This is a genomic window from Pseudomonas sp. PH1b (assembly GCF_000633395.1).
GTDB lineage: Bacteria > Pseudomonadota > Gammaproteobacteria > Pseudomonadales > Pseudomonadaceae > Aquipseudomonas.
Map to the genome: position 1 here is coordinate 1 of NZ_AYMU01000007.1, position 57,671 is coordinate 57,671.

General features: G+C 54.6%; 42 protein-coding genes, 11 pseudogenes, 1 riboswitch and 1 other annotated feature (1 of these 55 running past the window's edge). Of the genes and pseudogenes, 27 read left to right on the forward strand and 26 right to left on the reverse strand.

Going from position 1 to position 57,671, the window contains the following annotated elements; genetic code table 11:
• On the forward strand, positions 1 to 362 hold a 362-nt coding region (locus tag U873_RS0112565; protein WP_025128596.1), incomplete at its 5' end, for an integrase core domain-containing protein.
• Positions 363 to 655: 293 nt separating this feature from the next.
• On the opposite strand, the gene U873_RS0112570 is transcribed toward U873_RS0112565, so the two are convergent.
• Positions 656 to 1,732, reverse strand: a complete 1,077-nt coding sequence (locus U873_RS0112570) for an HD domain-containing phosphohydrolase (protein ID WP_025128597.1) — start codon at positions 1,730 to 1,732, stop codon at positions 656 to 658.
• Positions 1,722 to 4,589, reverse strand: coding sequence for a sensor histidine kinase (locus U873_RS0112575; RefSeq protein ID WP_025128598.1), 2,868 nt, complete (start codon positions 4,587 to 4,589; stop codon positions 1,722 to 1,724). Before U873_RS0112575 ends, U873_RS0112570 begins: the two co-directional genes overlap by 11 nt.
• A 697-nt stretch (positions 4,590 to 5,286) precedes the next feature.
• Between U873_RS0112575 and U873_RS37520 the strand changes: the two genes are divergently transcribed.
• Entirely contained in the window at positions 5,287 to 6,024 is a 738-nt protein-coding gene (locus tag U873_RS37520; protein WP_371261302.1) for an MCP four helix bundle domain-containing protein, read from the forward strand.
• 240 nt (positions 6,025 to 6,264) lie between these two features.
• Positions 6,265 to 6,768: pseudogene (locus U873_RS37525) on the forward strand (methyl-accepting chemotaxis protein); the annotation flags it as partial.
• A 254-nt stretch (positions 6,769 to 7,022) separates the two neighbouring features.
• Here the strand turns inward: U873_RS37525 and U873_RS37530 are convergent.
• Both U873_RS37530 and U873_RS37535 read right to left on the reverse strand, forming a co-directional pair.
• Positions 7,023 to 7,451 carry a methyl-accepting chemotaxis protein gene (locus tag U873_RS37530; protein ID WP_371261305.1) on the reverse strand — a complete coding sequence of 143 codons (429 nt, stop codon included), beginning with the start codon at positions 7,449 to 7,451 and terminating at the stop codon, positions 7,023 to 7,025.
• A 117-nt stretch (positions 7,452 to 7,568) separates the two neighbouring features.
• Positions 7,569 to 8,336: pseudogene (locus U873_RS37535) on the reverse strand (PAS domain-containing protein); the annotation flags it as partial.
• Between the two features lie 420 nt (positions 8,337 to 8,756).
• Between U873_RS37535 and U873_RS0112595 the strand changes: the two are divergent.
• The 3 genes from U873_RS0112595 to U873_RS0112605 all read left to right on the forward strand — a co-directional run bounded on the left by U873_RS0112595 (position 8,757) and on the right by U873_RS0112605 (position 14,947).
• Positions 8,757 to 12,812, forward strand: coding sequence for a CHASE domain-containing protein (locus U873_RS0112595; protein ID WP_025128600.1), 4,056 nt, complete (start codon positions 8,757 to 8,759; stop codon positions 12,810 to 12,812).
• 17 nt (positions 12,813 to 12,829) lie between these two features.
• Positions 12,830 to 13,777, forward strand: coding sequence for a diguanylate cyclase domain-containing protein (locus U873_RS0112600; RefSeq protein ID WP_025128601.1), 948 nt, complete (start codon positions 12,830 to 12,832; stop codon positions 13,775 to 13,777).
• Positions 13,778 to 14,698: 921 nt separating this feature from the next.
• Entirely contained in the window at positions 14,699 to 14,947 is a 249-nt protein-coding gene (locus U873_RS0112605) for a hypothetical protein (RefSeq protein WP_025128602.1), read from the forward strand.
• Positions 14,948 to 15,965: 1,018 nt separating this feature from the next.
• Here the strand turns inward: U873_RS0112605 and U873_RS37205 are convergent.
• The 3 genes and pseudogenes from U873_RS37205 to U873_RS37545 form a co-directional block, all read right to left on the reverse strand.
• Positions 15,966 to 16,207, reverse strand: a pseudogene (locus U873_RS37205) (conjugal transfer protein TraG); the annotation flags it as partial.
• A 263-nt stretch (positions 16,208 to 16,470) separates the two neighbouring features.
• Entirely contained in the window at positions 16,471 to 16,908 is a 438-nt protein-coding gene (locus U873_RS37540) for a CZB domain-containing protein (RefSeq protein WP_371261306.1), read from the reverse strand.
• A gap of 15 nt (positions 16,909 to 16,923) precedes the next feature.
• Positions 16,924 to 17,172: pseudogene (locus U873_RS37545) on the reverse strand (methyl-accepting chemotaxis protein); the annotation flags it as partial.
• 905 nt (positions 17,173 to 18,077) lie between these two features.
• On the opposite strand from U873_RS37545, the gene U873_RS37550 reads away from it, so the two are divergent.
• From U873_RS37550 to U873_RS0112635, 5 genes and pseudogenes are all read left to right on the forward strand, one after another.
• Positions 18,078 to 18,404, forward strand: coding sequence for a LysR family transcriptional regulator (locus tag U873_RS37550; protein ID WP_371261307.1), 327 nt, complete (start codon positions 18,078 to 18,080; stop codon positions 18,402 to 18,404).
• Complete coding sequence (locus U873_RS35165; protein ID WP_081818651.1) at positions 18,371 to 18,940, forward strand: LysR substrate-binding domain-containing protein; 570 nt, start codon at positions 18,371 to 18,373, stop codon at positions 18,938 to 18,940. Before U873_RS37550 ends, U873_RS35165 begins: the two co-directional genes overlap by 34 nt.
• Before the next feature lie 335 nt (positions 18,941 to 19,275).
• A pseudogene (locus tag U873_RS37555) lies at positions 19,276 to 20,912 on the forward strand (diguanylate cyclase domain-containing protein); the annotation flags it as partial.
• Between the two features lie 137 nt (positions 20,913 to 21,049).
• A pseudogene (locus tag U873_RS35180) lies at positions 21,050 to 22,271 on the forward strand (IS3 family transposase).
• Positions 21,328 to 21,444 (forward strand) — a sequence feature (AL1L pseudoknot). (Overlaps the previous pseudogene by 117 nt.)
• A 160-nt stretch (positions 22,272 to 22,431) precedes the next feature.
• On the forward strand, positions 22,432 to 23,652 hold the full coding sequence (locus U873_RS0112635) for an HD-GYP domain-containing protein (RefSeq protein ID WP_025128605.1): 1,221 nt from the start codon (positions 22,432 to 22,434) through the stop codon (positions 23,650 to 23,652).
• Positions 23,653 to 23,791: 139 nt separating this feature from the next.
• On the opposite strand, the gene U873_RS0112640 is transcribed toward U873_RS0112635, so the two are convergent.
• Complete coding sequence (locus U873_RS0112640) at positions 23,792 to 24,133, reverse strand: hypothetical protein (RefSeq protein ID WP_025128606.1); 342 nt, start codon at positions 24,131 to 24,133, stop codon at positions 23,792 to 23,794.
• Between the two features lie 1,063 nt (positions 24,134 to 25,196).
• On the opposite strand from U873_RS0112640, the gene U873_RS0112645 reads away from it, so the two are divergent.
• Positions 25,197 to 25,415 (forward strand): hypothetical protein, encoded by a 219-nt coding sequence (locus U873_RS0112645; RefSeq protein WP_025128607.1) that lies wholly within the window; start codon positions 25,197 to 25,199, stop codon positions 25,413 to 25,415.
• A gap of 537 nt (positions 25,416 to 25,952) precedes the next feature.
• Here the strand turns inward: U873_RS0112645 and U873_RS37220 are convergent.
• The 11 genes and pseudogenes from U873_RS37220 to U873_RS0112700 form a co-directional block, all read right to left on the reverse strand.
• Entirely contained in the window at positions 25,953 to 26,291 is a 339-nt protein-coding gene (locus U873_RS37220; RefSeq protein ID WP_256244345.1) for a hypothetical protein, read from the reverse strand.
• On the reverse strand, positions 26,279 to 27,004 hold the full coding sequence (locus U873_RS37225; protein ID WP_043274539.1) for a linear amide C-N hydrolase: 726 nt from the start codon (positions 27,002 to 27,004) through the stop codon (positions 26,279 to 26,281). Before U873_RS37225 ends, U873_RS37220 begins: the two co-directional genes overlap by 13 nt.
• Positions 27,005 to 27,561: 557 nt before the next feature.
• Positions 27,562 to 27,918 carry a glycosyltransferase family 2 protein gene (locus tag U873_RS37230; protein ID WP_256244333.1) on the reverse strand — a complete coding sequence of 119 codons (357 nt, stop codon included), beginning with the start codon at positions 27,916 to 27,918 and terminating at the stop codon, positions 27,562 to 27,564.
• Between the two features lie 368 nt (positions 27,919 to 28,286).
• Entirely contained in the window at positions 28,287 to 28,679 is a 393-nt protein-coding gene (locus U873_RS0112665) for a DUF1641 domain-containing protein (RefSeq protein ID WP_025128608.1), read from the reverse strand.
• Positions 28,680 to 28,704: 25 nt separating this feature from the next.
• Positions 28,705 to 29,895, reverse strand: coding sequence for an NAD(P)/FAD-dependent oxidoreductase (locus U873_RS0112670; protein ID WP_025128609.1), 1,191 nt, complete (start codon positions 29,893 to 29,895; stop codon positions 28,705 to 28,707).
• A gap of 226 nt (positions 29,896 to 30,121) precedes the next feature.
• Positions 30,122 to 31,657, reverse strand: a pseudogene (locus U873_RS34350) (IS66 family transposase).
• 63 nt (positions 31,658 to 31,720) lie between these two features.
• Positions 31,721 to 32,071: an IS66 family insertion sequence element accessory protein TnpB gene (gene tnpB / locus U873_RS37235; protein WP_371261308.1), complete on the reverse strand. Its 351-nt coding sequence runs from the start codon at positions 32,069 to 32,071 to the stop codon at positions 31,721 to 31,723.
• 7 nt (positions 32,072 to 32,078) lie between these two features.
• Positions 32,079 to 33,446: a 4Fe-4S binding protein gene (locus tag U873_RS0112685; RefSeq protein WP_029978373.1), complete on the reverse strand. Its 1,368-nt coding sequence runs from the start codon at positions 33,444 to 33,446 to the stop codon at positions 32,079 to 32,081.
• Positions 33,447 to 33,499: 53 nt separating this feature from the next.
• The gene (locus U873_RS0112690) at positions 33,500 to 34,342 is read right to left on the reverse strand and encodes an FTR1 family protein (RefSeq protein WP_025128612.1); all 843 of its coding nucleotides are present in this window, start codon (positions 34,340 to 34,342) and stop codon (positions 33,500 to 33,502) included.
• 29 nt (positions 34,343 to 34,371) lie between these two features.
• Positions 34,372 to 34,722, reverse strand: coding sequence for a cupredoxin domain-containing protein (locus U873_RS0112695; RefSeq protein ID WP_025128613.1), 351 nt, complete (start codon positions 34,720 to 34,722; stop codon positions 34,372 to 34,374).
• Positions 34,722 to 35,255, reverse strand: a complete 534-nt coding sequence (locus tag U873_RS0112700; protein WP_218188929.1) for an iron transporter — start codon at positions 35,253 to 35,255, stop codon at positions 34,722 to 34,724. Before U873_RS0112700 ends, U873_RS0112695 begins: the two co-directional genes overlap by 1 nt.
• Positions 35,256 to 35,468: 213 nt before the next feature.
• Here U873_RS0112700 and U873_RS0112705 point away from each other — a divergent pair.
• Positions 35,469 to 35,843 (forward strand): annotated as a pseudogene (locus U873_RS0112705) (DDE-type integrase/transposase/recombinase); the annotation flags it as partial.
• A gap of 177 nt (positions 35,844 to 36,020) precedes the next feature.
• Positions 36,021 to 36,584 (forward strand): DUF1440 domain-containing protein, encoded by a 564-nt coding sequence (locus U873_RS35190; protein ID WP_081818655.1) that lies wholly within the window; start codon positions 36,021 to 36,023, stop codon positions 36,582 to 36,584.
• A gap of 311 nt (positions 36,585 to 36,895) precedes the next feature.
• Here U873_RS35190 and U873_RS34355 read toward each other — a convergent pair.
• Positions 36,896 to 37,920, reverse strand: a pseudogene (locus tag U873_RS34355) (IS110 family transposase).
• Positions 37,921 to 38,270: 350 nt separating this feature from the next.
• Positions 38,271 to 38,332, forward strand: a riboswitch (Fluoride riboswitch).
• Positions 38,333 to 38,474: 142 nt separating this feature from the next.
• Here U873_RS34355 and crcB point away from each other — a divergent pair.
• Genes crcB through ppa form a run of 3 tightly spaced genes read left to right on the forward strand, consistent with a single transcriptional unit; the run spans position 38,475 to position 39,770 of the window.
• The gene (gene crcB / locus U873_RS35195) at positions 38,475 to 38,858 is read left to right on the forward strand and encodes a fluoride efflux transporter CrcB (protein WP_081818656.1); all 384 of its coding nucleotides are present in this window, start codon (positions 38,475 to 38,477) and stop codon (positions 38,856 to 38,858) included.
• 10 nt (positions 38,859 to 38,868) lie between these two features.
• The gene (locus tag U873_RS0112720) at positions 38,869 to 39,222 is read left to right on the forward strand and encodes a DUF190 domain-containing protein (protein ID WP_025128620.1); all 354 of its coding nucleotides are present in this window, start codon (positions 38,869 to 38,871) and stop codon (positions 39,220 to 39,222) included.
• Between the two features lie 2 nt (positions 39,223 to 39,224).
• Positions 39,225 to 39,770, forward strand: coding sequence for an inorganic diphosphatase (ppa, locus tag U873_RS0112725; RefSeq protein ID WP_025128621.1), 546 nt, complete (start codon positions 39,225 to 39,227; stop codon positions 39,768 to 39,770).
• A 13-nt stretch (positions 39,771 to 39,783) separates the two neighbouring features.
• On the opposite strand, the pseudogene U873_RS35200 reads toward ppa, so the two are convergent.
• Positions 39,784 to 39,939 (reverse strand): annotated as a pseudogene (locus U873_RS35200) (transposase domain-containing protein); the annotation flags it as partial.
• A 332-nt stretch (positions 39,940 to 40,271) separates the two neighbouring features.
• Between U873_RS35200 and U873_RS0112730 the strand changes: the two are divergent.
• A pseudogene (locus U873_RS0112730) lies at positions 40,272 to 40,745 on the forward strand (DUF808 family protein); the annotation flags it as partial.
• A 9-nt stretch (positions 40,746 to 40,754) separates the two neighbouring features.
• Here the strand turns inward: U873_RS0112730 and U873_RS0112735 are convergent.
• The 3 genes from U873_RS0112735 to U873_RS0112745 form a co-directional block, all read right to left on the reverse strand.
• Entirely contained in the window at positions 40,755 to 42,788 is a 2,034-nt protein-coding gene (locus U873_RS0112735) for an FUSC family protein (protein ID WP_025128623.1), read from the reverse strand.
• A gap of 162 nt (positions 42,789 to 42,950) precedes the next feature.
• A complete protein-coding gene (locus tag U873_RS0112740) occupies positions 42,951 to 43,739 on the reverse strand; it encodes a VacJ family lipoprotein (protein ID WP_025128624.1) in 789 nt (262 codons plus the stop codon).
• Positions 43,732 to 45,030, reverse strand: coding sequence for a serine/threonine protein kinase (locus tag U873_RS0112745; protein WP_025128625.1), 1,299 nt, complete (start codon positions 45,028 to 45,030; stop codon positions 43,732 to 43,734). The genes U873_RS0112740 and U873_RS0112745 overlap by 8 nt, the downstream gene beginning before the upstream one ends.
• 232 nt (positions 45,031 to 45,262) lie before the next feature.
• Here U873_RS0112745 and U873_RS0112750 point away from each other — a divergent pair, with 232 nt between their 5' ends.
• Positions 45,263 to 45,628, forward strand: a complete 366-nt coding sequence (locus tag U873_RS0112750) for a hypothetical protein (protein ID WP_025128626.1) — start codon at positions 45,263 to 45,265, stop codon at positions 45,626 to 45,628.
• A gap of 139 nt (positions 45,629 to 45,767) precedes the next feature.
• On the opposite strand, the gene U873_RS0112755 is transcribed toward U873_RS0112750, so the two are convergent.
• Positions 45,768 to 47,363 (reverse strand): beta (1-6) glucans synthase, encoded by a 1,596-nt coding sequence (locus tag U873_RS0112755; RefSeq protein WP_177330266.1) that lies wholly within the window; start codon positions 47,361 to 47,363, stop codon positions 45,768 to 45,770.
• A gap of 287 nt (positions 47,364 to 47,650) precedes the next feature.
• Between U873_RS0112755 and U873_RS0112760 the strand changes: the two genes are divergently transcribed.
• The 3 genes from U873_RS0112760 to U873_RS0112770 all read left to right on the forward strand — a co-directional run bounded on the left by U873_RS0112760 (position 47,651) and on the right by U873_RS0112770 (position 50,659).
• Entirely contained in the window at positions 47,651 to 48,502 is an 852-nt protein-coding gene (locus U873_RS0112760; protein WP_025128628.1) for a glycine betaine ABC transporter substrate-binding protein, read from the forward strand.
• 190 nt (positions 48,503 to 48,692) lie between these two features.
• Entirely contained in the window at positions 48,693 to 49,004 is a 312-nt protein-coding gene (locus U873_RS0112765; protein WP_025128629.1) for a DUF485 domain-containing protein, read from the forward strand.
• Positions 49,001 to 50,659, forward strand: a complete 1,659-nt coding sequence (locus U873_RS0112770) for a cation acetate symporter (RefSeq protein WP_025128630.1) — start codon at positions 49,001 to 49,003, stop codon at positions 50,657 to 50,659. The genes U873_RS0112765 and U873_RS0112770 overlap by 4 nt, the downstream gene beginning before the upstream one ends.
• Positions 50,660 to 51,126: 467 nt before the next feature.
• Here the strand turns inward: U873_RS0112770 and gltA are convergent, their stop codons facing one another.
• Entirely contained in the window at positions 51,127 to 52,416 is a 1,290-nt protein-coding gene (gltA, locus tag U873_RS0112775; RefSeq protein ID WP_025128631.1) for a citrate synthase, read from the reverse strand.
• Positions 52,417 to 52,766: 350 nt separating this feature from the next.
• On the opposite strand from gltA, the gene sdhC reads away from it, so the two are divergent.
• The 5 genes from sdhC to U873_RS0112800 all read left to right on the forward strand — a co-directional run.
• On the forward strand, positions 52,767 to 53,153 hold the full coding sequence (sdhC, locus tag U873_RS0112780) for a succinate dehydrogenase, cytochrome b556 subunit (protein WP_115658603.1): 387 nt from the start codon (positions 52,767 to 52,769) through the stop codon (positions 53,151 to 53,153).
• A complete protein-coding gene (gene sdhD / locus U873_RS0112785) occupies positions 53,147 to 53,515 on the forward strand; it encodes a succinate dehydrogenase, hydrophobic membrane anchor protein (RefSeq protein WP_011060049.1) in 369 nt (122 codons plus the stop codon). The genes sdhC and sdhD overlap by 7 nt, the downstream gene beginning before the upstream one ends.
• Positions 53,516 to 53,518: 3 nt before the next feature.
• Complete coding sequence (sdhA, locus tag U873_RS0112790) at positions 53,519 to 55,291, forward strand: succinate dehydrogenase flavoprotein subunit (RefSeq protein ID WP_025128633.1); 1,773 nt, start codon at positions 53,519 to 53,521, stop codon at positions 55,289 to 55,291.
• An 11-nt stretch (positions 55,292 to 55,302) separates the two neighbouring features.
• The gene (locus U873_RS0112795) at positions 55,303 to 56,007 is read left to right on the forward strand and encodes a succinate dehydrogenase iron-sulfur subunit (protein ID WP_025128634.1); all 705 of its coding nucleotides are present in this window, start codon (positions 55,303 to 55,305) and stop codon (positions 56,005 to 56,007) included.
• A 264-nt stretch (positions 56,008 to 56,271) separates the two neighbouring features.
• Positions 56,272 to 57,671: the start of a 2-oxoglutarate dehydrogenase E1 component gene (locus tag U873_RS0112800; protein WP_025128635.1), read on the forward strand. It continues 1,432 nt past the right edge of the window; only the first 1,400 of its 2,832 coding nucleotides appear in the window; its start codon is at positions 56,272 to 56,274; its stop codon lies off the right edge, out of view.

A 57,671-nucleotide genomic window follows, 5' to 3' on the forward strand; every position in this document is an offset into this window, starting at 1 on the left:
GTATTCACCACTCGCTTACGTATGAACAGCTTGGCCGCCCCCAGAATGTGCTGTTTCACAGCGACCAAGGAAGCCAATACGGCAGCCGGAGCTTTCGCCAGCGGCTGTGGCGTTATCGCTTCACGCAAAGCATGAGTCGGCGTGGAAACTGCTACGACAACGCACCGATGGAACGGTTGTTTCGCAGCCTGAAAACGGAATGGATACCGACCGCGGGCTACATGAGTGCATCGCTGGCACAGCAGGATATCGGTCGTTTTTTGATGCAGAGGTACAACTGGCAACGGCCACATCAATTCAACAGCGGGCTGGCGCCCGCCGTGGCCGAGGGAAAACTTAACGCAGTGTCCGGGATTAGTTGACCACTACACAACCGCCTTGACGAAATCTAGGATGGGAGCCTTGAGCAGCAACGCTACCGAACCAGCGGTAAAAATCTAGCGACGCCGCCATCGCGTGCAGAATACGGTGAACCTAGCATACTCCCCCGGCACTGGGAGAGACGAGCCTAGGAGGACAAAAAATTGCTGCTATACCTATCGCCGCTTAGCTGGGAGCATATTGAACCTTGGTTAATTCTGCGCCAACATCAAATTACCCCACGACATCAGGAAACATGTGGCCCCACTAAGTACTTAAGTAACCGATTGACTACTTACACCGTACCTTGCTGGAAAACCTCAACATCCTCAATAAATAAGCTTTCTATTTCACCGAATACTGTCCGAATAGCATCAACCAGAGTTGGATCAAAATGGCTTCCAGACTGCTCAAACAAATAGGACTGCGCTCTTTCAACTGACCAACTATCCTTATATGGACGTGGCATACGCAGTGCATCGTAAACATCGCACAATGCGACAATACGTGCAGATAGAGGAATATCCTGGCCCGCTAGCCCACGGGGATAACCACTGCCGTCCCATTTCTCATGATGGCAGTAGGCAATTTCCGCCGCCATACGGGTCAGATCACCTCCTTGCTCCTCGTGCAGAATCTCATAGCCAATAGCCGCATGCTTCATCATAATTGCTCGCTCTTCCTTAGTAAGCGGCCCTTCTTTCAGAAGTATTTCATCCGGAATGCCTATTTTCCCCAGATCATGCATAGGTGCCGCCAAACGCAGTACTTCACACCATTGAACAGTCATACCTATGGCTCTTGCCAGTAATGCCGATGAGTCTCCAATCCGGCGAATATGATTGCCAGTTTCATTATCGCGATAACTGGCTGCACGAGATAAGGCCCTAATAGCGGCCTGATAACTTTCCTGTAATTGCAACGTACGCCTGACGACCTTCATTTCAAGTTCAAGATTCAGCTTTTGCAGCTTTTTGCTCGCCTGTGCTAGACGCAAACAATTGCGCACACGCAAAACCAACTCAGGTAAATCCAAAGGCTTGGTCAGATGATCATTAGCCCCCAACTCCAAACCCAGTCGCCGACTATTAACATCACTCAGCGCTGTCAGAATGATAATGGGTTGCCTTGAGCGGTCTCGGTCCTTGAGCTGTCGCAGAATCTCAAACCCGTCAGGCTCAGGCATGTCCAGATCCAACAGCAGGAGATCCCAGTCCTCGCGCTGGGACCACTCTAGCCCCTGGCGGGACTCAGAAAAGCTGACAATCTCACTCAACCCAAATGCCTTGAGGCTTGAGGAGAGCAAACGCAGATTCGCTGCTACGTCATCAATGATAAGTATTCGGGTATCGAGAGGAATATCAGTGAACATCAAAGTTCTCCTTCTCCAGCAACGCATCAAGGACTTCACGCACCGCGTCCACTTCCAGTGGTTTTTTTAGCACGGCCTGAAACTCGAACCCAACCCAGGCCAATACCTTGGGAGAAGACCCTAGCAGTACGACAGACATCGACTCCGCGTTCAAACTACGCCTTAACTTTCCAAGTAGAGTTGAACGATTGATATCTTCATCATCACAATCGAGTATCAGAATGCCAGGCGCACCTTCAACTCCTGAATCACTGACACAGCTCTCCAGCGCCCCATACCTAAGCATGGCACGCTCTGCTGTAATTATAGAAATCAAAGGCAAAATAGACTCATCGTTTCCCGCATAGAAAATGACAGTCTGTCGTTCCTCCCTGATGCACACTGCCTCGTTTGGGCGCGCTTGCGCAAGCTCAACCCAGAATCGACTGCCCTTGCCCGGCTCGCTGAAAAGCCCCATATCCCCCCCCATCAAACCAGCCAGCTCGCGACAAAGGGCAAGGCCAATACCCGTGCCTTGAATAGCAGTATTTTCTTTGCCTAGTCGTTGGAAAGGCTCGAACAAGGCCGATTGTAGATCGGGTTCGATTCCCAGTCCTTCATCCTCGACAAATAGACGGACCCTTTCCCCAGAAATCTCTGCCCCAATCCAAAGCCGACAGCCAGGGCGATTGTATTTAATTGCGTTTGACAACAAATTCAGCATGATTTGCCGTAAACGACGAGCATCCGCATACACCTCTGTAGGCACGTCTCTGATCAAAAGCTCAAGAATCAGCCCTGAAGCCAGGGCCTGGGAACGAACCATGTCGGCACACTCTTTCAATATGGCAGGAACAGACACGGGCTTAAGCGTAAGTTTCTGTGGTTCGGCCTGCAGGCTTGACCAATCGAGCAGATCATCGACCAGTTGGGCCAAGTGCGTGCTAGCTACAAGAATCTCGTCTAAGTATTGCTCGTCCGTTTGATTACGAGATCCCATACGCATCAACTGAGTAAAGCCCTGAATGGCGTTTAGGGGAGTTCGCAGTTCGTGGCTCATACTGGAAATGAAACGGGACTTGGCCTGGCTGGCCGCCTGGCTCTGCAAGGTGCGTTCACGCAGGTCCATTTCTGTCAGTTTGAGCGCGTCGATGTCCACCAAGGTACCTACCGCAACCCCTCCTCCGTCCAGGATCCCCCTAATCATCCGACCACGTACGAGCAGCCACAGAAAACTACCATCCGGACGACTGAGCCTGAATTCAAGATCGACCCGACTGGTCTGCCCCATACGCAACGAGTCGAAAGCCAACATCATGGACTGCGCATCATTGGCATCAAGTCGAGTCAGGAACGCCTCGCGACTTATCGGCGTCTCAGGAAGCTCAAGCCTGGCCGCCAGCCCTCCACGTAACGTCAGGCTATCGTCATCAAGACAGTATTCCCAAAGGCCGGTTGTGGCGTTTTCCATGACCAATGTCAAACGCTCCTGTGCGACATGGCGCTGCTGCTCACTTGTTGCCAGTTGGCTCCCCATAGTCAGGACACTACCTGCCATCTCATTGAGTTCAAGTATTCCTGAATCGACACGGACAGGTTGCCAACACCCCCGCCCAATCTCACAAAGCATTTGCACGATCCCCGAAATGGGCTGACGTAGCTGTTCACTCAGTTTGCGGGAACGATGCCAGAGCGCACTGAAAAACACCGAATAGAACAACATCAGCCCCACAATCATCAGGTAGCCTATGTTGCGAAAATAAATGGCCAATTTATCCGTTTCAGCCATAACATCTTGCTTATCGGCAACGGCCAGTAACTTCCAGCCTGTGCTCTTAATCTCCTTCCAGGCAAACAAATGTGGACGCCCCTGCAAGACTACCTCACTGACCCCCGAGTCCCCCATCTGTAGCTTGTTCGCCATTACAATCGTGTCATCACGCTGCCCCAGGTTGAACACTCGAGGTTTGAAGACTTCCACGTGTGCTGACGCGTTAACATCAAAAGCTTTGAGCTCACGAATAGCGAAATCATCTTCAGCCTGAGACGGCATCGCCATGATGCTCATATCATCACTGACTAATAGCAGATAGCCAGACCATGGAACCCGGAGACGCGTAATCTCTCTCAGGATGCCATCAACGGTGATGTCGAGCCCCACAACTCCCTCAAGAAAATCATCACGGTAGACGGGCGACACCACCGACATCATCCAACCGTGCCCAGCGGGATCCAAATATACTTCCGTCCAGCGGGTCTTTCTCTGCGGATTGTGGCTCGCATCTGCCAAATAGAAAAAGTTGTACTCTGGAATCCGCATATCCACTGGGTACTGCTTATCGGTGCGAAACCAAGGATATATCCGATTGTAACTGTCCCAAGAGTTGAAATAGAGGCTCGCTATCATCGGATCAATCTGTTTGATCTGCTTGAGCAAGGTATCGATGCTGGCAAGCCGCTGTACCTTATCCAGGTCTTGCCCATCCAAGGGCGTCGCTGCCGAATAGAAAGATGCCGCCCCCCCCTGATCAGTGCTGCTGTAACGTGCGCCTTCGGGAGTGACGCTCAGGGTCTCATCACGCGCACTGACAGGAGCGGCAAGCGCCTGCCTAGCCATCGCACCAAGCAGACCGGCCAAGTCGGCCAAACTTCCGAGTTTGCTCTCGATGATAAGAGCATTCTGCTCCACGCTAGCACTCAAGCTATCAATCGCGCTGCGCTTGAGATAATCGACTTGCGTCTCTCGAGTGACTTGATTGGTCACCAAGTAGCTCGCAATTAAAAGCGTTTCAACCAGAAGTAACGGTATAAGCGCACTGCTCAAGAAGGAACGCCAGATCCATTGCCGTAGGCGGATTTTCGGAACAGCCTGTCTCATAAGGCCTCCAGAGGGAAGATTTCCTGTCAGCAACAGAGCCAAATCCATCATATAATTTTATGTCGAATGCATCAGATGCAGCATCTTGCATCATTCCTTCAGCGAGCCCCCCGCTGCGCCAGTCAAACCAATAGCCTGATCGACCCTGGATTTAGCCTGAAAGGCCGACTGTAACTGATAAGGTAACGATTCATCCCTTGCGATGACTCCCTGCTCCTCGGCAGCTCTGGCAATCATCAACATCTGTGCATTGATCGAAACTATGGTTCGAACTATGCCCCCAACGTTCTCCTAATCTCAACCGCCTAACAAGCCTGTTTAGCTCGACTATGTATCGTCTAAACCTGCCACCGCAGAGAGGAAACCATTTTTCTACGTCCTGCGCTGATTATTTAGTGCGCAAGGTAATTATGCGAACCTCACCGGCGACCACTAAGAAACCTCGCCCATTTTCCACCGCATACGCATGCTAAATTGCAGCATTGAACACCAAGGGCGCTAGCTTGGACTTAAAAACACCTTGCCGTGTTACCTACATCATATTGCAGGCGGTAGCAGCCTGCTCGATTTTGGTGCTTTACTTCTGCCGACAACCATGGATTAGACCTGTTCATAATCATGGCGAACCTTGGTGTAAAATTCATAAAATACGCGCGCCTCCGAACTGAAGTCTAATGCATTGCATAGTCGTAACTGGATGGCGAGCGTACGCGAGATCGGCAAAATGAAGGCCGGCACCCTGCGCCTACGCCTGGAAAGCCTACGCATTACTGTGACCACCGATGAGCAGCAGCGACAAACCCGCATCGCCGCGTTGAGCGGTTATCGCAGTACACTCAAGGACATCATCAGCAGTTACCCGCCACTGATTTCGGGGCCTGCGGAGCGTGAGCTGTACCAGGCGGTGGCCGGCGACGCCCAGAACTATTTTAAGCTGCTGGACGAACTGGAGCCGCTGCTTCGCAGCGGTGACAACGTCGCGGCCATCACCCTGATCAACACCCGCGTCAGCCCCACGACCAACTCCCTGCAGGAGAAGATGGACAAACTCTCGGACTTCAACGACGAGGGCGCCAAGAGGGCCGGGCAGCAAGCGTCTTCGATCTACAGCAGTGGCGTGACTCTGGTCACTAGCCTACTGGCGGTTACCGTCGTGCTCACCGTCGTCCTCGCCGCGGTGCTGACCCGCAGCATTACCTCGCCCCTTAGCGAGGCCCTGGCCGTGGCCGAACGCATTGCCGGCAGTGACCTTTCCCAGGAGATCGGGGTCAGTGGCCGCGATGAAGCGGGTCGCCTGCTAGCGGCCCTGGCGAAGATGCAGACCAACCTGAGGGAAACCATCGCTCACATCGCCGACTCCTCCACCCAACTGGCCTCGGCTTCAGAGGAAATGACCGCCGTGACCGAAGACGCCAGCCGTGGGCTAGTGCGGTAGAACGATGAGGTCAATCAGGCGGCCACAGCGGTTACCGAAATGAGCGCTGCGGTAGACGAGGTGGCACGCAACGCAGACGCCGCCGCCCAATCCTCCCGGAAATCCATGGAATTCACCCACTCCGGCATCGACAACGTGGCGAAGACCCTCAAAGCCATCGAAGGCCTGGCTGGCAACGTCGCCATCACCGGCGAGCAGGTCAAGGCCCTGTCCAGCCGGGCCCAGAACATTAGCAAAGTCGTGGACGTGATTCGCGCCATTGCCGAACAGACTAACCTACTGGCACTCAACGCAGCCATCGAAGCCGCCCGTGCTGGCGAACAAGGCCGCGGCTTCGCAGTGGTGGCAGATGAAGTGCGAGCCCTGGCCCACCGCACGCAGCAGTCGACCCAGGAAATCGAACAGATGATCACCGCGATCCAGGCCGATTCGGCCGAGGCGGTGAGTGCGATGAACGTCAGCGCCGAGATGGCAAACAGTTCGATTGCCGTGGCGCAGAACGCGGATGTGTCCCTCAAACAGATTGCCCAGGCAATTACCCAGATCAATGAGCGCAACCTGCTGATTGCCACCGCCTCGGAAGAACAGGCTCAGGTAGCGCGTGAGGCTGATCAGAATCTGACCATCATTCGCGAGCTGGCGATTCAAAGCTCCGCAGGGGCCAGCCAAACGGCAAGTGCCTGTGGGGAGATGGCCAATCTGGCGATTGAGTTGAACCGATTGGTGACGCGATTCAAGGTTTGATAGGACGCCGGCCCAGGTTAGGGCAGGAGACGGCAATCAACCTAGCTTCGAAGTGGTCTGTCCCAGAACTGGTGGAGAGGTAGTTAAGAGTTACTACTCGCATAGCGCCGCTCAAACTCCACCGGACTGAGATAACCCAGCGTCGAGTGGCGGCTGGACTGCCCCCGACACCGTAGACATCTCCAGCCTATGCTGGCCAACAACCCTCATGCCGAGGGCTGTCTCTTTACCATTCTGTTTCTTCTCTGAAGAGACTAATGTTCGAACTCAGTGAACTGGCTTATTATATCTACCACCTGGCGGGTTCTTTCACGGACCTCCAACAACATAGTGCCTGCCTGAACCGCTAGAGTTACGCCATGCTCTACCTGCTTCTGACTTGTCTGCATGCTGCCCACCGCGCTCTGCGTCAGTTCGTGGTTGTGATTTACTACTTCGTTGATTTCCAGTGTTGCTTGACTGGTGCGTGAGGCTAAGTTGCGGACCTCATCGGCTACAACAGCGAAGCCGCGACCTTGCTCGCCGGCACGCGCTGCCTCAATTGCGGCATTGAGCGCCAGGAGGTTGGTCTGATCGGCAATACTGCGGATAGTCTGAACAATGCTGCCAATCTTCTCTGATTGCTCACTGACCGCCCTAATTGAAGTGGCAGCAACGCCTAACTCAACGGCGATAGCATGCATAACCTCAACAGTCTGTTCCGCCACTTTAGCACCTGCCTGTGTACACGAATCCGTCTGCAATGAAGTATCGTAGGTGCGTCTAGCTGTTTCCACTTCAGCCTCGTGGTGGCGTACCTGAACAGTGATGTCGGTGGCGAACTTTACTACCTTATACAGTCTACCCTTTGCATCGAATATCGGATTATAACTGGCCTCTAGCCAGACAATTTCACCATGGCTGGTAAAGCGCTTGAACTGGCCACGAACGTATTCGCCTTGATTTAGCCGAGCCCAGAACTGCTGGTAGTTTACTGACCTGCTTTCAGCCAGGTCACAAAAAATGCGATGATGTTTGCCTCGAATGTCTTCCAGGCGGTACTCCATGACGTTGCAGAACATCTCGTTCGCATAAATCACCTCTCCCTGCAAGGTGAACTCAATCTCGGCCATTGAGCGACGGATGGCGTTTACAAGCCCTTCTCTCTCTTGCTCGCGGATCACCTGCGAGGTGATATCCGTGGAAATTTTAATGACTCTGGAAACACGGCCTTCATTATTGCGTACGGGATTGTAGCTGGCCTCCAACCATATCTCTTCGCCCCGCTTGTTCAACCTCAGATAGCGGTTACAGTAGAATTCGCCACGGCCCAGATGGCTCCAAAACTCAGCGTAGTCTTGGCTGGAAGCATAGTCCTGCTCGCAGAACATGCTGTGGTGCTTGCCACGAATGTCTTCTAATTCATAGCCGGTGATGAGGAGGAAGTTGGTATTGGCGGTGAGGATGGTTCCATCAGGCAGGAACTCAATCATTGCCATTGAACGACTGAGCGCCTCTAGAGTGGACCTAACCTCGGCGAGTTCGGACTGGCTGCGCTCCAAGGCTTCATGGGTGCGTGAGCGAAACATATCTACCTCTCCCTTTTTAAATTGCTGCTAACGTCGGTAGGTTTAATTCGTCAAGGTTCGTAACCAAGCTTACTGGTCTGTCCCAAAACTGGTGGACTGATGGTTAAGTGCTACTGTTCGCATTTCACCGCTCAAACTCCATGTGACTGATGTAGTCAAACGTTAAGCGGTGATGGCAGTACTTGTAAAAGCGAATGTAGTCTAATACTTCGGATTTCGCCTCTTGGTAGCTGGCGAAACGTGTCAGGCAACGCCTTCGTTGCCTCTCACTCTCTTGCAGCCTGATAGCAAATCCGATGCTACTTTGTTTAAGGTCGTTGATCGGAAGCTGTATCAGGCCAAGGAGTCAGGTCGAAATGATGTCGCCCTGCATGACCATGATCTCCTTGTATTATCAATACTGAGGTGAGCGTTAGGTCGATGAAGGTAAAATCTTTCAAGTGGTCGGTGGGCTGGATGCTGTTCATTCTGTTTGCTGGGCTTACAGCCAGCTATGGTGTCAGCTTTCAGCGGGCTAAGGCCATCGAGACTCATGTCGAATTGGCTCTCAAAGACGCGGGAGAAGCGATTGATGACAACCTGCAGACACGTCTGAAGCTTTACGAGTACCGCCTTCGGGCCATGCGCGGCGCTATCCAGATGTTGAACCTAGATTATGTCAGCAATCGCCAGATGGCGCGTTTTGGACTGGGGCGCGATTTAGAGAAAGAGTACCCTGGGGCATACGGTTTCGGTTTCATTCGTCGGGTGCCTTCCGCCGATGAAGAAAAGTTCATGCGAAACGTCAGGGCGGATGGTCAACCTGAATTCAAACTCACCCTACTGGGCTCCCATCCAGGTGACCGTTTTATCATTCAGTTCATCGACCCGCTGGCGGGTAACTCCCAGATTCTTGGGTTGGATATCGCCTCGGAAGTCCGTCGTCGTGAGGCTGCCATCGAGGCCATGCGTACAGGGGCTTCCACGCTGACGGCGCCCATAACCTTGCAGCAGGATGCTCAGGAAAGTCAGCGGGCGTTTTTACTGTTGTCGCCGGTCTACGACACGCCGGTCCCCCCGCTTGATGCTGAGCTCAGGGAGAAAAAACTGATTGGTTGGACCTATACGCCCTTGTCAATGCATGAGGTACTGGCAGGTGTAGAACCGGGAAATCACCGACTCCATTTGAGACTTTACGATGTCGGTGATACAAGGCAACTGATCTATCAGACCCCGGAAAACTCCCCGGATCCAAAGATCTTGCAAGTCTATAGCTTCGAGCGAGAGATTTATGGGCGACATTGGCGGATTGAGGTAGGAGCTCTTCAGGCTTTTGTCGATACGCTTGATCCTGTGCCTGCGGGGCGGGTTTTTGCTATTGGTGCAGTTGCCAGTTTTCTTTTAGCGAGTTTGGTAGGCGCCCTACTGATCTCCCGCCAGCGCAAGCAGCAGGTGAGGGCCGGGCAGGCTCGGCTTGCGACTATCGTCGAGAACTCCAGCGATGCAATCATTGGTGAGGCGCTAGATGGCAGGATTATTACCTGGAACCGCGCCGCCGAGCAGATGTTCGGTTACACCGAGTACGAAGTACTAGGACAGCCTCTGGCGCCATTATTGGTGCCCGTAGAGCGAGTGCATGAGGACGAGCAATTATTAGAGCAGGCGGCTCGAGGTGACCGTGGCTCGACCCTGGAAACTCAACGCCAGCATAAGGAGGGTCGGTTGATCGATGTGACCATCACCTGCAGTCTGATCCGAGAGGCGGATGGCACCATCCTAGGCGCGGCGAAGACGATGCATGACGTAACTGATCGCAAGCGGGTCGAGCGTTACCTCATGGAGTTCAACGCACAACTGGAAAAGCAGGTCAGCGAACGCACTGCCGAACTGTTCAGGCTCGCCGGGCTTATGCAGGCTGTACTAGATGCGTCTTCGGAGGTCTCAATCATCGCTACGGATACGCAGGGGCAGATTGTCGTGTTTAACCGCGGTGCCGAATTGTTGCTGGGCTATAGCCATGCCGAAATGGTCAGGTGTAAGACACCGATGGACTTTCACTTGTCCGACGAAGTTGAGGCGCGCTCGGCCGAGTTGACCCAAGAGTACGGTATTCCCATTAAAGGTATTGATGTCTTCTGCTACAAGGCCGCCTTGCTAGGCTCCGAAACTCGGCAATGGACCTATGTGCGCAAGGATGGCTCGAAGGTGCAGGTGTCGATGGTCATTACTCCGATTCGCACCGCTGATGGTGAGTTGACTGGTCATCTTGGGATTGCTCAGGATGTTACCGATCGGCTGCGCCATAGTGCAGAGTTGCAGACGGCCAAGGCAGCTGCGGAGGCGGCGAATGCGGCCAAGAGTCTTTTTTTGGCGAATATGAGTCATGAGATCCGTACTCCCATGAATGCTGTGATCGGTATTGCCCATCTCCTCCAGAACAGCTCTTTGGACGAGCAACAACGCCAGTTGCTCACTAAACTGCAGATTGCTGGGCGATCTTTGCTTGGAATCATCAACGACATTCTGGATATAGCCAAGATCGAAGCTGGCGAGATGCGCCTTGAGCACAACCCCTTCAGTCCGCGGCAATTGCTTGACGAATTGGGCGAGTTGTTCACGGCTCAGGCTGAGCAAAAAGGGTTGAGTTTTGCCGTCGAAGGAGGTGCAGAATTGCCCGGTTTGCTTGTTGGTGATGCGCTTCGAATCAATCAGATTCTGATGAATCTAGTGGGTAATGCCTTGAAGTTCACGACCCAGGGCCGGGTTGAGGTAATTGTCACCCACGAGTCCGATGCCACCGATCATTGCTGGCTAAGTTTCAGCGTTCAGGACACCGGCTGCGGCATTGATGCTGATGCTTTGGGCCAATTGTTCACGCCGTTTACCCAGGCGGATGCTTCCACCACCCGCCGTTTTGGCGGAACTGGACTTGGTCTGTCTGTCGTGCATGGGCTGGTCGAGCAGATGAGGGGAAATATGCTAGTGCATAGCGATCTGGGATGCGGTAGCAAGTTTCAGGTTTCATTGCCTTTTAAGATTTGCTCAAGCGAGCTGGAGGCGGTAACTACAGGTGAGAGCCTGGAGGTGTTGATGCTATGTGACGATGGCGTCATGGCGCAGGCCCTGCGGCGAGTTTGTCGCTCCCTGGGCTGGCGGGTGTCATGTATGGCTGATGAGCAGGCGTTATTTCGCCTTTTGCAGGAGCGCTATAAGGCCCAAGTGCCGTTGCCGGATGTGCTGCTTTTGGATTGGCATAGTCCTATGGAGTTGGACTTGCAGCGTCTGCATGAGAGCACGCAACTGCCGATCATTCTCGTAACTCAGTCTGCAACCGAGGCAGCACTCAGTGATCATGTAGACCACGTGCTGCCGAGTCCATTGGACAGCTCGGCGCTTTTCAATGCGGTAAACGCCTGTATTGCCAAATATCACGGCAATACTGAACGAGTACTGCAGTTCACGCGACTGGATATCGGTATGACTCATTGGTTGAGCGGCCTTCAAATATTACTGGTCGATGATAGCGAGATCAATCTGGAAGTCGCGACCTTGCTGCTAGAGCAGCAAGGCGCTCAGGTGCATACCTGTGTTAATGGTTTGCAGGCTCTAGAGCGACTGCGTCAGGCCCCCGAGTTCTTCGACGTGGTACTGATGGATGTGCAGATGCCAGAAATGGACGGCTATGAGGCGACTCGAAGGGTACGCAACGAATTGGGCTTAAAGAATTTACCGATGTTGGCACTTACTGCTGGTGCGCTGGCGGAGGAACGGCTACAGGCTGAATGCGCGGGAATGGATGACTTCCTTACCAAGCCGTTGGAGCCGAGTGCCCTGATTCGCTCCATTCGACGAGCAGTTGAACGGGTACGTGGTACCTCAGTGGCAGTCAGCGCCATAGTGCTGCCTCAGGGGGAGACGGCAGAGGAGTGGCCAGTGATTGAGGGATTCAATATCAGAGAGGCTGCCAACCGGCTTGGTAATGACGTGCAGTTGTTTCGCTCCTCGATTAGACGATTTTTTAACGAGTTTGCCGGGTTTTCGGATAGCGTGGTTCTTTTGCAGGTTGCACAGCAACCTACTCTATTGATTGCCGATTTGCACAAATTACGTGGTGCTGCGGCTTTACTGGGGGCCACTGCGGTTGGGCAGTTGGCCGGGCAGGCCGAATCACTATTGCGCGATGGGCGTGCAGCCGATTCGGTGCTCAGTGCCTTGAGTGAAGCGTTCTCTCTGCTGCTCAAGCAGGCAGCTAACGTGCATGAGACGGCGATGCTGATACCTAGTATCGATATGGATCAAGAGCAGGCCCGTCAGGCGCTGGCGAGCTTGCGTGCCATGCTGCAAAGCCACGATCTTGCTGCGTTGGACCAGTTTGCAGTGGCAGCGCCATTACTACATGCGGCTGCTGGGCAGGTTTTGGTTGAGCGGCTTTGGCAGTCCATAGAAGAGTTGCAGTTCGAGCGTGCGCTGCAGATGCTCGAAAGTGCGGATTTGTGATCGGGGAGCCGCTGACGATGCAGGCCTTACCTAGCTTATTGATCGTTGATGATAATATCTCCGCCATCCGGGCGTTGAGCCGTATCCTACAGGACCTGGGACAGATTTGTTTTGCAACGGGAGGGGAGCAGGCATTAGATTTTTTGCAAAAAATGCGACCGGACTTGATTCTGCTTGATGCCGAGATGCCTGGTATGAGCGGATTTGAAGTGTGTAAAACTCTTAAGGCCGACCCGCTGTTGAAGGATGTGCCCATTATCTTTATTACCAGCCATACAGAAACTCAGGTAGAAGAGGTAGGGCTGGCGCTTGGGGCAGTAGACTTCATCGGAAAACCCGTCAAGCCCGCGATCGTAACTGCCCGTGTCAAAACTCACCTGAATCTGAAAATGGCCATGGACAAGCTAAGTCTTCTGGCCCAGACCGATGGCCTGACCGGATTAGCCAATCGCCGATTTCTTGATCAGCGTATAGAGTACGAGTGGCTCAGGTCACGACGCAATCAAAGTGCGTTTTCAGTGATGTTGCTTGATATCGATTTTTTCAAGCGCTACAACGACCATTACGGCCACCTTCAAGGTGATGAGTGTCTGATTGCTGTGGCGCAGACGCTCAAGGGCTGCCTGCATCGCTCTTCCGATCTAGTGGCTCGATATGGCGGCGAAGAATTTGCTGTACTGTTGCCGGAAACGGAGGGGGAGGGAGCTTGTCAAGTGGCTAAGGAAATCGTCCAAAGTGTTTACGACATGGGGCGTGTGCATGAAACCAGTGACTGTGGCCGAGTCACTATCTCGGTTGGTGTCGCCAGCATAAGCGCCGATTTGTGGCCCCAATTAGGCACAACTATTACATCCACCTCATCAATTGCTGTTGCTCTGTTATCTGAAGCTGATCGGGCGTTGTATAAAGCTAAGCGTCAGGGGCGAAACTGTAGTTGTTTTTTAGCTGTTTTTTCAGAGTCCTAAGTCCTACGCTCTCGCGTTGTCTCAGCAGTTCCTTAGGGGAATTTGCCGGCTCGGTTTGATGTGGACGGAGCAAGGCCTATTTTGTACAGTTTTTTAGGAGACACTCAGTGTTTCGGTATTTTTTCGGGCTAGTGTTTAGTGCTAGCGCCACCGTTTTTTATTTATCGGCACTCCTGCAAAGCTGGTTTTTTCTACCGTGGACCGTAATGTCTTAGAAGGCAATTCGTACTTCCCTTTGCGTCGTATTGCCATGGACTTTAGGGACAAAGAAGATGAGCTTTACTCTAGACTCCACTGTACATCGAACTTGATCTTTTCAAAACGCCAAAGCCCGAAGTTGCGTTGAGTCATCGTTTCCTTTACGGTGAGCATGGTGATTTGAACTGACCGCTTGAGCAAAATTTTAATCGAAGAGCCAAAAGTTAGATGATCAGGCCATCTTTTTAATGTTCGGGTATATCACGCTCTTCTAGCGATTCGACCTCTGATAAGATGCTAAAACGGCACTGCCACTTCATGTCGTAGTTAGACGGGGAGTGTTGCTAGATAATAATTTTTCACTATTTTCTAAAGGTGGCAAGCTGCTGCGGAGTATAAGGCAGTTCTAGTTGAGTTTGATTGCAGTGCTATTTTGCATGTTGCATATAGGTTTTTTAAACTCTAGATACTATATAGAACTGCTGTTATGGCTATCGCTTGGTTTTATTGCGTTTTTCAGTTGCGACTACTAGCGGCTGCGTGTAGTCTTTGCAGGGCGTCGAATATCTGTGTCGAGAATGATATCTGAGTTGATACCAGTGGGTTAATTTATGATGATCCGCATGGAGGGTGTTCGTGTCTAGCCGGTTTCTCACACCAACGGGTCGCCGCCATCCAATCTCTGGAGGCGGTGAAATAAAGTCAGTTAGAGGGAGGTGAGGTATGGAGAGTTTTGATAGTCAGGTCAAACCAAGTATCTACGCTAAAATGGCTTATGAATTAATTCTCCGCGGCGTGCACCGATTTCAGTCTGAAACTGATAGGCGATTGTTTTTGAATTCACTATTGTGCCAATCTGCTCTCTTTGCTCGGATGTTGTCAGGCGAAGAGGCGTTTCAGGATTTACTAGATCGCCTGAAAAATTTTGAATTCGAGACTGAGTTTCAAGAACTGGTGGCTCAAGTACATTGAGAGTCGCTAGACGGTTGCCTCACTTTGAGTGAGCTTTCAGTTATCGATCGGAGGCTTATAGCAATAGGCGGCTGGCTATATGTTAATCATGATTTGGGCATTCCGAGCAAATTTAGGTGCATCAAATTTGGGTTGAGTTCCATTACGTAAGGAAAACTCACCTCTGTGTACCGAAGGATGTCGATGACGTACGCCTGAGCCTGCTTTGAAATTTGTATCTGAAGCTAGCTCATTCTTTCTCGCTTGCCAATTACTCTGGGGCCTCGAAGTTGGCGTCTAGATCTTTATCAAATATAGCATCAATCTGCCCAGATTTAAGCATCCCTATGCCGTTTAATGTAGCTTCGCGTGATGCTTCGAGCCAGGCGGATTATAATGCTTCAAGCTAGGGCTGCATTCGGGGGCTGACGCGCACCACCTCAGTTCTGGTAATGGTCATCCTTTACTAACTGGTCTATGGACTGCTCCATGGGGTTTGAGAGAATGACGTTGTGTTTGGCCATGAGGGTATGCTACGTGATGAGGGGCGACACTTTGCGCCGTATACCTTGCTAAAACAGCAAAGGTGTCTTATTTAAAAATAAGATGTTCTTGCTGAATTGAGAGAAAGATAATGGAGGCTGTAGCCAATATAACCTTTGCTCATCGCCTAAGTGATGTGCTGAGGGCTGTGCCCCGATTCTTTCTGTATAATTGCCGCCTAATGGTTCATTGGATAAAATGCGAAATCGTTGTTGTCGTCTTGATTAACTTATTCGGTAGAATCTTTTCTGCTCTTTTGACGACGATCCTTCTGTGCGTCGGTCTCTGTGCTTTTTCGAAAGTTGATACAGATAGAGTTTTTAGAAGATAAAACTATCTCTGAGATCGGAGATGAACAATGCAGAGCGCCTTTTTATGGTGAGTATGATCACCTTAATTTTTACTTATGCTTCGAGGATTGAATTTTTCCTCACTAATTAAGGTCACCTATCTGTTGGGGTTTTCTTTTATCTTAAAACGGTCTTTACAGCATCTCCTACGAGTTTTTTCCATGCTTTCCTGCGGCTTGAGCATCCTTATTTTCTGGAGAGAGCCCGTCAATGCGATTTACTGTTTTTTCCCTGCCCAAACTAGAATTACAATCCAGAGCGTCGGCAAGATTATGAGCATGACTCCCATTGCGAGGTTTAGTATTGCATCTTGTGTTGTGGTGTTTAGCCCGATTACTGGGTCAAACGAAAGATGCGGTGAGCCTGAGCCGTAAAGAGCGCCAATGATTATTCAGCAGAAAGGCAGAGGGGCTAATGGCGATAAACTACCAATGTATCATGATGCGATCTTAGTGTTTTGTTTTCTTCTGAAGGAGAATGCTTCATTTGAATGTTGGCAATGATTTTCTTGTGCTGCGCGTCTTAGAGGTCTGATTTTTCTGAGGCGCGCAAGATTAAATGTTTGTAGCTCCCTTGAATACCCAAAGATACTGTAAGCGATAGCTAGTCATGTGTTTAAAGTAAAATAAAGTATTAAGTGCTACTGCATAGTTAGCAGCAATCCTTAAGAAGGTGTGGGGTATCTTCTCCACTATTCGCCATAAGCTCCAAGCACTCCTGCACCTCCAGGCTCGCCTGCTCCATATTGGCAACTTCTATTAGCATTTTTTCTGTGTTATTCTCGGAGTAAGCGCGTAAAGCTGCAATGGCAGCTTCATGTACTCTTTTATGCGGAGGTTCGATTCCTTTGAATCCAGGAAGATGTGAGTAATAGCTCCTGCCTTCGCCTTCATAATACCATTTCCCCAAGCGGCATTTAGTGTGAGGGGAGAAGTCTGCTTCACCTTCATTCGTAATTCCAAATAGAACTTTATATATACGAAATTTGTATATCAGGTGATCGATTTTTGCCAGTTCGCAAAAGCTACGAAGTGCTGATGCTGAAACCGTTTGCTCAGTGGTTGACGTTATCTCTAGTAGACTGCGCATGGTGTTTGCTGCTTCGTTCCCATCTTTGCTAAAAGATGCAGACCGCTCTGCTAAATGTGAGATCTGATCTCGGCTAGTAGAACTGCCAGTACAAATATCTTTTACTAAGTTATTGATTTCCGAGGTTGCTTCTGCGGTGCGTTTTGCCAATTGGCGAACTTCGTCTGCAACGACAGCGAATCCTCGACCTGCGTCACCTGCACGTGCGGCCTCAATAGCGGCGTTAAGAGCTAGCAAATTGGTTTGATCAGCAATTTTTCTGATTATTTCAAGTATCCCGCTGACTTTTTGAGCTTGCCTATCAAGATCTCCAACTTTTAACGAGGCGTCCTCAGAAGAGCAGGCTAGTATATCTAAGTTGGTGGTAATTGAATCAATAGCATGTCGACTATTTCTGGAGATTTTCTGAGCTTCTATCACGTAGTCTTTTTCTCGTCTCATTCGATCAGCTAGTTCTGCAAATGATGATTGTATAATTTCAAGTGATTGCGAGAATTTTGAAAAATTGGAAAGTAATTTGTTTTGTTCGCTTGTTTTGTTTTCTAAGTTCGTTGTTAGCTGTTCCGCCTCAAACAAGCGTGTGGTTGATGATTTGAGCTTTTTTTCTGTTAACTCTAGGTCGCAAGTCAGTCTAATTATTTCGGTGTCTTTATTTGCTCTCTGTGAGCGCCAAAACTTCATGTTTTATCCTGGTTTGTGTGTTTTTGGTTTGGGAGGAGGTTAGCTTTTGGTTATCGTTTGTAGCCGTTTTTAGTAGAGGGGCTTTTAATTGGGTAAGGTTTTTATTCTTCTGCTGGTGTTGAGGGTGAGTTTTAATTCGGAATTATGATATCTGATTTTTTGGATTTAAATTCTAGTTATCAATAGATTCTTGCAATTTAAGGAGCATTAAAAAAACCTATATAGAGTATGTTGATCCTCTGGGCGTAGGGCTGTCAAGGTCAAAGAGAGATAGCTAGATTGACGATGATTTTTTAGCGCTGCCAAATCACAGGCGCCAATAAATAGTCGGTCGTGGGCGTCCATTTATGGATGGTGGTAATCCATAAAGTTGAGTTCCAGGCTGATCTATATCTGCGATATCATATTGCCATAGTAGTATGGTTTTCTGATCAGTTTAGAAGTAAGCTCTCGTATAAAGTTAAGAGTGATTATCGATGCTTGATGATATGGGGTTGTTCGTTGAAATAGTGCGTAGTGGGAGTCTAGCCAAAGCAGGGAAAAAGCTATCGATTCCAGCTAATACTTTGAGTAGACGGTTGGTCGGTTTGGAGAGAAAGCTTGGGATCGTTTTGATTATTAGATCGACGAAAACGTTGAAATGTACCGTCGATGGTCAGAGGCTTTTCGATAGCTGCAGTTCGCATATAGATGTAATTAATGACAAGATAAATTCTTTGCAGGCATCATGTGGGAATGTTGCTGGAAAGGTAAAAATTCAGGTGCCATCGGGGTTTTTTAATTGTTGCGCGAGAGAATTTTTGGGGGGTTATTAGTTAATTATAAAGGTCTTGAAGTCGAAGTGGTTGTTTCAGATGTAGAATCCGAACTTATAGAGGAGGGAATCGATTTGATGTTTTTTTGGGGGCGGCCGAGAACGGGAAGTTACGTTGTAAGAAAGGTCTGCTCTTCTATGCTTGGTTTGTTTGCAAGTGCTTCATATCTTGAGCGAAATGGAGTGCCGAAGGTTATTGATGACTTAAAAGAGTATTGTTGCTTCTGGGGGGGGGGGCAGGCCGAATTAAAACTCCGAGATGGATCTGGTGTGAAGGCTATTTCGCTACGTAATAGGTTAAAGAGTAAGTCTGTTCCAGCGCTAATTAATATTGCAGATCACGGCATGGGTATTTTGCTTGCTAATACACTATACATGGCAAATAGCTCCAGTCTCATGCGTGTATTACCAGATTTTCATGCGGAGGGAGAGGGATTATATGTGGTTTATTCTAATCCTCACGCCCTCTCTGCTTCTGCTAGGGTTGTATTGGATTATGCGCTTATGATAAGTATGAGGTTGCTAGAGAGTGGCTAGTTAATGAGGTGTTGATGTGGTGCAATGATTGTGCGTCTGTTGTGCTGTTACTAGAAGAAAAACATTATGGTGCAGCTTGGTTAGTCATGAGCGGTAGTTGTATTACGGAGTGTGCGGTTGCTTTGGTTTTTACGTGTCGATAGTTAGTTTTGCCTGGGGCTGTTTTTTGCTTTGAGGTTTGTTTGGTATCTGATGTAATTTTTGAGAGGTATGGTTTTGGTTTCTGGAGGCTAATGATGAATGAGGAGTTGGAGGGGGCTTTGGTAACTAGCGCGCAAGGGTTAATGTTGACTGCGCTGATTAATGAAAAATTTGGTAGCGTGTCTGGTGCGGTCATGATTATAAATCATGATGGGATAGTGCATGCTGTTAACCCTGCCGCTGAGCAAGTATTTGGTAGGACGGCTATTCAGTTAATAGGTTCTAATTTTTGTTCGCTATTGGTAGATGTGCAGCCTGCCAATGATGAAGGGTTTAAGCTGGTTTCGTCATCTGGAGATGTGTCTTTCCCTTCGAGATTTCTTGAGTTGCCCACTGCCATGAAGTCTGGTGAGATTGTTTCCCTTGGTTGTAGTTTGGGGAGATTAAGTGTTAATGGTGGAGAAGTAAATGTTGGTATATTTCATGCGGGGGACCGTAGGAAGGTTTTAGATCAGGTGACTTATCTGGCAACTCATGACAGTCTTACTGGCTTCCTGAATCGTAATTATCTTAAAGAAAACCTCAGTAGGCATATGCTTGATTGTGATTATAAGAGTTTTCAGTTTGCTTTGTTTTATATAGATCTTGATAATTTTAAGTATATAAATGACAGGTATGGGCATCAAGTGGGTGATGGGTTGCTGAGGGGGTCTCTAATCGTCTGAGGAAGTATTTGGGGACTTCTGATTTGGTGTTTCGATTAGGTGGAGATGAGTTTCTTATAGCATCAATAGCTCGTAGGGATCGAAATGCTCCGAGGCGATTTGCGCAAGGAATACTCAATTTATTGAAAAGTCCCCTTGAATTAAATCAAATTGATTTTGTAGTTCGTGCGAGCATTGGAATAAGCTTATGTCTTGAACCTGGCCTTGATGTCGAGCAACTGGTAAATGATGCAGATCTTGCAATGTATCAGGCTAAAGCTAATGGTGGTAATTGCATCAGGGTTTATAGGTTGTCAATGCGAGAGCAGCTAGATTTTGTTACTAAAACTGTTCATCGTCTTCGGAAGTCGATTGAATTGAAACAGCTTGAGTTACATTATCAGCTTCAATTTGAACTATGCCCACCTTATCGCCCCTCTGGATTAGAGGCTTTGCTAAGGTGGCGTGATCATGAAAATAATTACATCGCTCCGGAAATTTTTATTCCCCTGGCTGAAGAGCACGGATTGATGCCTGAAATAAATAAATGGGTGCTTAGTAGGGCGTGCGAGGATAATAAGGTATTGATTTCTGAAGGTTTGCTTGATGTTGCTGTGGCAGTCAATATCTGCGGTCGTTTTTTTGCACAGGATGATTTTGTTGCGCTGGTATCCACTACACTCTCAAGAGTTGCTCTTCCTGTAAGCCGTCTGGAAGTCGAGGTTACGGAAACTATTGCAATTCATGATGTTTCTCGGGCTGTCGATACTATTATCGCTCTGCATGATATAGGAGTGGAAGTCGCTATAGATGATTTTGGAGCAGGCTATTTTTCTTTGAAGTTGCTGAAAAGTTTGCCTGTGGATCGATTAAAAATTGATAAATTATTTATTAGCGATTTTCCTAATAATGCATTTGATAAGGCAGTGGTTCAGGCTGTCCTTAATATTGCAAAAAGCGTAGGTGTTCAGGTTGTAGCTGAAGGTGTTGAAACGCTTGAGCAGGCTAATGCTTTGCGTGAGCAAGGATGTCAGTTTGGCCAGGGCTATTGGTATTCTAAACCATTGTCAATTGACGATTTGAAGGAGGCGCTAAAAAATAATCATATATTTGGACAGCGCTGTTTGTAGTGGTTTATGTGGTTCTATATAGTTGTTGTATGTTTTTGGTATGAATACTGAAGGGGTGGCCATATCGAATGATTATCCTCTAGATGAATCACCCCGGGTTTCGTGGAGGCCTCAACTCTTGAGAAGATGAGGCCATGAGAAAGACTACGACCTATTCCCCTGAAGTCCGTGAACGTGCCGTGCGCATGGTTCAGGAGCACCTGAACGACTATCCGTCCGAGTGGGCGGCCATTGAGGCCATAGCGCCGAAGATTGGCTGTGCTGCGCAAACCCTGCACGGCTGGATTCGTCGCCAGCAGACCGATGCCGGTCAGCGTCCTGGGCCGACCACCGATGAGCGCGATCGTCTCAAGGCCCTGGAGCGAGAGAATCGCGAGTTGCGCAAAGCTAACGAGATTCTGCGTCTAGCCAGTGCATATTTTGCCCAGGCGGAGCTCGACCGCCGCACCAAGTCCTAAGGGCATTTGTCGATCTGCATCGTGACCGTCTTGGGGTCGAGTCGATCTGCCGTGTCTTACAGATCGCCCCGTCCGGTTACCGTCGGCATGCGGCACAGCAGCGCAACCCGGCACTGCGATGCTGCCGTGCTCGGCGCGATCACGCATTGATCCTGGAAATCCAGCGCGTATGGGACACCAACATGCAGTGCTATGGCGCGATGAAAGTCTGGAAGCAGCTTCGGCGAGAAGTCATCGAGGCAGCCAGGTGCACGGGTGAGCGATTGATACGCCAGGCTGGGTTAAAGGGCATAAGGCGCGGTCAGGTTGTGTGCACAACAGTGGCCGGGGACAAGGCGCTGTGCTCGCTGGATCGCGTGCAGCGCCAGTTCCATGCCGACCGCCCAAATCAGCTGTGGGTGGCGGACTCCACGTACGTATCGACCTGGCAGGGCTGGTTGTATGTGGCGTTTGTGATTGACGTGTTTGCGCGGCGGATCGTCGGTTGGCGAGTCAGCACCAGCATGAAGACCGACTTCGTACTGGACGCCTTGGAGCAGGCACTGTATGCCCGTCAGCCGCATCGCATGGGTGGTCTGATTCATCGCAGCGACGGGGTAGCCAGTACGTATCAATCCGCTACACCGAGCGGCTGGCAGAGGCCGGTATCGAGCCCTCGGTGGGTAGCAAGGGCGACAGCTATGACAACGCCTTGGCTGAAACCATCAACGGGCTGTACAAAGCCGAGCTGATTTACCGACAGTCATGGAAGAGCCGCGAGGCTGTTGAAATGGCGACTTTGAAATGGGTGCACTGGTACAACCACCAGCGCCTGCTGAGCTCAATCGGGTATATCCCACCTGCGGAGGCTGAGGCAAACTTCTACCAGCAACAAACAGATCAGGCCGTTGCGGCCTGACTTAAATGAAATGGCCTCCACAAAACCCAGGGCGATTCACCTTGACTATCGACTAGGAGTGGCACAAACAATGGGCTGAGATGGTGCAATGCAGATATCCGACTGGGAGTCGCTTTTAATCGCAGGACGTGAGTTGTGACTTTGATACAGGCTGTTTGCCATGTTGAAACTTATAAAAACGACTGACCTTTGCGTTGGCATGTATATAAAGGAGCTTTGCGGTTCCTGGTTGAATCATCCTTTTTTGAGAGGGCGGTTCCTACTCAGTAATGAGCAGGATCTGAAGCAGATCCTGAACTCTTCGGTTTCTCAGGTCTGGATAGATATCAGCAAAGGGCTCGATGTACCTCCTGACGCGGTAAGCCTGTCGCCCGAGGAGGCGGGAAAGCAGGCGGATGTGCGTCTGGAAGGCATCACCGAGAAAACCACAGTCATCCGTTCAAGCATGGAGGATGAACTGGTTGCGGCGTTGCGCATCTGCGAACGGTCGAAGTCGGCCGTGGTGGAGATGTTCAGCCATGTCCGGATGGGCGCAGTTATCAAGCTCGACGGGGTCGATATCCTGGTCGACGAAATTGCCAGGTCTATTCACCGGCATCCAAATGCCCTGATTAGCCTGGCCCGGCTGAAGACGGCGGACGAATACACCTACCTTCACTCCGTGGCAGTGTCCGCGCTGATGATCGCCCTCGCGCGCCAGCTTGGACTTTCCGAGGATTTGGTGCATGAGGCAGGTATTGCTGGCCTGCTGCATGACATCGGCAAAGCTGTGGTACCGGATGCTATTCTCAACAAGCCTAGCCGGCTCGACGACGCCGAGTTCGAGTTGATCCGCCGGCATCCGCAGGCCGGCGTCGAAATTCTTATGTCCAGTCATCACGTCAGTGCATTGGCCCTGGATGTCTGCTTGCACCACCATGAGAAGGACGACGGCTCAGGTTATCCCTTCGGGCTGTTGGGCGAACAGATTAGCCTTTTTGCACGCATGGGGGCGGTCTGTGATGTCTACGATGCGATCACCTCGGACCGCCCCTATAAGAAGGGATGGGGACCTTCCGAATCGATTCACAAGATGGCCGAGTGGCAGGGGCACTTTGATGAGAGCATCTTCAAGGCCTTTGTCCGCACTGTGGGTATCTACCCCGTCGGCTCCCTGGTGCGCCTTGAAAGCGGTGCCCTGGGGGTGGTAATCGAGCAGCATGAGCGCTCGCTGCTGATGCCCAAGGTCAAGGTGTTCTTCATGGCCAAGGGGCGTACACCCATCCTACCCAAAGTCATTGATCTCGCCAAATCGACCTGTACGGACCGCATCGTCGGACGCGAGTCTCCTGAGGCTTGGGGCTTTCGCAATGTCGAGGAATTTTGGAAATGCTTTCTCTAGAGGCTAACAATAGACTCACACCGAAGCATCAACTGCCACTCGTTGTTCATACGGAGTTCTTTATTAGTCGGCCTTTATTAGGAAAAAGCTATTTATCCATACATCGGACGTAAAACGTCGGCTTCGCAAGAGGCGACACTCAGTCCACTTGCTGACTTGCTTCTTTGGATAGACTTTTGGGCTCGATGTTCAGCAGGGGGGAAAATAGGTCTGTGATTATGGTTGCTAGTTTAATTGCTACATGCTCTTCGAGGTTTTTAGCCGTTCCGATCGAGCAGCCTTTGCGATAGATATTCTTGGTTGGTATCTCTAGGGCAGCTAAAGCACCGTCAATGAAACCGTCTATAAAGCTGTCGAGACGCTCACATTGAATGCGTAGAGCAAGTATGTATGGCGCATTCTGGTAGTCCCAGCGCACTTCAAAGAACGTCCCCTTCTTGATGATCAGTATTTCCTCAGTTTGCTCTATATGAGTCTGCATTTTCATGCTCCATAACGATGCTTTTTCTCTCTGCATATCTTAAAAACGCAAGTGTTTTTAGAGGTGCCCAGACTCAAAAGGTAACTATACACACAGCTCATGTAATCTGTGTATTGGCTATTGTGTGGTCATTCAAGGTCTTTTGTCTTACCTCTTAATGTTGCAGGTTGTGAAAATCACTTCCAGGGCTCGCCGATCAAATTACTTATGGCTCGCCGCCTTCGGTGGCTTAGCTGTCCAGCATTTGGATCCAGCCGACAGCAGTTCTTCTACCCTCGGTGAAGTGATCATACGTTGTCGTTAGCGGATAGGGCGACCTTGATCTTTGCCGGTAACACGGAGTTGCCGATGTATCGGGGGGCAGAGATCAGCAGGGCTTGCGGCCTCTGCGCATCGGTGAACCAATCGCGCCGGAACAATTCACGCCGTTTGTTCTCTGTTGCTACGTCGTCTAAGGCTTGGTCCCGGGCGCTGATATCTTACTGAAGCGCAGTTACTTGCTGCTAAAGTTGGGGTTCTGTGGGGGTGGGGATACCTTGCCGGGCCATGCCTTGGTGGTAGAGTGAGGTAATCACCGCGGCATGTTTGAAGGATAAATAGTGGCAAGCGCGCTGGAATGCCCGCGACGCCGGTGATAAGCAAGCTTGGGGTCTGGCGGAAACCGAAGAACGATAAAAGAAGCAGGCCTACCAACAATTTATCAACAAGGCGGTGCAGGATGAACAACGCAGGAATGATGAAGCTGTTGCTGATGGTTCCGCTGCTTATTATGATCGCGGCGTGCGGAACCAGGCAGACCGAACCGCAAGCCGGACCACAAGTCAGGTCGGCGGCAATTCCTGTACTGCCGCTGCAAGCTCGGCAGCTTCCCGCGCCGTCTTGGTGCTTGCCGACGTGTTCAAACGCACTGATCAACGCGGTGTCCGGGGGGGACGTGCGAGCAGGCCTATGATGGTCTGAGAACGTCAGTTGGACGCTGAGCTCATGCTTATTTGATGGCTTCTTATCTCGTCGAGAATTGCTATACCTAAAGCGGTGATCGGTAGTTGATGAGGTCGAGGTCATGAAAAATACAGCATTGATTGAATGGCAGTATCTGCTAGCTGTGCTTGATAGCGCCGATGAATGTATCGACGACAGATACTGTCACCTAATCTCCACTGCTAATGAAATGTTACGACTGGGGCTAGTTGACCGCAAGGAGTGGCATAGCCAGATTCAAAAGGCGGGAGATTGGATGGTGGCTGCTATTGAGCGAGAGCAAGCGCTGAGTGGAAAATAAAAAAGCCCGCCGAAGCGGGCTGATGCCGGATTAGGGAGTGGTAATGGTCCGACTCAGTGAGTGTAGCCCAGGCCACTGCTTAAGCAATAATTGAAGAAGTGAGAAGCCTTGTGCAGTACTGGGCTTCTCTTTTCACTAGTGCCATTCTATCGCCGCCCCCTCTACTTCAGTGCCAGACTTGACCCTGTTCAGAGATCGGACGCATAGGCTATTGCCTCCTATTTCTGCTGTTTTGTTTAGGGCAAGGTTCAGAGCTTCGTTAGTAGACCTACCTTAAACCTTAAATATCTCAATTAAATCATATGGTCTGTCCCGGGACCGGTGGATATATAGTTAAGAGTTACACACTCCGTTCGTATTCCACCTTTTCAAAGCCCAGGTCATTCAAGAGTGCGTCCAGCCCGTCGTTTCCATCGCCAGCGTGGCCATTAGCCATAGTCTCAACGCCAGCCTCGTCCTCCAGTGGATTCGGTCGTAATCGTAGAAGAGCGCGGCGAACTTAGCCACTCTCGGAATGCCAGGAATCTTTGGTGAGTCTCATTCGACGGCCATAAAGTTGAACGGCTTTTCAGTAACGAATTGGCTCGAGGCCTCCCCGGTAAGGATACGGTTCATGTCCACCCCAAGGTCGAGTTTGCGGACATGCGCACCTTCAGAAAAGTCAAGTTTTTTCAAGTTCACCCAGAAAACGTTGGGTGAAGTTGCCGATTCGCCATAGAAGAGCATGCTTTTCTGATCAGCCACCACGCGCCAACGGGTTGTGGAAAGGTTCGGTGCTTCAGGAATGCTTACGCCATAGGGTACCGAAGCGTTGCGGATCACACTGAAAACAGCGGCGGCGATTCGCGGGTCGTCGCTTTGGGTTACCGCGTTGATGTAAAAGCCCGCGCGTACGAAGCAGTCTTCGGAGCGGCCACTGCCAGGTAGGAAGTTGAGTGGGTCGACCGCGCTCCAGTATGTCTGGTTGACGAGTTGGCTGCCATAGGGGGGGCGTTCGTCACCACTTGAAACTTGCGGTCATGATGAATGCTCAGCTTTTCGCCGATCCACTCCAGTACAGCACTGTCGCCAGAGGCGTCGGAGAGCGTCAAATGCAACGGTGCGAGGCTGCCGGGTCGGCCAGGTACTTCACCGCTTGCCACCTGCACGGGATGGCTGCGCGTATAATCAACCGCCTCTGATACCGTCGCGAATTGATCAAGATAGAGCTGTGCCCACACCGAGAGCGACATGCGAGGCGTCTTCCCGTCGTCCTTGGGAAACTCTGTGGCGTTGAGCCAAAGCAGGCTGGAGTTTAGGCCGGCCTCGTTCATGGCGTCCACCGTCGAAATGTCATAGCCAGACACGGCCAAGCTGCCGAACTTCGATGTCCATTCAATTGAGCGCGAGCCGGAGGCTCCACTGCGCTTCATCCCGCGAGGGAAGACCCAGAAGTTGCTAACCATGGCGTCCTTGAAGTCCATATTGCGGCCGGTAATATTCATGCCGTCAGGGCCATGATAAACAGCCCTTGCACAGGCTTGGACTTCGGCGCTCACCAGGACTGCGGTTGCAGTTAAGGTGGCGAGCGTGAGTGCGAATTTATACATAGTGAATACCAATCCTTGTGACGGCTGGGCGAAGCCTTCACTGATCAAAAACGATAGGTCATTCCGAGCGCTGGGCCGCTGAAGCGCGTGTCGTATACGTGGCCGTTGTAATCGTAATTAACGTCGAGCAATTTATAGCCTACGGAGGTAGAAAGGCTATCTCTGAAAGCATAATTAAAGGTTACCAGAGTCGACCATGTGAAGTCGGATACTGCGCCAAACCCACCGATGTCGGCCTGCGCTTGAACGGAGAGCTTTTGCGTAATGGGAAGGAATGCACGCAGGCCGACCAGCGGGTCGACCCAGCTGAAGTTTTCGTGGTAACTGGCAGACTTGCAGGCCGCCAAGGCTCCCAGTAACTATCACCCTGTTAGATATGTGCCAAACGCGGGCGCCGACCAACGCATCGAGGCTGAACCCTGGTGCATCTATGACCCTATAGCCGTACATGGACGTCCTCTGTTTGCTAAGCTTTCATTTAGAAGCGGTTTGAAGGTAAAGATTGGTAAGCGTCTGCCGAACCAGTCTTGAACAACTGGATTGGAATTCCGATGTACCTATTTCGAATTTCCATTGAGGTCGCTGGGTAGGCTCATGAGCATCCGTCCCACCTGCGCCAGCCAGTGATAGCCCACCACTAACCCGAATCGTACCCAGACAACTTTATAGATGCTCCAGGAGAGGACTCGGGGATAGTCCTCGCGAAAAAACTTTCCATAGAAGCGGATCATATCCCTATGCTTGTGCCATTCGACGAACACCGGGCGGGGGCGGCTGCAGGCTCCCCAGGCGTGAAAGATCCTGGCCAGGGGCAGAACTTCCTGGCAAAAGCGCATGTACAGGTCCTCGCAGTGCAGGAAATAGCCTTCGTCCCAGCCGCCGACGCTGTCCAGGGCTTCGCGCTTGACCAGCATGCAGGCGCCGGAAATGGCTTCTACCTGCGTCGGACGGCTGGGTAGGGGGTCGCGGTGCAGAAGAAAGTCGGAAAACAGTCGCGGCGAGAGCCAGGCCAGGCCCGACAGGTTGAGGGCGCTTACTATCGCCCGCCTTGGGGTGGGAAGACCCGACGTCCACCGGGCTGTTCGCCGCCGTCGAAATTGCACAGCAGGCCACTTGCCATGCCTAGATCGAGGGTTTTGCGCAGGGGGTCGTGGTCCACCAGTTCCACCAACGGTCGTTCTCTCAGGCGGGAAAAATTCAGATAGGCTTGGGGGCCCAATGGGTATCGGCAATCCTTACCGTTGACGGCTGAGGATTGACGATCATGAGTGAGTCCTTTAGCTCATAGTTGTCTTCCGATGACATTCAGCGTTCTGAGTATCAGTGCCGCTCCACGGCGGGTGTCCGCTTCGCGGAGCATTGACAGCAGCCCATAAAGGCTGGGGGGCGTCACCTGCTCTCTGGTTTCGGCCACGGCCACACGTAACGCATTGCCAAGACTCCAGGAAGTAGCAGTGGCGTCCTCAAACAATCCCGCAAGCTTTTCCACCAAGGCAGGATCTAGCAGGTCGACAAGGTCGGAGACCAAAGCTAGAACATCAACGATATTTTCCATGCGTCCGCCATCCAAAAGCGGTTGCAGCTTGCTTAGCAGCGCTTCGAATACTGCATTGTGTTCAGGCGAGAGAGCGTTGATGTCGGTACTGATTACCGGCGACTTATTGGGTGCATCCATGGCTTTCACTCCTCCCTGTACAGGGTCAAAGCATTCCTCGAGCCACAGCCCAATACAGGCCGCGGTTGAACCCATTACGCAGCAAGCCACCTAGTTTGCTCGGCGGGGTAGGCAGAACATCGTGCGTGTAGTCATACCACAGTGGCATACCGGCATTCAGCCCCATCTGTGCCACTGCTTGGACGCGCCCGTCATACACCGTATTGGTGACTCCTAGGCGGATTTCGGCAGTGATGTTATTGGCGATGACAGGTGCCTGATTGTGGCAGGCTCCTCCTGCCTTACTGATAGGTAGATCCACCGTATCACCAATTACATATACGCTCTCGAGCCCATAGACCTGTAACGTTTCATGATTGGTCGGCAACCAGCCTTCGTAATTCTCGGCTTGTGATGCACCACTTTCGATAACCACATCCACGGCACGAATGGGCGGAGTTGCCATCAGAATGTCGAAGGGTTGTTCGTCACCTTCTTCGGAGTAGGCAATGCGCCGATCTGGATCGACCTTATTCAATGTAAAACCGCGCAGAAAGCTGATGTTTTTCTGCTCAAAGATGCTTGGAAGAATCTCACCAGTCGGCCGCTGCAAGAACAAGCAATTACGTAGGAGTTGGGCAGTGGTTGGGTATGTGTAAATGATTTCAACCTTATCCCGTACACCACGCCGCCGCAGGAAATCGTCTAGCATCAAGGTCGTTTCCACCGGAGCGATACCGCATTGGTGCGGAACATTTGGCGTCTCAGGGAAGGATACCGTGATAAAGATACGGCCCTTTTCTATGGTGCTCAGGCGTTGGGCCAATTGCCGTGCAGCTTGGTATTGATAGTAGTGGTCGCCGGCCTCTTTAAGTCCTTCTATGCGCTCAGGAGCTGGAACGCAACCTGTGGCGATGACGAGAAAATCATAGCCATGGCGTTTGCCGCTGCGGGTCTGCACTTGCTGTCCGGAGAAATCGAAACGAGTAACTTCGTCGACCTGAAAATCAATCTCCGGGCGTAACAAAGAGCGCTCCGGGCGCTTCAACTCTTCTTGGAAGAACTGACTGAAGGCAACGTACATGAACGCGGGTTTATAAAAGTGATCAGGCGAGTTCGACAGTAGGGTAATGTGTACCCCACCACGCTGGATCTCTGGATAGAGTTTTTTGACCAGTTGATTGGCGAGCATTGTGCCGCCAACGCCTCCTCCGACAATAATAATCCGCTTGCCCACTTTTCACCTGCCTTGGTCTAAGTTAGATCCACTGAGTGGAACCTAGCCCAAATTAGGAAATAGCTCAGAATCATACGCGATAAAAACAGCCTCATTAATTGCCAGTAAGGTTGCTTTTCTTTTATGTCCTCACCGTCGTTCCCTAGCCCTGAAAAAGGCTCTGATTAGAGGTAATAGCGCTTGCGTTGTTTTTTGGTAGGCGTCCGGCGAACTCACCTTGCGTAAGTCAGGCCGGCATCCACTGATGCGGTAGCAATTGCCCGATCTCACTGGCCCGTTGCGTCGGCAGCCGCGTCAGCACATCTTTGAGGTAGGCATACGGATCATGCCCATTCATGCGCGCCGACTGGATCAGGCTCATGATCGCCGCTGCCCGTTTGCCACTGCGAAGCGATCCGGCAAACAACCAGTTCGAGCGTCCGAGTGCCCATGGCCGGATCTGGTTCTCCACCTGATTGTTGTCTATGGTCACAGCCCCATCGTCCAGGTAGCGCGTCAGCGCTACCCAGCGTTTCAGGCTTTAATCAAGGGCTTTGGCTGTGGCTAATCCGTTGGGCACCAGGTCGCGCTGGGCCAACATCCAGTCATGTAGCGTTGTGCTGATAGGTACCGCCATTTCCTGGCGTATTCGCCAACGGTCTTCATTGCTCATGTCCCGAGTCTGGCGTTCAACCTCGTACAAGCCGCCAATCGAGTGCAGTGCCTGTTCGGCCAGCTGACTTTTGTTTGCGACATGCAGATCGAAAAACTTGCGACGGGCGTGGGCCATACAGCCGATTTCAGTGATGCCTTGCTCAAAACCGGCTTTGTAGCCAGCGAAGTCATCGCAGACCAACTTGCCACTCCAGTCGCCCAAAAAGTTACGCGCATGTTCTCCGGCACGGCTTGGGCTGAAGTCGTAAACCACCGCTTTGAGCGCCGAAAACGGCGTAGTGCTGTAGGCCCAGACGTAGGCCCGGTGGGTTTTCTTCTCGCCTGGCGCAAGCATTTGCACCGGTGTTTCATCGGCGTGAATCACGCCCTGGTTCAGCACGGCTTCACGCAGTGCATCGACCAGCGGTTGGAGTCGAACGCCGGTTTGCCCGACCCACTGGGCCAAGGTCGAGCGAGCGATGGCCAGCCCGGCGCGGCCAAAGATTTTCTCCTGCCGGTACAGCGGCAGGTGATCGGTAAACTTGGCCACCATCACGTGGGCCAGCAGGCCTGCGGTCGGGATTCCTTTGTCGATAACCTGCGCCGGCACCGGCGCCTGGATCAGTGTCTCGCACTGACGGCAGGCCCATTTGCCACGCACATGTTGCTCGACGGTAAACACGCCCGGCGTGTAATCCAGCTTCTCACTGACGTCTTCGCCGATGCGTTGAAGTTGGCAGCCACAGGCACACTGAGTGTTCTCTGGCTCGTGGGGAATCACCATGCGTGGAAACTGCGGCGGCAATGGCGCTCGTTTAGGGAATTGTCGGAGTTCGGCCTGTGGCGCAGCAGGGAGAAGCTGTTTCAGCTCGGCCTCGATAGCTTCAAGGTCTGTATCGAGCAAGTCATCCAGCAAGCTGCCTTGCGCCGGGCTGATTTGCTCGCTGCGCTTGGCGAACTTGTGGCGTTTGAGAAGAGCGATTTCGTACGTGAGCTGCTCGATGATGGTTTCATCGTTCTGGATCTTCCTGCTCATCACCTCGACCTGGGACTGCAACTGCAACGCCTGTGCCGCCAAGGCACGAAGCTGTTCCGGGGTCATCTGGTCGAGGTTGGGCAAAGAAGTCATGCCGTCGATTGTGCCAGAGCAGGCACGGGACGACGACAAGTAGACCGGCCAAATGGCCGGCGGTTACAGCATGCTGATCACACCGCCTGCGCCAACGCGCTGCCAGGGCAGGCCCAGTACCAAGGCCTGGAGTTGTTCGCTGTCGAGTTCGACCTCGCAGCCATGGTGAATATCGGGCCAGTGGAACTTGCCCTGGTTCAGTCGCCGCGCAGCAAGCCAAACTCCCACGCCGTCGTGTACCAGCACTTTCATTCGGTTAGCCCGGCGATTGGCAAACGGATAAGCGCAGTGCGGCTTCGCCGCACCGAACACCGTGATCACCCGGGCCAATGCCGTCTCGGTGCCGGCGCGCATGTCCATCGGTTCGGTGGCCAGCCAGATTGGACTGCCCCCATTCCAATAGACATTTTCCAGTTTGGCCTTACCAAACTACAAAAAACAAAATCCACGCAGTGCAAAACGGTACCAATCCTACTGACACGATCAGCCAAGCAATCAATCGCAGACCTAGCCCTGCATTGCGGCGCTGTCCAATGACACGCCAAGCCAGGCGAAGGGTCCACGAGATTGCCAGTGTCAATAAAGCAAAACGCAGCGGCGTAGCCCAATGCGCCTGCACCCCTTCGTGCTTGAGCAACGTCAACGTCGTTGCCGATAGTCCTAGAAATACTCCGACGCTGGCAGAAGGAATCAATGACTGCGCCAACTTGTGTAGACCGGGACCGCCCAATAGGGGGCGAACGGCCAGTGCGGGGAGGATTCGATCAGCCAGCCACAGGGCGAAATAAAGTGGGCCGCCAATCACGATTGTGGTGCTTGCAACGAACAACAATAAACATGCGCCATCGAGCCATGAAAAACTGTCATTGACCTCAGGATAGTGCGTGAGGATGAACCAAGGTGCGTTATCCAACAAAGGCCAAGTGATATCCACGTCGATCAACCAGGTGGCCAAGGCCTGCTTCATAGCTACGAACCATGGGCTGGCGGTCCATAGAAACGCCCCCATCGCGATACCCATCATGCCAAACACTATAAGCACTGTTTGCCACTTGTCTCCATCGCTAGTATGCACCACTTCCTCTTCCATAGAGCGGGGCTGCAAGGAAACAGCACCACGATAGCCGCTGCAGCGCCCACACATGTGGCAATCTCCAGCAGTCTTCATATGCCGTAGGGGCACTAGCGGTGCGCAGTTAATGGTTTGCGTGCGTATTATTGGATTGCGCCAAGCTTCGCCATTCACCCGGTAATGCCATGGCGCCAGCTTGGCCAGCAGATTGAAAACACCGTTGACCGGGCACAAATACTTGCACCAAACGCGTTTGCTGCGACCGTAACGCCACCCCACCAACATGGCAGCGAGGGTCGATCCTCCCAGTACAGCCAGCACCGCTAATGGATACTGATAAACGCTGACCATCTGGCCATATACGGTGGTCAATGCAAAAGCCACGAATGGCCAGCCGCCCCAGCGCATCCAGCGTGGTATTGCACGGCCCTGACCGCGCTCGCTAGCCCACTCGCTCAGCATTCCTTCCGGGCAAAACACACCACACCAGGCCCGCCCCATCACGGGCATGGATACCAACACAAACGGCCACCAGATTCCCCAAAAAGCAAACTGCGCCGCTATCGTGAGGTTGTTGAACACTGAGGCGCTATTGTCGGGCAACGGCAACGTCGCTGGTACGATCAGTAAAAAGCCGTAGAGCGCCACTACCACCCACTGAAGCTTACGCAACAGCGAGGCGTGATCTCGCAACCAATCCGCAACGGCCGAACTCACACCAGCGAGCCGCGTCGGTGTCGCAGCGGGCTCTGGCTCTTGTAAAATACTTTTCAAGGGGTAACTACTCGCATACGTTCAGCGCGCGTGTTCATCCAGCGCAACACCACTAGAACTGTCACCCAATAGACCAGTAAGGCGACGACGGTAATCAACGCAGGGTACGCTCGATAACCCGCAAAATCCGCCAGAACCTTACCAATCCCGCTGCTGTCACTGAGCAAACCGCTGCTATCCCATACGGGATCAATCAACGGCGGCACCACACCCAACGAGATCAGATGATCCAAGCCGCCGACTAACAGGGCACCTGCCAGTAGCAGCAGTAGAAACTCAGTGAGCATGAAGAAGCGCTGCCAGGTGATCAATTTACCGCCCAGTTGTAACAGCCAGAACGTCACCAACGCCGCGAGAAACCCTCCTACACCAGCCAGTGCAAGCAGCAGCATGCTCCCCGACTCTGCACCGGCCGACACGGTGCCGTACAAAAAAACGACAGTTTCGCTTCCTTCGCGTGCGACAGCGATCATCACTAAAACGAGTAAGCCCCACCAACTGTCAGTACGTAACGATTGCTGTGCGCCACTTTCCAGCTCGCCCTTGAGAGCCCGACCGTGGGTTTTCATCCACAGCACCATCTGCACAACCAATGCACAAGCCACCAGCGCCATGCCAGCCTGAAACCATTCCTGGCCATCGTCTGACAACCACGAGGAAACGCCTAGGAGCACAAAGGCCAACGCAATAGCCAGTGCCAACCCTGCTGCCACTCCACCCCACAAGTAGCGAAAACCGCGCCGCCCTTCGGGTGATTCGCGTAACCACGTGTAGAGAATACCGACAATCAACAGAGCTTCGACGCTTTCACGCCAGACAATAAATGATACCTGTTCCATGACAGTGTCAGACCGCGTGGGCCCCCTCTCTACTCAGGTTTAACCACCAGCGTACCTTTGACTTGCTGATGAAAATCATCAAAGAACGGGTATTCACCAGGTCGCGAAATAGTGATAGCTACGAATGATTTAACGCCAGGCCCTAACACTTTTTCTTTACGCAAAGGGATACTTTCAAACTCAACCGGTTCGCTGCTCTCATTGCTTAACTCAAGCTTGAATCGACCCGCAGGAACCTCTAAGCGCTGCGGTTCGAAATAGCCATCGGCCTTGAAGGTCAATTGAAAGGTCGGCAGCTCATCCGCCATGGCAAGGGAAAAGCTTCCGCCCATGCTGAGCAGCATTATTGCCGTGAGCAAAAGCGCGCGTTGAGCGAGCATCAATAGCCGCCTTTCTTACCAATGCCTGCGTAGACAAAGTCGTAATTGAGCTCAAAAGTCTCGAAGAATGGGCCTACACCAGTCTCCTTATCAATGTGTCGGCCAAAATGGTTCATGGCATTGGCAGTTGGCGGGGCGATTGTGTACTTGACCTCGTATTTACCCGGACCCTCAAGCTTTACATTGTCCCCATAATGGGGGCCGTCGTTGGCAACCATCGGCATCAATGTACCTTTGATCACGTTCTGGCTGCCTTGCTTATGCAATTCATAAGTGACCACCAGATAGGGCATCCATTCGCCCTCGGGAAAGCCAGTTGGGTTATTTGCTAGGGCATGAATATCCGCTTCGAGGTGAACGTCAGAATCCTTGGCAGGCCGCATTACGCCAGGCGGATCCATTTCGATTGGCTGCAGGTACACCGCGCCGATCTCCATTCCGCCTTGCTTCACAGGCTTACCGATCGGATACTCAGCCGCTAAAGCAGTGCCGGACAGTAATAAGCCGACGGCCAGCGCAAAACCTTCTTTCATCATCGTATGTATCCTTTGCTTTCTATATGGGCTTGCAACCAATAAAGCCGAATTCAAAGTGAACCTAACTGGTATTGCAATGATATTACATGGGAGAAGCATTCTCATATATCGGCAACATGAAAAGAATTTTAAGATTCACTCATGGTCAACGTGCTGGTTTCTGCTCGGTTCTGTTACGCACTGTGCCTGTCCGCAAAATTAGATCGCTCGATGTACCTGTGCATCGTGCTAGAACTATTCGACAAGCGAGTGGTGGGCTGGTCGATGCACCACCAACAGGATCGGCAGATGTTCATTAGGGCGGTGAAGATGGCCATCTGGCAGCGTCAGCAAAGCTATTCGGTGATCCCGCACTCTGATAGAGGCAACCAATTTCGAAGTGGCGACAATGCGGCTTGCGAGGGATTCTTTGGTGTTCTCAAGCGCGAGTGGATCTATCGAGTGCACTTTCAAGCGCTTGATGCAGCCAGACGTGATGTGTTCGAATACATTGACCGGATCCATAATCCGAGAATGTGGCGCAGGACTGCCCGGCAGGATTTGAGGTTTACCGCCCTTTTCAAACCGTCTGTGGAAAGGGGGTAGAACCGTCTTTCACTTAAAAAACGGCAACGCCCGCCGCAGTCTCAAGGCAGGAGCGTAGTGACCGAGTGAGCGAGGAGGTATCATTTCACCATCACCCTTCCGTGGCGGTAACATACAAGGATATTATGCTAGATATATAGATTGCTTTTAACGTATTACAGGAAAAGGGTGTTAAGAATGCCGGGCAATAAAACAAATCGTCAGGTTATTTTGCTAGCCACTCTTTTAGGTGGTTTTATGAGCTCTTTAGTTAAATGGGGGGCTGAAGTGAATATGCCTCCTAGGATTCCTGGTGAGGTGTCGCCACCAGCCGCTCATATTGATGCATGGCTTGGATGGCTGGGGATAAACTCACATTCGCTAGATTATGTCTATCAAGGTGTAATAGTTTCAGGTGCGGTAACTATTTATCATTGGATTTTTAGTTTCGTTTTTGCTTTCGTTTATGTTTTTTCCTCTGCATATGTTCCTTGCATTAGATTATGGTTTGGTGCGGCGTTTGGTGTATTGGTTACAGTAATCATGCACGGTTTTCTCATACCTTTGCTTGGGTTTAGAAATCCGGTGTATGACTCTGGAAAAGTTGGCTGGTTGTGGAGTTTGAATGGCTATGAGTTATGGAGCGAGTTGCTAGGTCATATCTATTGGAGCGTGTCGATAGAAATTTGCCTTATTGCTGTTTTGGCGTTCTTCTCAAAGCCTGTTTCAGGACCTTGGTCCAAAATTAAATCCGGAAAATAAAAATCCTAATGCCCCCGTGGTGGGTACATAGAAATCACCGGACATACATGGACGTCCCCTGTTTGCTAAGCTTTCATTTAGAAACGGTTTGAAGGTAAAGATTGCACCCGTACATCCGGACTTTCACTACGAGACGTGCTCGGTGTCCCTGATGGGTTCTGCTGGTCAGCGCTTCAATCGCTTACACGCACTCTAAGTGCCTCGTCCGGCGAGGGTTGTGCCAACCACGGTCTTACCTGTCTTGCCGTCACTAAGTGATTGCCTGTGCAATCGGTGGTGTGATCTACCTCGATGAAGTTCTCACGACTCGTCTATGTCTTCACCAACGAATGCTGGTAATCCGGTTTATACTCGCTGTTGTTGGTTAGTAAGGCCCAAACGATCCTGGCCGTCTTGTTGGCCAAGGCCACGGCAGCCACATTGATATTGCGCCGTTTGATGAGCTTGACCAGCCAGCTATCAGGATCGTTTTTCTGGCCTGCCCGATAGATCACTGAGTGAGAGCCATGAATCATCAAGGTATCGCAGATACGCGTCTCCGCGCTTGCTCATGCCTAACAATGTTGGCCTTCCACCGCTGGAATGCTGACGAGGTACGAGACCTAACCAGGCAGCCAATTGCCGCCCGTTTTTAAAATTCCTCGCATCGCCGATAGAGGCGACTAACGCACTGGCAGTCAGCGGGCCAATGCCCGGTATCCTTTCTAATTGGCGGCTAATCTCGTCGGCCCGATTCCACGCTTTGATCTGCGCTTCAAGCTCTTTATCCAGTACCTTAAAGTGCTCGATCAGTTGCTCGATAAGCTGACGGAACGAGAGTGGCAGCTCATTAGCCGCGCCTTCGATTACGCACGGGAGTCTCATAGTAATGTGGGCGATTACTTGCGGCACAATTAGACCAAACTCAGCAAGCAGCCCTTGGATCTGATTGTCTTAGGCTGCGCGCGCCTTGACGAACCCCTGACGAGCACGATGCAAGGCCAATACAGACTGCTGCTCAACATTTTTAATCGGCACAAAGCGCATCGTTGGACGAGTTACAGCCTCGCAGATGGCCGCAGCATCTGCTGCATCATTTTTGTTGCTCTTGACATAGGGCTTGACGAACTGTGGGGCCATGAGTAGCACGGTATGCCCAGTGTTCAAGCTTGCGGGCCCAGTAGTGGGCACTGCTATACGCCTCTATGCCAATCAGGCAGTGCGGTAAGTTGGCAAAAAACACTGCCACCTGATCGCGCTTCAGTTGCTTGCGCAATAGGGGGTAGCCTCGCTCGTTCATGCCATAGATCTGCAATACGTTTTTGGCCAGATCGATACCAACGGTTTTGATTTCCATGGCTGATTACTCCTTTGCACAAGTGGATGGCGACACCGCTCACTCTGGCACAGCGATACGATTATGGGCGGAGGCGTCCATCCCATTGCTTACATAACTCGCGAATTTTTTCGTCACTTACAACCTGTTTTTTCCACTCGGAAATCTGCTCACTGCTTCTGATAGAGCCAGATACGGGTTGCTGCGTTGCTTTAAAGGAGTTGCCTCTCCATCGGGTACCTGACGAATTGATGGATTCTTGACCGTTGTAGCTCCATTGTGCGGTCACTCGGCTTTTTTGCTATTTGTCCATATAGGATGCACTGATTTTGGTGCGTGAAGGTTGAAGTTATCGATACCGTTGCTATAGGATCTTTTCAGGAGATGGCATTCCTCCTTGAAACCGCCTCGTGCTGATGATGCCTACGTAAACCCTGGACAGGGTGCGTAGGTGCGCCTCCCTGCCCCCTAATTTAGGACAGGATCTTGACTCCAAATCTCATATCAGCGCTCTATCGCAATCTGCGATTATCAGCACCTCCTCGGCTCTACCGGCCCAGAGGAGAATTGCAGCCATGCTGAAATCACTATTAGTTATCGCCATCGGTGCATCACTTGGTGCTTGGTTGCGCTGGCTACTGGGCATGAAGCTCAACGCACTCTTCCCGACAATTCCCCCTGGCACGGTGTTGGCGAACATGGTCGGGGGGTACATCATCGGTCTAGCCATCGCGTTCTTGGCCGCATCTCCCTCGTTAAGCCCCGAATGGCGCCTGCTAATCATCACGGGTTTTTGTGGGGGACTTACCACCTTTTCCACATTTTCAGCCGAAACAGTTGCCCTAATCCAAGAAGGGAGATTGCTGTGGGCGCTTGGCTCAATTTCATTGCACGTCGTAGGTTCGTTAGCAATGACCGCTGCCGGACTACTGTCCTACCAAATGATTGGTACTCGCTGAGGAGATTAAAATGAACGGTTATATGGTCGTTTTCTTCACCCAACAAAACCGTCGTTATCAAGGAAAGATGCTTGGCGAATGGATAGTGGACGTAGCTAAGGAAATGGGGCTGCGCGGTGCCACGCTATGTACTGGAATCGAAGGTTTTGGACACACTGGAAAACTACACTCATCGCACTTTTTTGAGCTGGCTGATCAACCCACGGAGATTCGCTTGGCAATCACGGAGGATGAGGCAGAGCGGTTATTCAAGCGACTGGACTGTGAGGAAATATCGGTGTTTTTCACCAAGACGCCAATCGAGATGGGCACACTTGGAAAAACGCCTTCCTGCGCAGCCCCTTCCAAAGCTTCGGAGCTATGAACATGAGCTATACGGACATTCCAGCTGGTAACGCGATCCCCGATGACTTTTTCACCGTTATCGAGATTCCTGCAAACCACTCTCCGATCAAATACGAAGTGGACAAGCCAAGTGGGCAGCTCTTCGTCGACCGCTTCCTCAGCACACCAATGTTCTATCCAGCCAACTACGGGTTTATTCCTAATACGCTAAGCGATGATGGCGATCCACTGGACGTACTGATGGTCTGCCCCTATCTGGTCTCTCCTGGCGTTGTCATTCGCAGTCGTCCGGTTGGCGTGATGTACATGACAGACGAAGCAGGCGCCGATGCCAAAGTAATCGCTGTTCCTCATGACAAACTCAGCTCGATGTACAGCGATATCAAGGAGTGCGAAGACCTTCCCGCCCTTCTGCTTGCGCAGATCCAGCATTTCTTTGAAAACTACAAGGCGTTGGAACCGGGTAAGTGGGTGAAGATGGGGCGCTGGGGTAGCGCAGATGAGGCTAGAGAAGAAATCCGCAGGTCAGTAGCCGCCTACGTTCCAAAAAGCCTGGTTTCTCACTAGAAAATCTGGACTGTTAGATGTGACCCCACTTATCTGGGAGTAGCTCAGTAATCTCACTCGCCCGCTGTGTCGGCAGCCGGGTGAGGGCGTCCTTCAGGTACGCATATGGATCATGCCCATTGAGCCGTGCAGTCTGAATCAAACTCATGATTGCAGCCGCACGGTAACCGTCCGGCCAACACACCTTCCTGACGCCGTCGCATGAGGCGATGGTGTCCACCTAAATTTGATCTGGCCCCGAAATGTAGGACATCAACATCGAGGGGTTGGACTGCGTCCGGAAAGGTAGACATCCTCGGCCTATGCTGCGGTAACGACCGTTGAATCATAGCGGGTAACCAAGCACTGAGGTGCGTGATGGCGATCATGGTTTGAATGACAGCCCCTGTGGATGATCGAAAAAACGCTGCATTGTGCATGCTCTTGCCCGTGCACAGCAGCTAAACACTGGTCTAGTAATAGCTTTTTCGGTGTACTGTGCAATAAATGAGTGGCATAAACGTGCTTTCCGCCGAAATCATCGCCATCACCCTGGGCATCGTGGCCGGGGCTTCGCTGACCCAGCAGGTGGTGGTGCTCTCGGGGATTGCAATTGTCATGACCGCCGGCGTCTACGGCCTGGTGGCCGGCATCGTCAAGCTCGATGACCTGGGCCTGTGGCTGGCGCACAAGCCCGGGGCTCTGGCCAAGCGCCTGGGCGGGGCTATCCTGCGGGCGGCGCCGCTGATGATGAAGAGTCTGTCGGTGATCGGCACCGCGGCGATGTTCATGGTCGGTGGCGGCATCCTGACCCACGGCGTCCCTGCCGTGCACCATTTGATCGAAGGGCTGGCCGAGCGCAGCGCCGGTGCGATTGGCGCGGCAGCGGTGATCATGCCGACCTTGCTCAGCGCGGTGGCCGGGGTCATCGCCGGGGCGCTGGTACTGGCGGCGGTGACGCTGGCAGGCAAGGCCTGGCGCGCGCTACGCGGCTGACGGCCCGATTCAGGCCGACGCCGGCAGCGCGGAGGGCGCTGGCGCCGTTGCCTGCTGCTGGCACCAGCGGTGCCAGGTGAACTGCAATTGCAGGATCGCTGCCCGGGCCATCTCCTGGGTCTGCACGGGCAGGTCCGTGTCGCGGGCCAGGGCCGCGAGCAGGGCCTGGGATGCCGAATCCAGCTGTTCAGTACGAGTCGGCCCGAGGCCGCCGTGCCTGAGCAGCGCAGCCAATTGTGCCAGGTACTGGTCGCGCTCGACGGCCAGGGGCCCTCGGGCGGGGTCCAGGCAATTGCGCAACTGCAGCAACTCATCCCCCAGGTCCAGCCCCAGCAGGCCGTTGTCCCAGTGACCACGACGGTGCTCGGGCTGCATCTGCCAATACCTGGAGACACGGATCAGCCGGTCGGCCATGCGCCCGCCGAACCAGCTTTCGGCCTGCTCCGGTGGGCGTGAGGTGAGTTGGGCCAGATCGAACAGCGAAGCCTTGAACATCCTCCGGTAGTGATGTTCGCCGGGGTTGAGGCTGACCAGGCGCAACACCACCACGGCGATGCCGACGCCGACCAGGGTCGCCATGGCCTTGTTCAGAAAGGCCCCAAGGTCATAGGTCATCAGGTTGCTGGGCCCGACATTGTTGACGAAAAAGATGCAGAACGCCGAGGCTATCGGCGCCAGCTTGGGTCGGCTCATGCACAACGAGGCGAAGAACAGCGGCACCGCCAGTCCCAGGCACAGCAAAGGGAAGCCGTTCCAGCCGGGCAGCAGGCCGAGGCCGACGAAACCCGCCACGGGGATCGACAGGGCGATGCCCTTGAAGAAGTTCAGGCAGGCTGCCGCCGGGTTCTCACGACCGGCAAACAGGCTCAGCACCACCCCGCAGATCGACACGGCCCCCAGCCCCGCTGGCCAGGCCGACAGCAGCCAGAACGCCGCCACCGCGAGAAAGGCCAGGGCGCTGCGCAGCCCGCCAAGCACGCCTTGCTCGATGTCCCGGTGCCAGGACAGGGCCCCCGGGGCACCAGGCGGGACCCGGGCCTGTTCCACCGCACTGATGCTGTCGGCACTCTGTTCCACGCGGTTCAGCACCTGGGCCAGTTGCACCAGGCACAGATGGCCTTCGGCTGACAGCGAGCGATCTGCCAAGGCCTGCTCCAGGCGCAGGGCCAGGGGCGACAAGGTCTGTGCCTGCTGGTCCTCCAACGCCTGGATCGTTGCGCGGATCAAGGGCTCCACCCGCCGGGTATCTTCCGGGTCGAGCATCTGCCGTTGGCGCGCCACGCCCCTGGCGGCCCGCAGTAGCCCGAGCAAATCGCGGCTCAGGACCCGCAGGGCCTGGGAGCGCCGCCGTCCCTGTGGCCCCTCGAACCAGGCGTGATCCCGCTGGGCATCCACGGTGACAATGCGTCCCAGGGCTTCCAGCAGGCCCTTGCGCTGGTCTTCCCCCAGCAGTTCCGAGGCCGCCGCACGACGTCCGGCGAGCCAGGCCGCACGGCCCTGGACGGCCAGCGCCTGTTCGATCCGGCGTGGCCACAGCACGATGCTGGCCACCGAAGCACAAATGATCCCCAGGCCGATTTCCGAACAACGGGCCACGGCCTGGTCGAACACCTGCAGCGGTGCGGCCGTTGCAGGCAAGGCGATGATCGCGGTGGTGTAGCCGGCCAGAACGAAGCCATAGGCGGCATGATTGCGCAGCAGCGAGGCGCCAGTGGTACAGAACGCCAGCCACAGGGCCATGGCCAGCAGGAACAGCAGCGGCGCCTGGCCCAGGGCGGCAATCAGCAAGATCGAAACCACCGCCCCCACCAGGGTTCCCAGCAGGCGGTAGGCGCCTTTGGCCAGGACCATTCCGCTGCTCGACTGGCTGACGATGAACACGGTGGTCAGGGCCCACTGCGGCTGTTCGAAATCAAGGCGCAGGGCCAGGTACAGGGCCAGGCCGCCGGCAATCAGGTTTCTGGCGGCAAACAGCAGGTCGGAGGGGGCGGGGGCGAAGAGTGCCTGCCAGAGATCGGCGACGTGAAAGGACGGTAGTTTCATGTTTCAGGCACATAGATAGCTAGCTAATGATTAGCATCGTATCTATTTTCTCCAAGCCTGCCAATCGGCTTTTCAGCTGGAGTTGCAGGGGCCGGCCGTGGCGGGCGATGGCGGTTTACGCGAGGGTTGCCCCGCCTGGAGGCGGGGCTGACGGGGAGGGGGTTACTCGGCGATCTGAAGCTTGCGTGACTCGCTGTACACGTAGCGCACTTTTTCGTATTCGAATGGCGAGTTCAGCTGGCCATAGCGGAAGCTGGTCTGGTAGCGCTTGTCGACGCCACGCAGGACCCAGATCTCCGGGTGATTGCTGCTGACTTCCGAGACATTGAGGAAGTTGATCGCCGATTCGGCGGTGTAGTCCACAGCCAGACCGGCGGTGTCCCGCAGGTTCGACGGGCCAAGGATCGGCAGCACCAGGTAGGCGCCGCCGGGCACGCCATAGAAACCCAGGGTCTGGCCGAAGTCTTCGCTCTGGCGCGGCAACCCCATCTTGGTGGCCGGGTCCCACAGTCCGGCCACGCCAATGGTGGTGTTGAGCAACAGCCGCGCGGTGGTGTCCATGGAGCGCTTGCCCTTGAACTGCAGCAGGCTGTTGAGCAGGTTGGGCACGTCCCCCAGGTTGTTGAAGAAGTTGCTGACCCCGGTACGCAGGAAGCTTGGGGTTACGTAGCGGTAACCGTCCACCACGGGCAGGAACACCCATTGGTCGAAGCGGTAGTTGAAGTGGTAGACCCGGCGGTTCCACGACTCCAGCGGGTCGTAGACGTTCAGTGCGTTGAGGGTCGAGCGCTCGAATTCGCGCTGGTCCAGGCCCGGGTTGAACTTGAGCTGCTTCAACGGCTCGGTGAAGCCGTCGGGGTCGGGCACGATCGGTGTGTTGGCCTTGCTGTTGTCGGCTTGGGCATAGCCTGCGCAGAGCAACGCGGCGATCAGCAGGAGATGTTTAGCCACGGAAGAACTCCAGCATGGCGTCGCTGTTGACGCGGTAGTTGAGGTTGCCGCAGTGACCACCATGGGGGTAGACGGTCAGGCGGTCGCCGAAGGTTTTACGCAGGAAGCCCAGGTCTCCAGGGCCGAGGATCACGTCGTCGGCGTTGTGCATTACGGCGATCTTCGGACTGGCCTTGAGGTAGTCCTGCAGGGCGTAGAGGCTCACCTGGTCGATCAGTTGCAACAGGCTGCCGCCATCGGTGCGGGCGCGCCACATCGGGATCACCTGCTCGGTCAGGTAGCAGTCGAAGTCGCACTGCAGGGCACGCTTGAGAAACGGTGTGAGGCTGGTGCCTTCGCGGATCGGGTACTTGGGCGGGGTGATCAGGCCGCGGCGGTTGATCAGGTCCGAAGTGAAGGCGATGTCCGCCGCCGAGAAGCGAAAGGAGGTGCCGATCAGCATCGCCATCTGCTCGTTGGTCAGGTGCTGCTTGGACTGCTGGAAGTCGTACAGCAGGGCGTCGTTGAGGTCGATGTAGCCCTTCTGCTGGAAGTAGCGGGTCAGCTTGCCCAGTACCAGCTCGTAGAACGTGGTGCTGTTGTTGATGCCCTTGACCTCGGTCTGCACCAGCTTGTCGAGGTTGGTGATCGAGGTGTAGAGGTTCACCGGCGGGTTGAGCAGCAGGACTTTCTTGAAGTTGAAGCTGCGCCGGGTTTCATCCAGCTTGCTGATGAACGCGGCGTCCAGGGCGCCCAGGCTGTAGCCGGTGAGGTAGAACTCGGTGATCGGCAGCTTAGGGTTCTGCGCCCGCACGGCCTGCATCACCCGGTACATGTCTTCGGCGTCTTCCTGGCTGACCCCGGGGGTGGCGAAACGCGAGGCGGCGCTGATGAAGTCGAAGCTGGTGGGCGACGACAGTTGCACCACGTGGTAGCCGGCCTTGTAGTAGAGCTTCTTGAGGTATTCGTTGAGGCTGCTGTCGTAGCGCGCACCGGTGCCGGCGATGAGGAAGATCAGTGGCGCGGCGTGGTCCTGGGTGGCGATGCGATAGGTGAGCTTCTTCACCGCCCAGAAATTGTCCGGGAGGATGAACTCACGCTCCGGACGCAAGGTCAGGCTGTAGTCCGACTGATGGATATCATCGTTGGACGGCAGCTCCGGGCGCAGTTCCGGTGGCGTGGTGGCGATGGTGGCTTCGAAGGGGTTGGTCAACGGATAGCCATAACTGGCCGCGTCGATATCGACCGCCAGTGCAGATGCACTCAGGATCAGGCCGCCGAACAGGGCAGCGAAGCGCAAGGAACGAAGCATGACTGTATCCCTAGAGAAGGTACCGAATGAGGTTCGCAGGCTATGACCACCGCGCTGCTGCCGAAGTGCCATGGTTGATCGACAAATATCACCCCGGCCGGTTTTTAACGGTGTGATAGTAGCTGGGCGATACACTTTGCGGCTATTTGCCCGTTGTAAAACTGTGTATTGAGCTTGCCAAGCAGCCTTGGACGATTATGCTGGGCGCCGTTTTGATTGTTCGGAGTGTTTCATGTCCCGCCGCCTTCCCGTGATTCTGCTGCTTGTTGTCCTGCCGCTGTGGCTGGCCGCCAGTTATGGCCTGCGCTACGGCTTTATGGAGGACGCTCGGTGGGTGGGGGTCTGCGTCGATGAGGCCGCTCGCTGGGAGTGCTCGCTGCGCTCGAGCCTGGGCTGGATGATTCACTTCAAGGTGCTGGGCTGGAGCGCGGTGGCCACGGCACTGCTGGCGTTCGTGCTGCCCGGGCGCCTGGGGCGCTGCCTGGCAGTGCTGGCGCTGCTTGTCGGCTTTCCTGCGCTGGCCTTGTACAACACTACCCTGGCGGTATTCGCCGCGGTGATTGCGGCATTGCGCCTGGTACGGGCCACGGCACGCTAGCGCTTCACTGACCGCCGCCAGGCCCTTCGACACCGCGACAAGGCCCTGTGGGCCTTGTCCGGTGAACTCGCTGCTCGTCCATTCTTCCTGCTTGTCAGGGGCTTCGCTGTGCGTTGCGGCAGTTGCAGGTCGCGGCTGTTCAGGCGACGCGTGCCCGCAGGTTGCGCCACAGGGCAGCGACCATCAGCAGGCTGACCAGGGCCCAGCCCCAGGCTTGCTGGTTGGCCAGGCCTTCCTGATATAGCTGAGGAGCGATGCCGGCGCCGACGAAAAAGGTCAGCAAGGCAATTTCCCGGCGCGGCACCCGGACCGGACGGCACAGGTAGGCCAGGGCCGGCAGCAGCAGGGCGGCACTGGGGAAGCTGCGATAGCGCGGGTCGAATACCAGTTCCAGCATCATCACCGCCGCTGCGAAGCCCGCTGCGGTCAGCAGCCAGCCGGCGCGTTTCTCCAGGGCGGCGAACGCTCGCAGGCGCCAACCTTCGCGAGGGCTCAAGGCTAGGGCGGCATGGGCCAGGACCAGCAGGTTCAGGCCCAGCAGCAAGGCGGCCCAGCACCATTCGCCGGCAAAGCGGCTGGTGACGCGGGCCAGTTCACCAAAGGAGCCGATGGCACACGCCGCCAGGGCGCCCAGCAGTGGCAGCAGCAGTGCCGCCCGCAGCCCGCGGACCCGGCCACCGAGCACCAGGGTGCCGATGAATATCAGCACCCCGGCGCCCAGCCATTGAGGCCAGTACGGCAGGTTGCTCACCGGGCCGGCGAGGATGCCCTTGTCCTGGCGGTCGGCGTCGAACAGCCCCCAATAACCGCCGACTGCGCCTTCGCTGCCGCGTTTCCAGGGTTGGTCGAAGGCTTCGATCAGGTTGTAGTGCCAGCCGTTGTGCTCTGCCAGGGCAACGAACCCGCGGATGAACTTGGCTTCGTTGACCCGGCTCGGCAGCGCAGTTTCTCGCTGGCGGCCTTCGCTGGGCCAGCCGGTTTCACCGATCAGCACGTCCTTGGGGGCGAAGCGGTTGCCAAATACCTGGCGCACTTCGGCCACATGGTTCAGGGCCGCGTCGATGTTCGAGGGATCGTCTTCCCAATAGGGCAACAGGTGGATCGTCAGGAAATCCACCGCCGGGGCGATTTCCGGATGCTTGAGCCAGAACTCCCAGACGTCGGCATAGGTCACCGGCTGCTTGACCCCGGCCTTGACCTTGAGGATCAGGCGCGCCAGTTGCGGGCCGGTGACTTCCTTGCGCAGCAGGGCCTCGTTGCCGACGATCACCGAGCTGACCACGTCCGGGTTGGCGTTGGCCGAGGCAATCAGCAGGTCGACTTCCTTCTCGGTGTCCACCGGATTGCTGTTGACCCAGGCGCCGATCATCAGCTTCAAGCCATGCTTGCGTGCCAGCTCCGGCAGGGCCTCCAGACCGCTCATGGAATAGGTGCGGATGCATTCGAAGCGGGTTGCCAGCAGCGCCAGGTCGGCGTCCATGCGCTCGGGGCGCAGTTTGAACGGCTGGTCGAAGGGCGACTGGTCCTTGTCGAACGGCGTGTAGGAGGCGCATTGCAGCTTGTGGCTGGCACTGGCGACATCCGGCAGTTGTACCGGCCGGCCGAGGCCGTACCAGTAGCCACTCAGGGCCAGCAGGCCGACTACGCAGGCGAACAGATAAGCAAGGGCGGGGAAGCGGGGAGTGGCGGGCATGGTCTGGCCATCGTGGAACAAAGCCGAGCATCTTACCTGCATTTGTCCACAGCTTGGTGGGCTGCACACTTTTGACATGCAAAGTTCGGGCGGGCTTGGTGCGGGGAGATTGCGCCGGCCCGCTTGCTGGCGAACTGATGTCGTTGCTGGCTGCCTTGAGGTCGCAGTCAGAGCAGGTTGTTCATGAGGCTCGGTTGATGATCGAAGCATCAGTACTCCGCTGATGTTCGAACGCGTTCGCGGTGAGGCGTGATGGAGGCGCTGTGCACCATAACCATACGTTGATGTGCCTGGCGCCCGCCTGGTACAGCACTTTCGGGGAAGTAACGATGAAGATGCGACGACTCTTAGGCGCAGGTGCCGCACTGGTACTTGCCATCAGCTCCACGTTGGCCAGTGCCGACAGCAAGACCCTGAGCATCGGCTACGTCGACGGCTGGTCGGACAGCGTGGCGACGACCTACGTGGCGGCGGAGGTGATCCGGCAGAAGCTCGGCTATGACGTCAAGCTGCAGGCGGTGGCGACCGGGATCATGTGGCAGGGGGTGGCGACCGGTAAGCTCGATGCCATGCTCTCGGCCTGGCTGCCAGTGACCCATGGCGAGTACTGGACCAAGAACAAGGACAAGGTGGTCGACTACGGCCCCAACTTCAAGGACGCCAAGATCGGCCTGATCGTGCCGGAGTACGTCAAGGCCAAGTCCATCGAGGACCTCAAGACCGATACCACCTTCAAGAACAAGATCGTCGGCATCGACGCCGGGTCGGGGGTGATGCTCAAGACTGATCAGGCGATCAAGGACTATGGCCTGGACTACAAGCTGCAGGCCAGTTCCGGGGCGGCGATGATCGCCGAGCTGACCCGTGCCGAGGAAAAGCAGGACTCCATCGCCGTGACCGGCTGGGTGCCGCACTGGATGTTCGCCAAGTGGAAGCTGCGTTTCCTCGACGACCCGAAGGGCGTGTATGGCGCGGCTGAAACCGTCAATAGCATCGGCAGCAAGGGCCTGGAGAAGAAGGCGCCGGAAGTGGCGGCGTTCCTGAAGAAATTCCAGTGGGCTTCCAAGGATGAAATCGGTGAGGTCATGCTGGCCATTCAAGACGGCGCAAAACCCGACGCGGCAGCCAAGGAATGGGTGAGCAAGCACCCGGAACGTGTTGCCGAGTGGACCGCTAAATAGTAGCCAGGCGTCTAGAACAAGGGTTGCGAGGCCGCCCGCTGATATCAGCGGGCGGCCTTGTGTTTTTTGGGGGGGAAAGTTGGCGAGGTGGCTAATGTCGTTCTAATACTAAGGTCGTCTGGAACCTGCCTCACAGCCGCATAGAGTGGATTAGGTTCCACCTAAAATCTGTGCTGCGAGGATAAAAACAATGAACGACAGCATTTACCTCTCGATTCAAAACAGCCCGCGTTTCAAGGAGCTGGTCACCAAACGAGAGCGGTTCGCCTGGATTCTCTCGGCGATCATGCTTGGGCTTTACTCGGCTTTCATCCTGTTGATCGCCTACGGACCCCAGATCCTGGGGGCCAAACTCAGTCCTACCTCATCCATCACCTGGGGCATTCCCCTGGGGGTCGGCTTGATTCTCTCGGCCTTCATCCTGACGGCCATCTATGTGCGACGCGCCAACGGCGAGTTCGACGAGTTGAACAACGCGATCCTGAAGGAGGCTCAGCAATGATCCGCCGTCTATTCGCAGCACTCGGTCTTGCCGCTTTCGCTCCCGCCCTCTGGGCCGCAGATGCCCTGACCGGCGAAGTCCACAAGCAGCCCCTCAACGTCTCGGCGATCGTGATGTTCGTGGTCTTCGTCGGTGCCACGCTGTGCATCACCTACTGGGCCTCCAAGCGCAACAAGTCGGCGGCCGACTACTATGCGGCAGGCGGCAAGATCACCGGTTTCCAGAACGGCCTGGCGATTGCCGGCGACTACATGTCGGCGGCGTCCTTCCTGGGGATTTCCGCCCTGGTGTTCACCTCCGGTTATGACGGCTTGATCTACTCCATCGGCTTCCTGGTGGGCTGGCCGATCATCCTGTTCCTGATCGCCGAGCGCCTGCGCAACCTGGGCAAGTACACCTTTGCCGACGTGGCCTCCTACCGTCTCGGGCAAACCCAGATCCGCACCCTGTCGGCCTGTGGCTCGCTGGTGGTGGTGGCGTTCTACCTGATCGCCCAGATGGTCGGTGCCGGCAAGCTGATCCAGCTGCTGTTCGGGCTCGACTACCATGTGGCGGTGATCCTGGTGGGGATCCTGATGTGCCTGTACGTGCTGTTCGGCGGCATGCTGGCGACTACCTGGGTACAGATCATCAAGGCAGTGCTGTTGCTGTCCGGTGCCTCGTTCATGGCGCTGATGGTGATGAAGCACGTCAACTTCGATTTCAACACGCTGTTCTCCGAGGCGATCAAGGTTCACCCCAAAGGTGAGGCGATCATGAGCCCTGGTGGCCTGGTGAAGGATCCGATTTCGGCGTTCTCCCTGGGTCTGGCGCTGATGTTCGGTACCGCCGGCCTGCCGCATATCCTGATGCGCTTCTTCACCGTGAGCGATGCCAAGGAAGCCCGCAAGAGCGTGCTCTATGCCACTGGCTTCATCGGCTACTTCTACATCCTGACCTTCATCATCGGTTTTGGCGCAATCCTGTTGGTAAGCACCAATCCGGACTTCAAGGACGCCGCAGGCGCCTTGCTGGGCGGTAACAACATGGCAGCGGTGCACCTGGCCAATGCAGTCGGCGGCAGCGTGTTCCTGGGCTTCATCTCGGCGGTGGCCTTCGCCACCATCCTCGCGGTGGTCGCGGGCCTGACCCTGGCTGGCGCTTCGGCGGTGTCCCATGACCTGTATGCCAGTGTGATCAAGAAGGGCAAGGCCAACGAGAAGGACGAGATCCGCGTTTCCAAGATCACTACCGTGGCCTTGGGGGTGCTGGCGATCGGCCTGGGCATTCTCTTCGAAAGCCAGAACATCGCGTTCATGGTGGGCCTGGCGTTCTCCATTGCCGCCAGCTGCAACTTCCCGGTCCTGCTGCTTTCCATGTACTGGAAGAAGCTCACCACCCGTGGCGCCATGATTGGCGGCTGGATGGGGCTGGTAAGTGCCGTGGCGCTGATGATCCTCGGCCCGACCATCTGGGTGCAGATCCTGCATCACGAGAAGGCGATCTTCCCGTACGAGTACCCGGCGCTGTTCTCGATGATGATTGCCTTTGTCGGTATCTGGTTCTTCTCCATCACTGACAAGTCGGCCTCTGCGGCCAACGAGCGGGCGCTGTTCTTCCCGCAGTTCGTGCGTTCGCAGACCGGCCTGGGGGCTAGCGGTGCGGTGTCGCACTGAGTGAAAGCCAAGTAACGGCTGCTATATATAAGCTGCGTGATGTCGAAATGATGCCCCGGTCGAGAGACCGGGGCATTTTTATTGGCTGATCGAGAGGGCGGTTGTGTATCGATCGTCAAGGCGCGGGAGGAGGGCGTGGGTTGCCTGCCTTGGGGGTTGCATTGCTGTTGTGTGTCGCCTTGCTCGGCGAATGCGGGGGATTGCTGGTGCCTGGCATGGTCGGGCGCAATCGATGCCCTGGCGGGGCTGTGAGTGCGCTGCAGCGGGTCGCAGCCCAAGCCTGCAGCCGCGTGCAGCCAGCCGTCATGGGCGCTGGTCTGCGCAGCAGCGGTGGGGGATGTGCCGGGGTTGCCGTGATGCTGGCCGGATGGTCGGCACGGGCGACTGAAGTACGGGGGGCAGAAACAAATACGACCTCTGCTAGAGGCCGTATCCGGTGCAGCTAAGACTTGATCGCAAGACAGGTCTTATTTGCGGTCTTCCAGTTTGGTGATGTCACGCGACTCGTAGCCGGTGTACAGCTGACGTGGACGGCCGATCTTGTAAGGGCTGGAGAGCATTTCCTTCCAGTGCGAGATCCAGCCGACGGTCCGCGCCAGGGCGAAGATCACGGTGAACATGCTGGTTGGAATGCCGATGGCCTTGAGGATGATCCCCGAGTAGAAGTCGACGTTCGGGTACAGCGAGCGCTCGATGAAGTACGGATCGGTGAGGGCGATCTCTTCCAGGCGCATGGCCAGTTCGAGTTGCGGATCGTTGTTGATCCCCAGTTCCTTCAGGACTTCGTCGCAGGTCTGCTTCATCACGGTGGCGCGCGGGTCGCGGTTTTTATAAACGCGGTGACCGAAGCCCATGAGCTTGAACGGATCGTTCTTGTCCTTGGCCTTGGCGATGAAGGTGTCGATGTTCGAGACATCGCCGATTTCGTCGAGCATGGTCAGCACGGCTTCGTTGGCGCCGCCGTGAGCCGGGCCCCAGAGTGCCGCGATGCCGGCAGCAATACAGGCAAACGGGTTGGCACCCGAGGAGCCGGCAAGACGCACGGTGGAAGTGGAGGCGTTCTGTTCGTGGTCGGCATGGAGGATGAAGATCCGGTCCATTGCCTTGGCCAGTACCGGGCTGATCGGTTTGATCTCGCACGGGGTGTTGAACATCATGTGCAGGAAGTTTTCCGCGTACGACAGGTCGTTGCGCGGATACATCATCGGCTGGCCCATGGAGTACTTGTAAACCATCGCTGCCAGGGTTGGCATCTTGGCCACCAGGCGCACGGCGGAGATCTCGCGGTGCTGCGGGTTATTGATGTCCAGGGAGTCGTGGTAGAACGCCGACAGTGCGCCGACTACGCCGCACATCACCGCCATTGGGTGGGCGTCGCGACGGAAACCGTTGAAGAAGCTCTTCAGCTGTTCGTGAACCATGGTGTGGTTCTTCACGGTGCTGACGAACTGGGCCTTCTGTTCTGCAGTCGGCAGTTCGCCGTTGAGCAGCAGGTAGCAGGTTTCCAGGTAGTCCGACTTTTCAGCCAGCTGTTCGATCGGGTAGCCGCGGTGCAGCAGGATGCCGTTGTCGCCGTCGATATAGGTGATCTTCGACTCGCAGGAGGCGGTCGACATGAAACCCGGGTCAAAAGTGAAGCGGCCCGTGGCCGTCAGGCCCCGAACATCGATTACATCGGGACCAACGGTGCCGGTTAAAATGGGCAGCTCGACGGGGGCTGCGCCCTCGATGATCAACTGCGCTTTTTTGTCAGCCATGTGGCCTCCTATTTATGCTTGAAATCATCAGACAGACCCCCCACGCAGGGCCCGCACCACTATAGTGAGATAAATCCGAATGTCAATTTGCCTAAAGTCTTGCCCCAGAAGGCTTTGCGAGGGTTTTTTTCGCGAAATTCACTGCCATTTACGCCTTTTATTAGGCTAACGCAATCAGCTATTAGGGGAAGGTCTTTGCGTTGTCATTAGTAGCCTAACTGTCTATACTCGGCCACCGACCTCCGTAGGCTTCTGGGCCCGCTTTGCTGGGGGTCGCACTCCCTGGGTAGTGGTTGCCTGACCAGTGCACTCCCCAACAACTTTGCCCTGATTGTTAGGGGCTCTTCAGTGTGAAAAAAGCCGTGAATAGCCAACGACCTGTAAACCTAGACCTAAGGACCATCAAACTCCCCATCACCGGCGTTACGTCGTTTCTCCACCGTGTTTCCGGCATCATCCTCTTCCTGGGCCTCGGCATCATGCTTTATGCATTGAGCAAGTCTCTGGGTTCCGAGGAAGGCTATGCCGAGGTGAAGGCGTGCTTGACCAGTCCGCTGGCCAAATTCGTTGCATGGGGCCTCCTGTCCGCCTTGCTGTATCACTTGGTGGCCGGTGTTCGCCATCTGATTATGGACATGGGCATCGGTGAGACGCTGGAAGGCGGCAAGCTGGGCTCGAAAATCGTTATCGCCGTTTCCGTGGTGATAATCGTTCTGGCGGGAGTTTGGATATGGTAACCAGCGTTACGAACCTGTCGCGTTCGGGCCTTTATGACTGGATGGCGCAGCGTGTGTCTGCGGTCGTTCTCGCGGCTTATTTCATTTTCCTGATCGGATACCTCGTAGCGAATCCAGGCATTGACTACACCCAGTGGCACGGCCTGTTCGCAAACAACTGGATGCGTATCTTCAGTCTGCTGGCCATGGTGGCCCTGGGCGCTCACGCCTGGGTCGGCATGTGGACCATCTCGACTGACTACCTGACGCCGATGGCGCTGGGCAAGTCGGCGACAGCAGTACGTTTCCTTTTCCAGGCAGTATGCGGCGTCGCGATGTTCGCTTACTTCGTCTGGGGTGTGCAGATTCTCTGGGGTATCTGATTCATGGCTAACATTCCAACCATTTCTTTCGACGCCATCATCATTGGCGGCGGCGGCGCCGGCATGCGTGCCGCATTGCAGCTGGCCCAGGGCGGCCACAAGACTGCAGTGATCACCAAGGTGTTCCCGACCCGTTCGCACACTGTGTCCGCCCAGGGCGGCATCACTTGCGCGATCGCCTCGGCGGACCCGAACGATGACTGGCGCTGGCACATGTACGATACCGTCAAGGGTTCCGACTACATCGGTGACCAGGACGCTATCGAATACATGTGTCAGGAAGGCCCGGCTGCGGTCTTCGAGCTGGACCACATGGGTCTGCCTTTCTCTCGTACCGAGACCGGCCGCATCTACCAGCGTCCGTTCGGCGGTCAGTCCAAGGACTACGGCAAGGGCGGGCAGGCTGCTCGTACCTGTGCCGCTTCCGACCGTACCGGTCACGCGCTGCTGCACACCCTTTATCAGGGCAACCTGAAAGCGGGCACCACCTTCCTCAACGAGTGGTACGCAGTTGACCTGGTGAAGAACCAGGATGGCGCCTTCGTAGGCGTGATCGCTATCTGCATCGAAACCGGCGAAACCACCTACATCCGCTCCAAGGCCACCGTTCTGGCTACCGGCGGTGCGGGTCGTATCTACGCTTCCACCACCAACGCCCTGATCAACACCGGTGACGGCGTTGGCATGGCGCTGCGCGCCGGCGTTCCGGTGCAAGACATCGAAATGTGGCAGTTCCACCCGACCGGCATCGCCGGCGCCGGTGTACTGGTAACCGAAGGTTGCCGTGGTGAAGGTGGTTACCTGATCAACAAGCACGGCGAGCGTTTCATGGAGCGTTATGCTCCGAACGCCAAAGACCTGGCAGGCCGCGACGTTGTTGCGCGCTCCATGGTTAAAGAGATCATCGCCGGCAACGGCTGTGGCCCTAATGGCGACCACGTGATGCTCAAGCTCGACCACCTGGGTGAGGAAGTGCTGCACAGCCGCCTGCCTGGTATCTGCGAGCTGTCCAAGACCTTTGCCCACGTTGACCCGGTGGTTGCTCCGGTGCCGGTCGTGCCAACCTGCCACTACATGATGGGCGGCGTTGCCACCAACATTCATGGCCAGGCGATCACCCAGAACGCCGACGGCGAAGACAGCATCATCCCTGGCCTGTTCGCAGTGGGTGAAGTGGCGTGCGTATCGGTACACGGTGCCAACCGTCTGGGCGGCAACTCGCTGCTGGACCTGGTGGTATTCGGTCGTGCGGCCGGTCTGCACCTGGAAAAAGCGCTGACCGACGGTATCGAATACCGCGACGCCAGCGACACTGATGTTGATGTTGCCCTGAACCGCCTGGCCCAGCTCAACGAGCGCACCACCGGTGAAGACGTGGCAACCCTGCGTCGCGAGCTGCAGAGCTGCATGCAGAACTACTTCGGTGTATTCCGTACCGGCGAATACATGCAGAAGGGTATTGCTCAATTGGCCGAGCTGCGCGAGCGCATCGCCAACGTCAAGATCAACGACAAGTCCCAAGCGTTCAACACCGCGCGTATCGAAGCGCTGGAGTTGCAGAACCTGCTGGAAGTGGCCGAAGCCACTGCCATCGCAGCTGAAGTGCGCAAAGAGTCCCGCGGTGCCCACGCCCGTGAAGACTTCGAAGACCGTGATGACGAAAACTGGCTGTGCCACACCCTGTACTTCCCGGGTGAGAAACGCGTTGCCAAACGTGCCGTGAACTTCTCGCCGAAGACTGTTCCGACTTTTGAACCTAAGATTCGGACTTACTAAGGGTGGCCACTATGTTGCAAGTCAGTGTGTATCGCTACAACCCTGATCAGGACGCTGCGCCGTTCATGCAGGAATTCTCGGTCGACACCGGTGGCAAGGACCTGATGGTGCTGGACGTGCTGGCGCTGATCAAGGAACAGGACGAGGGTTTCTCCTATCGTCGTTCCTGCCGTGAAGGCGTCTGCGGCTCCGATGGCATGAACATCAACGGCAAGAACGGCCTGGCGTGCATCACGCCGCTGTCTGCCGTGGTCAAGAAGAACAAGCTGGTTATTCGTCCGCTGCCAGGTTTGCCGGTTATCCGTGACCTGGTCGTCGATATGAGCATCTTCTACAAGCAATACGAGAAGGTGAAGCCATTCCTGCAGAACGACACGCCGGCTCCGGCCATCGAGCGTCTGCAGACTCCGGAAGAGCGCGAGAAGCTCGATGGTCTGTACGAGTGCATCCTGTGCGCTTGCTGCTCGACCTCTTGCCCGTCCTTCTGGTGGAACCCGGACAAGTTCCTGGGTCCAGCTGCTCTGCTGCAAGCCTATCGCTTCCTGGCAGACAGCCGTGACACCAAGACCTCCGAGCGTCTGGCTTCCCTGGATGACCCGTTCAGCGTATTCCGCTGCCGGGGCATCATGAACTGCGTCAACGTTTGTCCGAAAGGCCTGAACCCGACTAAGGCCATCGGTCACATCCGTAACATGCTGCTGCAGAGTGGCGTGTGATTCAGCTGCTGTACCCGTAGGACCGCTGTACCCGTAAAAGCCAAGGCGCGGGCTTCAACCCGCGTCATGGCTCTAACCTGAGCAGCAGCTCACAAAGTGGCTGCTCTATATTTTTGAAGAAATGAGACAAGCAGGGGCATCCGGGCTGGTACCCGGACTATCAGCGTGATCCTAAGTGGCTTGTTTTGGTCGCTGCATTCGGACTTCTGCAAGCTTGCTCGGTGTCGTCGCCGGTGGTGTTCCCCTAACCGAGGGTGACCAAGCATGCAAGAAAGCGTGATGCAGCGCATGTGGAACAGCGCCTACCTATCCGGTAGTAACGCTGCCTATGTGGAAGAGCTCTACGAGCTCTACCTGCACGACCCTAACGCTGTGCCAGAAGAGTGGCGCACTTACTTTCAGAAGTTGCCTACCGACGGCAGCACTGCCATCGATGTTTCGCACTCGACAATCCGCGATCATTTCGTCTTGCTGGCAAAGAACCAGCGCCGCGCCCAACCGGTATCTGCCGGCAGCGTGAGCAGTGAGCACGAGAAGAAGCAAGTTGAAGTGCTGCGATTGATCCAGGCCTATCGGATGCGTGGCCACCAGGCAGCCCAGCTGGACCCGCTGGGGCTGTGGCAGCGTCCTGCACCTGCAGACCTGTCGATCAATCATTACGGCTTGACCAATGCCGATCTTGATACGACCTTCCGTGCCGGCGACCTGTTCATCGGCAAAGAGGAAGCGAGCCTACGCGAAATTCACGAAGCGTTGCAGCAGACATATTGCCGCACCATCGGCGCTGAATTTACGCATATCACCGATTCCGAGCAGCGCCAGTGGTTCCAGCAGCGTCTGGAAAGCGTGCGTGGTCGTCCGACCTACTCCGCCGATATCAAGAGCCACCTGCTTGAGCGTGTGACGGCCGGCGAAGGCCTGGAAAAATACCTGGGCACCAAATACCCGGGCACTAAGCGTTTCGGCCTGGAAGGCGGCGAAAGCCTGATCCCGATGCTCGATGAGCTGATCCAGCGTTCCGGTTCCTACGGCACCAAGGAAGTCGTGATCGGCATGGCCCACCGTGGCCGTCTCAACGTGCTGGTCAACACCTTCGGCAAGAACCCGCGCGAGCTGTTCGACGAGTTCGAAGGCAAGAAGAAGGTCGAGCTGGGTTCCGGTGACGTTAAATACCACCAGGGCTTCTCGTCCAACGTAATGACCGCCGGCGGTGAAGTTCACCTGGCCATGGCGTTCAACCCGTCCCACCTGGAAATCGTTTCCCCGGTGGTCGAAGGTTCGGTTCGTGCCCGTCAGGATCGTCGCAACGATCCTACCGGCGAGAAGGTGCTGCCGATCTCCATCCACGGTGACGCGGCATTCGCCGGTCAAGGCGTGGTCATGGAAACCTTCCAGATGTCCCAGACCCGCGGTTTCAAGACCGGCGGCACTGTGCACATCGTGATCAACAACCAGGTTGGCTTCACCATCAGCAACCCGCTGGACTCGCGTTCCACCGAGTACGCCACCGACGTCGCGAAGATGATCCAGGCGCCGATCCTCCATGTGAATGGTGATGATCCGGAAGCCGTGCTGTTCGTGACCCAGCTGGCCATCGATTACCGCATGCAGTACAAGCGCGACGTGGTGATCGACCTGGTCTGCTACCGTCGTCGCGGCCACAA

Bases quoted from the DNA above. Each gene is read 5' to 3' on its own strand.
- U873_RS0112570 (WP_025128597.1), bottom strand. From the start codon at position 1,732: ATGTTCACTGATATTCCTCTCGATACCCGAATACTTATCATTGATGAC.
- U873_RS0112575 (WP_025128598.1), bottom strand. From the start codon at position 4,589: ATGAGACAGGCTGTTCCGAAAATCCGCCTACGGCAATGGATCTGGCGT.
- U873_RS37520 (WP_371261302.1), top strand. From the start codon at position 5,287: ATGGCGAGCGTACGCGAGATCGGCAAAATGAAGGCCGGCACCCTGCGC.
- U873_RS37530 (WP_371261305.1), bottom strand. From the start codon at position 7,451: ATGCATGCTATCGCCGTTGAGTTAGGCGTTGCTGCCACTTCAATTAGG.
- U873_RS0112595 (WP_025128600.1), top strand. From the start codon at position 8,757: ATGAAGGTAAAATCTTTCAAGTGGTCGGTGGGCTGGATGCTGTTCATT.
- U873_RS0112600 (WP_025128601.1), top strand. From the start codon at position 12,830: ATGCAGGCCTTACCTAGCTTATTGATCGTTGATGATAATATCTCCGCC.
- U873_RS0112605 (WP_025128602.1), top strand. From the start codon at position 14,699: ATGGAGAGTTTTGATAGTCAGGTCAAACCAAGTATCTACGCTAAAATG.
- U873_RS37540 (WP_371261306.1), bottom strand. From the start codon at position 16,908: ATGCGCAGTCTACTAGAGATAACGTCAACCACTGAGCAAACGGTTTCA.
- U873_RS37550 (WP_371261307.1), top strand. From the start codon at position 18,078: ATGGGGTTGTTCGTTGAAATAGTGCGTAGTGGGAGTCTAGCCAAAGCA.
- U873_RS0112635 (WP_025128605.1), top strand. From the start codon at position 22,432: ATGTTGAAACTTATAAAAACGACTGACCTTTGCGTTGGCATGTATATA.
- U873_RS0112640 (WP_025128606.1), bottom strand. From the start codon at position 24,133: ATGCAGACTCATATAGAGCAAACTGAGGAAATACTGATCATCAAGAAG.
- U873_RS0112645 (WP_025128607.1), top strand. From the start codon at position 25,197: ATGAAAAATACAGCATTGATTGAATGGCAGTATCTGCTAGCTGTGCTT.
- U873_RS37225 (WP_043274539.1), bottom strand. From the start codon at position 27,004: ATGTATAAATTCGCACTCACGCTCGCCACCTTAACTGCAACCGCAGTC.
- U873_RS37230 (WP_256244333.1), bottom strand. From the start codon at position 27,918: ATGCTGGTCAAGCGCGAAGCCCTGGACAGCGTCGGCGGCTGGGACGAA.
- U873_RS0112665 (WP_025128608.1), bottom strand. From the start codon at position 28,679: ATGGATGCACCCAATAAGTCGCCGGTAATCAGTACCGACATCAACGCT.
- U873_RS0112690 (WP_025128612.1), bottom strand. From the start codon at position 34,342: ATGGAACAGGTATCATTTATTGTCTGGCGTGAAAGCGTCGAAGCTCTG.
- U873_RS0112695 (WP_025128613.1), bottom strand. From the start codon at position 34,722: ATGCTCGCTCAACGCGCGCTTTTGCTCACGGCAATAATGCTGCTCAGC.
- U873_RS0112700 (WP_218188929.1), bottom strand. From the start codon at position 35,255: ATGAAAGAAGGTTTTGCGCTGGCCGTCGGCTTATTACTGTCCGGCACT.
- U873_RS35190 (WP_081818655.1), top strand. From the start codon at position 36,021: ATGCCGGGCAATAAAACAAATCGTCAGGTTATTTTGCTAGCCACTCTT.
- crcB (WP_081818656.1), top strand. From the start codon at position 38,475: ATGCTGAAATCACTATTAGTTATCGCCATCGGTGCATCACTTGGTGCT.
- U873_RS0112720 (WP_025128620.1), top strand. From the start codon at position 38,869: ATGAACGGTTATATGGTCGTTTTCTTCACCCAACAAAACCGTCGTTAT.
- ppa (WP_025128621.1), top strand. From the start codon at position 39,225: ATGAGCTATACGGACATTCCAGCTGGTAACGCGATCCCCGATGACTTT.
- U873_RS0112735 (WP_025128623.1), bottom strand. From the start codon at position 42,788: ATGAAACTACCGTCCTTTCACGTCGCCGATCTCTGGCAGGCACTCTTC.
- U873_RS0112745 (WP_025128625.1), bottom strand. From the start codon at position 45,030: ATGCTTCGTTCCTTGCGCTTCGCTGCCCTGTTCGGCGGCCTGATCCTG.
- U873_RS0112750 (WP_025128626.1), top strand. From the start codon at position 45,263: ATGTCCCGCCGCCTTCCCGTGATTCTGCTGCTTGTTGTCCTGCCGCTG.
- U873_RS0112755 (WP_177330266.1), bottom strand. From the start codon at position 47,363: ATGCAGGTAAGATGCTCGGCTTTGTTCCACGATGGCCAGACCATGCCC.
- U873_RS0112760 (WP_025128628.1), top strand. From the start codon at position 47,651: ATGAAGATGCGACGACTCTTAGGCGCAGGTGCCGCACTGGTACTTGCC.
- U873_RS0112765 (WP_025128629.1), top strand. From the start codon at position 48,693: ATGAACGACAGCATTTACCTCTCGATTCAAAACAGCCCGCGTTTCAAG.
- U873_RS0112770 (WP_025128630.1), top strand. From the start codon at position 49,001: ATGATCCGCCGTCTATTCGCAGCACTCGGTCTTGCCGCTTTCGCTCCC.
- gltA (WP_025128631.1), bottom strand. From the start codon at position 52,416: ATGGCTGACAAAAAAGCGCAGTTGATCATCGAGGGCGCAGCCCCCGTC.
- sdhD (WP_011060049.1), top strand. From the start codon at position 53,147: ATGGTAACCAGCGTTACGAACCTGTCGCGTTCGGGCCTTTATGACTGG.
- sdhA (WP_025128633.1), top strand. From the start codon at position 53,519: ATGGCTAACATTCCAACCATTTCTTTCGACGCCATCATCATTGGCGGC.
- U873_RS0112795 (WP_025128634.1), top strand. From the start codon at position 55,303: ATGTTGCAAGTCAGTGTGTATCGCTACAACCCTGATCAGGACGCTGCG.